The 57,671-nt window shown below is 59.0% G+C and carries 47 protein-coding genes and 1 pseudogene (1 of these 48 running past the window's edge); 29 read left to right on the top strand and 19 right to left on the bottom strand.

Features of this window, described 5'->3' with window-relative positions; genetic code table 11:
• On the top strand, nt 1-172 hold the 3' portion of the coding sequence (locus VGC62_RS06995; protein ID WP_331186343.1) for a phytanoyl-CoA dioxygenase family protein. It extends 638 nt beyond the left edge of the window; the window shows 172 of its 810 coding nt (coding positions 639-810); its start codon lies off the left edge, out of view; it ends in the stop codon at nt 170-172.
• A gap of 88 nt (nt 173-260) precedes the next feature.
• Here the strand turns inward: VGC62_RS06995 and VGC62_RS06990 are convergent, their stop codons facing one another.
• The 3 genes from VGC62_RS06990 to VGC62_RS06980 form a co-directional block, all read right to left on the bottom strand.
• The gene (locus VGC62_RS06990; protein ID WP_331186342.1) at nt 261-1,625 is read right to left on the bottom strand and encodes a TIGR00366 family protein; all 1,365 of its coding nucleotides are present in this window, start codon (nt 1,623-1,625) and stop codon (nt 261-263) included.
• A gap of 137 nt (nt 1,626-1,762) precedes the next feature.
• Nucleotides 1,763-2,977: a CoA transferase gene (locus VGC62_RS06985; protein ID WP_331186341.1), complete on the bottom strand. Its 1,215-nt coding sequence runs from the start codon at nt 2,975-2,977 to the stop codon at nt 1,763-1,765.
• Nucleotides 2,978-3,133: 156 nt separating this feature from the next.
• Entirely contained in the window at nt 3,134-4,006 is an 873-nt protein-coding gene (locus tag VGC62_RS06980; protein ID WP_331186340.1) for a LysR family transcriptional regulator, read from the bottom strand.
• Between the two features lie 123 nt (nt 4,007-4,129).
• Between VGC62_RS06980 and VGC62_RS06975 the strand changes: the two genes are divergently transcribed.
• On the top strand, nt 4,130-4,990 hold the full coding sequence (locus VGC62_RS06975) for a CoA ester lyase (RefSeq protein ID WP_331186339.1): 861 nt from the start codon (nt 4,130-4,132) through the stop codon (nt 4,988-4,990).
• Here the strand turns inward: VGC62_RS06975 and VGC62_RS06970 are convergent.
• Nucleotides 4,987-5,148: a hypothetical protein gene (locus VGC62_RS06970; RefSeq protein WP_331186338.1), complete on the bottom strand. Its 162-nt coding sequence runs from the start codon at nt 5,146-5,148 to the stop codon at nt 4,987-4,989. The genes VGC62_RS06975 and VGC62_RS06970 overlap by 4 nt on opposite strands.
• On the opposite strand from VGC62_RS06970, the gene VGC62_RS06965 reads away from it, so the two are divergent.
• Together VGC62_RS06965 and VGC62_RS06960 are read left to right on the top strand one after the other, a co-directional pair.
• Nucleotides 5,147-6,019: an amidohydrolase family protein gene (locus VGC62_RS06965; protein WP_331186337.1), complete on the top strand. Its 873-nt coding sequence runs from the start codon at nt 5,147-5,149 to the stop codon at nt 6,017-6,019. The genes VGC62_RS06970 and VGC62_RS06965 overlap by 2 nt on opposite strands.
• A 47-nt stretch (nt 6,020-6,066) precedes the next feature.
• Nucleotides 6,067-7,545: an MmgE/PrpD family protein gene (locus VGC62_RS06960; protein ID WP_331186336.1), complete on the top strand. Its 1,479-nt coding sequence runs from the start codon at nt 6,067-6,069 to the stop codon at nt 7,543-7,545.
• A 65-nt stretch (nt 7,546-7,610) separates the two neighbouring features.
• Here the strand turns inward: VGC62_RS06960 and VGC62_RS06955 are convergent, their stop codons facing one another.
• The 3 genes from VGC62_RS06955 to gcvA form a co-directional block, all read right to left on the bottom strand.
• Nucleotides 7,611-8,372, bottom strand: coding sequence for an SDR family oxidoreductase (locus VGC62_RS06955; protein WP_331186335.1), 762 nt, complete (start codon nt 8,370-8,372; stop codon nt 7,611-7,613).
• 155 nt (nt 8,373-8,527) lie between these two features.
• The gene (locus VGC62_RS06950; RefSeq protein ID WP_331186334.1) at nt 8,528-9,355 is read right to left on the bottom strand and encodes a DMT family transporter; all 828 of its coding nucleotides are present in this window, start codon (nt 9,353-9,355) and stop codon (nt 8,528-8,530) included.
• A 74-nt stretch (nt 9,356-9,429) separates the two neighbouring features.
• Nucleotides 9,430-10,335: a transcriptional regulator GcvA gene (gene gcvA / locus VGC62_RS06945; protein ID WP_331186333.1), complete on the bottom strand. Its 906-nt coding sequence runs from the start codon at nt 10,333-10,335 to the stop codon at nt 9,430-9,432.
• Between the two features lie 399 nt (nt 10,336-10,734).
• Here gcvA and VGC62_RS06940 point away from each other — a divergent pair, with 399 nt between their 5' ends.
• A complete protein-coding gene (locus tag VGC62_RS06940; RefSeq protein ID WP_331186332.1) occupies nt 10,735-11,091 on the top strand; it encodes a response regulator in 357 nt (118 codons plus the stop codon).
• A 178-nt stretch (nt 11,092-11,269) separates the two neighbouring features.
• On the opposite strand, the gene VGC62_RS06935 is transcribed toward VGC62_RS06940, so the two are convergent.
• The 4 genes from VGC62_RS06935 to VGC62_RS06920 all read right to left on the bottom strand — a co-directional run bounded on the left by VGC62_RS06935 (nt 11,270) and on the right by VGC62_RS06920 (nt 13,987).
• Nucleotides 11,270-11,749, bottom strand: coding sequence for a copper chaperone PCu(A)C (locus tag VGC62_RS06935; RefSeq protein WP_331186331.1), 480 nt, complete (start codon nt 11,747-11,749; stop codon nt 11,270-11,272).
• A complete protein-coding gene (locus tag VGC62_RS06930; protein WP_331186330.1) occupies nt 11,749-12,357 on the bottom strand; it encodes an SCO family protein in 609 nt (202 codons plus the stop codon). The genes VGC62_RS06935 and VGC62_RS06930 overlap by 1 nt, the downstream gene beginning before the upstream one ends.
• A 146-nt stretch (nt 12,358-12,503) precedes the next feature.
• The gene (locus VGC62_RS06925; protein ID WP_331186329.1) at nt 12,504-12,899 is read right to left on the bottom strand and encodes a DUF2946 family protein; all 396 of its coding nucleotides are present in this window, start codon (nt 12,897-12,899) and stop codon (nt 12,504-12,506) included.
• 191 nt (nt 12,900-13,090) lie between these two features.
• On the bottom strand, nt 13,091-13,987 hold the full coding sequence (locus VGC62_RS06920; RefSeq protein ID WP_331186328.1) for a TauD/TfdA family dioxygenase: 897 nt from the start codon (nt 13,985-13,987) through the stop codon (nt 13,091-13,093).
• Nucleotides 13,988-14,514: 527 nt separating this feature from the next.
• Between VGC62_RS06920 and VGC62_RS06915 the strand changes: the two genes are divergently transcribed.
• From VGC62_RS06915 to VGC62_RS06865, 11 genes are all read left to right on the top strand, one after another.
• Nucleotides 14,515-15,396: a universal stress protein gene (locus tag VGC62_RS06915; RefSeq protein WP_331186327.1), complete on the top strand. Its 882-nt coding sequence runs from the start codon at nt 14,515-14,517 to the stop codon at nt 15,394-15,396.
• A gap of 60 nt (nt 15,397-15,456) precedes the next feature.
• Nucleotides 15,457-18,219, top strand: a complete 2,763-nt coding sequence (locus VGC62_RS06910; protein ID WP_331186326.1) for a cation-transporting P-type ATPase — start codon at nt 15,457-15,459, stop codon at nt 18,217-18,219.
• A gap of 346 nt (nt 18,220-18,565) precedes the next feature.
• Nucleotides 18,566-20,242, top strand: a complete 1,677-nt coding sequence (locus tag VGC62_RS06905; protein WP_331186325.1) for an MFS transporter — start codon at nt 18,566-18,568, stop codon at nt 20,240-20,242.
• A 214-nt stretch (nt 20,243-20,456) separates the two neighbouring features.
• Nucleotides 20,457-21,335: a MurR/RpiR family transcriptional regulator gene (locus tag VGC62_RS06900; protein WP_331186324.1), complete on the top strand. Its 879-nt coding sequence runs from the start codon at nt 20,457-20,459 to the stop codon at nt 21,333-21,335.
• A 235-nt stretch (nt 21,336-21,570) separates the two neighbouring features.
• Nucleotides 21,571-22,422: a transporter substrate-binding domain-containing protein gene (locus VGC62_RS06895; RefSeq protein WP_331186323.1), complete on the top strand. Its 852-nt coding sequence runs from the start codon at nt 21,571-21,573 to the stop codon at nt 22,420-22,422.
• 8 nt (nt 22,423-22,430) lie between these two features.
• On the top strand, nt 22,431-23,048 hold the full coding sequence (locus VGC62_RS06890; RefSeq protein ID WP_331186322.1) for an urea carboxylase-associated family protein: 618 nt from the start codon (nt 22,431-22,433) through the stop codon (nt 23,046-23,048).
• A 10-nt stretch (nt 23,049-23,058) separates the two neighbouring features.
• On the top strand, nt 23,059-23,703 hold the full coding sequence (locus VGC62_RS06885; RefSeq protein WP_331186321.1) for an urea carboxylase-associated family protein: 645 nt from the start codon (nt 23,059-23,061) through the stop codon (nt 23,701-23,703).
• Nucleotides 23,704-23,706: 3 nt separating this feature from the next.
• Entirely contained in the window at nt 23,707-24,366 is a 660-nt protein-coding gene (locus tag VGC62_RS06880; protein ID WP_331186320.1) for an amino acid ABC transporter permease, read from the top strand.
• Nucleotides 24,366-25,022, top strand: a complete 657-nt coding sequence (locus VGC62_RS06875; protein WP_331186319.1) for an amino acid ABC transporter permease — start codon at nt 24,366-24,368, stop codon at nt 25,020-25,022. The genes VGC62_RS06880 and VGC62_RS06875 overlap by 1 nt, the downstream gene beginning before the upstream one ends.
• A 21-nt stretch (nt 25,023-25,043) precedes the next feature.
• Entirely contained in the window at nt 25,044-25,430 is a 387-nt protein-coding gene (locus tag VGC62_RS06870) for an urea carboxylase-associated family protein (protein ID WP_331186318.1), read from the top strand.
• A complete protein-coding gene (locus VGC62_RS06865) occupies nt 25,412-25,729 on the top strand; it encodes a DUF1989 domain-containing protein (RefSeq protein ID WP_331186317.1) in 318 nt (105 codons plus the stop codon). Before VGC62_RS06870 ends, VGC62_RS06865 begins: the two co-directional genes overlap by 19 nt.
• A gap of 1 nt (nt 25,730) precedes the next feature.
• Here the strand turns inward: VGC62_RS06865 and VGC62_RS06860 are convergent, their stop codons facing one another.
• The 3 genes from VGC62_RS06860 to VGC62_RS06850 all read right to left on the bottom strand — a co-directional run bounded on the left by VGC62_RS06860 (nt 25,731) and on the right by VGC62_RS06850 (nt 29,857).
• Entirely contained in the window at nt 25,731-27,452 is a 1,722-nt protein-coding gene (locus VGC62_RS06860; RefSeq protein ID WP_331186316.1) for a diguanylate cyclase domain-containing protein, read from the bottom strand.
• Nucleotides 27,449-28,489 (bottom strand): ABC transporter substrate-binding protein, encoded by a 1,041-nt coding sequence (locus VGC62_RS06855; protein ID WP_331186315.1) that lies wholly within the window; start codon nt 28,487-28,489, stop codon nt 27,449-27,451. The genes VGC62_RS06860 and VGC62_RS06855 overlap by 4 nt, the downstream gene beginning before the upstream one ends.
• A gap of 216 nt (nt 28,490-28,705) precedes the next feature.
• Nucleotides 28,706-29,857, bottom strand: coding sequence for a WYL domain-containing protein (locus VGC62_RS06850; protein ID WP_331186314.1), 1,152 nt, complete (start codon nt 29,855-29,857; stop codon nt 28,706-28,708).
• 28 nt (nt 29,858-29,885) lie between these two features.
• Between VGC62_RS06850 and VGC62_RS06845 the strand changes: the two genes are divergently transcribed.
• Together VGC62_RS06845 and VGC62_RS06840 are read left to right on the top strand one after the other, a co-directional pair.
• A complete protein-coding gene (locus tag VGC62_RS06845; protein ID WP_331186313.1) occupies nt 29,886-31,205 on the top strand; it encodes a hypothetical protein in 1,320 nt (439 codons plus the stop codon).
• Between the two features lie 145 nt (nt 31,206-31,350).
• Nucleotides 31,351-31,644: a hypothetical protein gene (locus VGC62_RS06840; protein WP_331186312.1), complete on the top strand. Its 294-nt coding sequence runs from the start codon at nt 31,351-31,353 to the stop codon at nt 31,642-31,644.
• Between the two features lie 65 nt (nt 31,645-31,709).
• Here the strand turns inward: VGC62_RS06840 and VGC62_RS06835 are convergent, their stop codons facing one another.
• Nucleotides 31,710-32,375, bottom strand: coding sequence for a hypothetical protein (locus VGC62_RS06835; protein WP_331186311.1), 666 nt, complete (start codon nt 32,373-32,375; stop codon nt 31,710-31,712).
• A gap of 358 nt (nt 32,376-32,733) precedes the next feature.
• Nucleotides 32,734-32,859: pseudogene (locus VGC62_RS06830) on the bottom strand ((Fe-S)-binding protein); the annotation flags it as partial.
• A 245-nt stretch (nt 32,860-33,104) separates the two neighbouring features.
• On the opposite strand from VGC62_RS06830, the gene VGC62_RS06825 reads away from it, so the two are divergent.
• From VGC62_RS06825 to VGC62_RS06795, 7 genes are all read left to right on the top strand, one after another.
• The gene (locus tag VGC62_RS06825) at nt 33,105-39,455 is read left to right on the top strand and encodes a hypothetical protein (protein ID WP_331186310.1); all 6,351 of its coding nucleotides are present in this window, start codon (nt 33,105-33,107) and stop codon (nt 39,453-39,455) included.
• Between the two features lie 15 nt (nt 39,456-39,470).
• Nucleotides 39,471-40,067 (top strand): hypothetical protein, encoded by a 597-nt coding sequence (locus VGC62_RS06820; protein WP_331186309.1) that lies wholly within the window; start codon nt 39,471-39,473, stop codon nt 40,065-40,067.
• On the top strand, nt 40,064-41,938 hold the full coding sequence (locus tag VGC62_RS06815; RefSeq protein ID WP_331186308.1) for a YncE family protein: 1,875 nt from the start codon (nt 40,064-40,066) through the stop codon (nt 41,936-41,938). Before VGC62_RS06820 ends, VGC62_RS06815 begins: the two co-directional genes overlap by 4 nt.
• Nucleotides 41,935-42,504 (top strand): SCO family protein, encoded by a 570-nt coding sequence (locus VGC62_RS06810; RefSeq protein ID WP_331186307.1) that lies wholly within the window; start codon nt 41,935-41,937, stop codon nt 42,502-42,504. Before VGC62_RS06815 ends, VGC62_RS06810 begins: the two co-directional genes overlap by 4 nt.
• Nucleotides 42,501-43,958: an ABC transporter substrate-binding protein gene (locus tag VGC62_RS06805; RefSeq protein WP_331186306.1), complete on the top strand. Its 1,458-nt coding sequence runs from the start codon at nt 42,501-42,503 to the stop codon at nt 43,956-43,958. Before VGC62_RS06810 ends, VGC62_RS06805 begins: the two co-directional genes overlap by 4 nt.
• Nucleotides 43,939-45,474: a hypothetical protein gene (locus tag VGC62_RS06800; RefSeq protein ID WP_331186305.1), complete on the top strand. Its 1,536-nt coding sequence runs from the start codon at nt 43,939-43,941 to the stop codon at nt 45,472-45,474. The genes VGC62_RS06805 and VGC62_RS06800 overlap by 20 nt, the downstream gene beginning before the upstream one ends.
• Nucleotides 45,475-45,673: 199 nt before the next feature.
• Nucleotides 45,674-45,886, top strand: coding sequence for a DUF6434 domain-containing protein (locus tag VGC62_RS06795; protein WP_331186304.1), 213 nt, complete (start codon nt 45,674-45,676; stop codon nt 45,884-45,886).
• Nucleotides 45,887-45,932: 46 nt separating this feature from the next.
• Here VGC62_RS06795 and VGC62_RS06790 read toward each other — a convergent pair whose 3' ends face one another.
• Both VGC62_RS06790 and VGC62_RS06785 read right to left on the bottom strand, forming a co-directional pair.
• On the bottom strand, nt 45,933-47,129 hold the full coding sequence (locus tag VGC62_RS06790; protein ID WP_331186303.1) for an HlyD family secretion protein: 1,197 nt from the start codon (nt 47,127-47,129) through the stop codon (nt 45,933-45,935).
• Complete coding sequence (locus VGC62_RS06785) at nt 47,126-48,802, bottom strand: MFS transporter (protein ID WP_331186302.1); 1,677 nt, start codon at nt 48,800-48,802, stop codon at nt 47,126-47,128. The genes VGC62_RS06790 and VGC62_RS06785 overlap by 4 nt, the downstream gene beginning before the upstream one ends.
• A gap of 375 nt (nt 48,803-49,177) precedes the next feature.
• Between VGC62_RS06785 and egtB the strand changes: the two genes are divergently transcribed.
• Together egtB and VGC62_RS06775 are read left to right on the top strand one after the other, a co-directional pair.
• A complete protein-coding gene (gene egtB / locus VGC62_RS06780) occupies nt 49,178-51,364 on the top strand; it encodes an ergothioneine biosynthesis protein EgtB (RefSeq protein ID WP_331186301.1) in 2,187 nt (728 codons plus the stop codon).
• Nucleotides 51,365-51,667: 303 nt separating this feature from the next.
• Nucleotides 51,668-52,819 (top strand): acyl-CoA dehydrogenase family protein, encoded by a 1,152-nt coding sequence (locus tag VGC62_RS06775; RefSeq protein ID WP_331186300.1) that lies wholly within the window; start codon nt 51,668-51,670, stop codon nt 52,817-52,819.
• Between the two features lie 42 nt (nt 52,820-52,861).
• Here VGC62_RS06775 and VGC62_RS06770 read toward each other — a convergent pair whose 3' ends face one another.
• Nucleotides 52,862-56,692 carry a dermonecrotic toxin domain-containing protein gene (locus VGC62_RS06770; protein ID WP_331186299.1) on the bottom strand — a complete coding sequence of 1,277 codons (3,831 nt, stop codon included), beginning with the start codon at nt 56,690-56,692 and terminating at the stop codon, nt 52,862-52,864.
• Nucleotides 56,693-56,764: 72 nt separating this feature from the next.
• Here VGC62_RS06770 and VGC62_RS06765 point away from each other — a divergent pair, with 72 nt between their 5' ends.
• Both VGC62_RS06765 and VGC62_RS06760 read left to right on the top strand, forming a co-directional pair.
• The gene (locus VGC62_RS06765; protein ID WP_331186298.1) at nt 56,765-57,142 is read left to right on the top strand and encodes a hypothetical protein; all 378 of its coding nucleotides are present in this window, start codon (nt 56,765-56,767) and stop codon (nt 57,140-57,142) included.
• 102 nt (nt 57,143-57,244) lie between these two features.
• Nucleotides 57,245-57,598 (top strand): hypothetical protein, encoded by a 354-nt coding sequence (locus VGC62_RS06760; protein ID WP_331186297.1) that lies wholly within the window; start codon nt 57,245-57,247, stop codon nt 57,596-57,598.
• The last annotated feature ends 73 nt before the right edge of the window (nt 57,599-57,671 follow it).

Raw genomic sequence — 57,671 nt, 5'->3', positions numbered from 1 at the left:
CCATGTGACCTCGACCATGGGTCGACGCCGCGCAACGCTGGTTCGCGGGGAAGATCGCTTTGGTCATTGGGACGCAGAAACGCTGCCCACCTGCGACTACGACGAGGCCGCGATGGAGCAGTTGCATCAAGCGTGGGGGCAATATCGGGATGGCGAAGTCAAGGGCGGCTGAGCAAGCCACCGAGGTTGAGCAAACAGGAGCGTTGCGCGGCGTCACGCGCTCTGCGTCATATCGACCGCAAAATGCGTGACCCGCCAGGCTACACCAGCAACAGCAATGACCCGCCGTAGACCACCGCGCCAACCAAAAACGTTGCGAACGTGAAGCCCAACACGCGCTGCACACCAACACCGGCCATCGCCACTACTGGCGCTGCCCAGAAAGGCTGCAGCATGTTGGAAACCTGCTCACCCATGGCAACAGCCATGGTGGTCGCTGGCAATGAAGCGTGCAGCGTGACCGCAGCCGGGATCACGAACGGTCCCTGTACCGCCCAGTGACCGCCGCCGCTTGGGATCAGAAACGTCACCACCAACGAACAAACGTAACTCCAGAATGGCAGCGTGTGCTCGTTGGAAATGGCCACGAACGAATTGGAGATCACGCCCGGCAGACCAGTGGCTTCCATGATGCCCATCAGACCGCCATACAACGGGTATTGCAGCATCATCGAACCGCTTTGCCTGGCGGCATTCTTCACCGCATTGGCATAGGCCAATGGATAACGATGCAGCAGGATACCGGCGGTGAACATCACGAAAATCACCGCGTTGACACCGGCAAATTGCAACTGCCCAAAATAGGCGAAGACCATCACCGCAATCCCGCCCGCCCCCATCAACACGCTGCCCAGCCATGAATACTCCAGGCGCTGGGCGAAGGTCCATGGCCCTTCTGGCTTGCTTTGCGGTACTGGGTCTGGATGTTTACTGATGTCCAGGGCAATGACGTCATCGCCGCGTGGACGCAAGACGGCCAACACGAACGGAATGACCAGCACCATGATCAGATTGGGCACTAGATTAAACGGTGCGAACACCATGTCGCCCAGCCCCAGGACCTGCCCCGTGACTTTCTCTACCACGTTCATCGGGCTGCCTGCCGTGGATTGCGCGAGTACGATCGAGCTTGAAAGACCGCCCGCCCAGACTACCCAACCGGAAAACCCCGCCGCGACGATCCAGGCGAAATCGACGTGCATGCGCTTGGCAATTTCCCGCGCCAGCAGCGCACTCATCACCAGCCCAAAGCCCCAGTTGAAAAACGAGGTCACGGCGACGCTGACAAAAATCAGCGCACCGGCCTGCGCAGGGGTTCGCGCCAGACTGATGAGACGGGTGAAGAAGCGCTGCACAATCGGCGCATGGGCCAATGCGTGACCCAGTACCAGCACCAGGGTGATCTGCAAGGCAAAGGTGAAAATATTGAAGAAACCCTTGTACCAGCCAGACAAGATATTGGTCATGGAGGCCTGCGGCCCCCAGATCAGCGCCGCGAGGGCGATCAGGAAGGTGAGGAATACCGCAAGCACGAACGGATCAGGGATGGTGCGTTCGAATACCCGGATCGTGTTGTCCGTGAGCCGAGTGCGCAGGCTCCGGGATTTGCTGAGCGCGACAGTCATTCGGGCATCCTCCGCGCAAAGCGTGATACGCCCAGGTGTTGCACCGTGTTGATTGGCATGACGTAAATCCTATTGTGATTGTTATGGACAGAAACAGGTGGGCGCTCTGGGCGCCCTGTTAACAGCAGTGACTGGGTTTACAACAACGCGCCACAATCGCGCAGACCACTGATTTGCTCGTTAGTGAAGCCGTGAGCAAGCAGCACGTCATCAGAATGCTGACCGAACGCAGGTGCCGCAAACGGCTGCGGGCCTGGGGTGCGGCCATAGCGAATCGACCGGGTAAAACCCCGGTAATGCCCCACCACCGGGTGCTGGTAATCCGCGATCAGGTCTTCGGCCTGGCTTTGCGGATGGTCGAACATGTCTTCGACACGCCGCGCAGCGGCACAGGGCACGGTGTCGCCAAACTCGACTTCCCATTCCAGGGCGGTACGCGCCTGCAAGGCTGCGTGCAATTGCGGCACGATGACCGCCTGCTGTTCGGCACGCTTGCGCACCGTGTCGTAGCGCTCATCGAGCAAGTTCAACAGCCCGGTCTTCTCGCACAACGCTTGCCAGAAGTGCGGCGTATTCGCCGACAAATAGAGGTGGCCTTCGCGTGTTGGGTGGATGCCCGTGATACCGCCAGAACGCATGTCGCGGTCCATCTCGGCGGGTTCGCCCTCGGCCCAGATCAATCGCGCCGACTGCATGGTCAACGCGCTGCGCAACAGCGACACGCCGACGTATTGCCCCTCTCCGGTTTTCTCCCGCTCGAACAACGCCGACGCTACGCCGCCCGCGACCAGCGCTGCCGCGTAGTAATCCACCACCGAGCCGTACAGCACTTCTGGTGGTCCGCCGGCCTTGCCTTGCGCGGCGCACATGCCCGTCATGGTTTGCAGCACCTGGTCATATCCCGCTTTGTCTTTCAGCGGGCCGTTTTCGCCATAACCTGTCACCGCGCAATAAATCAAACGCGGATTCAATGCTTTGAGCTGGTCATAACCAATGCCCAGCCGGTCCGGCACGCTGGGGCGAAAGTTATGCACCAGCACATCGGCATCGCGGACCAACGCATACAGCGTTTCCAATCCTTCAGCGCGTTTGAGGTCGAGCACAACGCCCAACTTGCTGCGATTGACCCCGAGAAACGCGCGGCTTTCACTGGTGAGGGTTGACGGGTATTTGCGCAAGTTGTCGCCGGTCGGCGGTTCGATCTTGATCACTTCGGCGCCTTGATCGGCGAGCAGCGAGCAGCCATAGGGCCCGGCGATATAGGCGCTCAGATCAAGCACCTTGATCCCGCTCAGGGGGCCAATCGGCCCAGTGCGGTCCAGGCATGACGAGGGTGTGAGGTGCTCACTCATGAAAATATCTCCGCAGCGCTTTTTATTCGAATGGCGCCAGACGCTCCCGCAGGATGACGACAAGGCGCAGCATTGAAGTAAAGTCTGAGGCTCCGAACAGGAGATTAAAAATAGTTTTCAATAGCTTCAGAGTGAAATAAAAATGGATTTATCGCCCTAGCGCTCGTTGACCTCGTAAAGCACCTCGCAGAATGCGTGGATGAGCTTGACCTTCGCCGAATTGCGTTTCCATAACAGCCCAATCGGGCGTCGCAATCCCGCACCGGGCAGAGGCAGTTGCGCCAGAGCGTCAAGGTTGGCATGCAACGGTTGCCAACGGGGCACCAGCGACACACCGAGCCCGCCGCCGACCATCGCGGCGATAGCGTCCAGTGTGTCGATCTCGAAACGCTCGCGAGGGACGATACCGGCCTCCATCAGGTAACGATCAGCGAGCAAGCCGCCCCAGGAACGGCGGTGATAACGAATGAACGGCTCGCTGGTCAGCACCTGATGCGCATCGCGGCCCGTCAATTGCGCTGGGGCCAGCACGATAAACGGCTCATCGTGCAACGGTCGCCAAGTGAACTCCTTCGGCAGCTCAAAGGCCGGTCGCACCATCAGCGCCACATCGATGTCCCCTGTCACCACCTTGCGATACAGCTCGGTGGAAACCGCCGGTTCAAGGTGTGAATGCAGATGCTTGTGGCGCTCGATCAGCGTCGCCAGCACGCGCGGCACCAAATACGCCAGCGCCGTGGAAATGCAGCCGATGCGCAGGTCCCCGGCGATGACGTCCAGCGCGGCAATGGCGCTCAAGTCTCGCGTGCGGCGTACCAGTTCATCGGCCGGTTCGATCAACGCCAGCCCCGCCGCAGTGGCCTGCATGTTGCGCCCGGCACGGGTCAGCAACGTCGCGCCGATTTCGTGCTCCAGCGCCTTGATGCGTTGCGCGACGGCGGTCGGCGTGAGGTTAAGCGCACGCGCGGCGGCAGCGGTTGATCCCAGGCGCGCAACCTGGAGAAAACTTTCGAGGTATCGGGTATCCATAGTGAATATTTTTTGGACTCTAATTCAAGTAATACTCACTTTAGTTATCTTCCTGCGGTTTGCAATATAGATCCCGCCGCGCCGCACTGACGTGGCCTATAAGAAAAACACCGAGGATCGTCAATGCGCAGCAAACTCTTCGTGCCCGGATCGCGCCCCGAACTCTTCGCCAAGGCGTTGGCTTCACGGGCAGATGCCGTCAGTTTCGATCTGGAAGATGCCGTCGACCCGACAGCGAAAGACAGCGCCCGCCAGCAACTCTCCGACTTTCTGCGCACCCTGCAGCCAACGAGCAAGACCGTGGTGGTGCGGGTCAACGATCAATCCTCGGCGCATTATGAAAAAGATCTGATGGCACTGGTCGGTACCGCGATGCAGGTCATCAACCTGCCAAAGGTGGAGTCTGCCGAACAGATCCATGCCCTGGCGCTGCGCCTCGACCAACTGGAAGCACAGCACGGCATCACTCAACCGATTGCGATTCTGGCAACCATCGAGTCACCCAAAGGGCTGCGTAATGCGGCGGCCATCGCGGCCGCCAGCCCTCGTGTCAACGGCCTGCAATTGGGGCTGGCTGATTTGCTGGAACCGTTGGGCATTGATCGCAAGGATCGGTGGGCGCTGCATCAAATCCGCCTGAATCTGCGTCTGGCAGCGGGTGAAGCGGGCGTGGCGACTTATGACTCAGCGTTCGCCCGAGTCAACGACCCCGAGGGTTTCGCCGCAGAAGCGAAAACCGCGCGGCAACTGGGTTATGTCGGTAAATCGTGTATCCACCCCACCCAGATCGACTTGGCCAACCAGGCATTTGTCCCGGATGCGGGGCAGATCGCCCACGCATTGCGGGTTGTCGAGGCTGCGGCAAAAGCCGAAGCGGCGGGCATCGGCGCTTATCTGGTCGATGGCCAGATGGTCGACGGGCCGTTCGTGCGTAGCGCCCAGACAGTGCTGGCGCAAGCACGCAACGCGGGTCTGGTGGATTAACCGGCGCCACGTCGAGCACGACCAACGCACCCCATCAAAACTGCGATGATCGGCATGGGTGGCGCCACCTGCACGAAGATCGGCGGGGCGATCACGGTAATGCTGGCATTGCTGCTGTTCTCACAATTGCCTGCCGTCTGACTCGGAGCCTGAACCATGCCCCTTACACTCGTTCCCCATTCGTTGTGTGTTGAACCGCCGAAACTCGTATTACCGACCAACGCCTGTGATGCCCATCTGCATATCCTCGATGCCCGGTTTGCACCGGCCATCGAGGGCGCCCCGACCCCTGCCAATATGACGTGGAGCGACTACCAACTGTTGCAGCAGCATCTGGGCTGCAGCCGAGCGGTAATTGTCCAGGCCAAGCACTATGGCTTCGATAACGCCTGCCTGCTGGATGCCATTGCACGCAGCAACGGACAAGCGCGAGGCATCGCGGTGGTCGCTCCCGACATCAGCGACACCGAGCTTGAGCACCTCGACAAAGGCGGCATTCGCGGTTTGCGTTTCAGCCTGTGGAACAGCGCCAATGCCGTCGCCAGTTGGGAAACCCTCGCACCGTTGACCGCACGCATCGCCGAATTCGGCTGGCACATCCAACTGCACGCGGCGGCTGATCAGTTGATCGCCCACGAACGGTTGATCGACCGCCTGCCGACGCCGCTGGTGATTGATCACATGGGGCGCTTGCCACCGCAACGGGGCCTGCGACACCCTGCAGCGCAACTGCTACGCCGCTGGCTGGACGAAGGACAAACCTGGATCAAGCTGTCAGGCGCGTATCTGAACAGCGACAGCGGCGCCCCCGACTACGTGCCAACCCTGACAACCGCACAGCAACTGGTGACATGGGCGCCAGAAAGGCTGTTCTGGGGCAGCGACTGGCCACACGTCACCGAACAGCACAAGCCCGACGATGCCCATCTGGTCAATCTGCTGAGCCTATGGGCCGGCGAGCACTGGCAAAAAATCCTCGTCGACAATCCGGCCAAATTCTATGGTTTCGCCGAGGTTGAAGAGCGTTAAACCAACAGACTTACCCCTAAAAACAACAAATAACCGCTGGAGTGCTCATGCCTTACATGATCGATAGACGCCGCCTGCTCGGCGCAATGACCTGCCTGGCGCTGATGCCGGCCTTTTCATTCGCTGAGGATAAAAAAACTGCCGCAGATTCGACCCAGCCCACTGCCAGAACGATTGCAGAGCAATTGGCCGACTATGTAGCGACGACTCAGTACAGCAACCTGGCGGCAGATATCGTCGAACGGGTGAAGGCGCATTTCATCGACGCCATGGGCTGCGCCATCGGAGCGCTCAACCAACCGCAAGTGCAAAAGGTGCGAAACGTGGCGCTGGCCGTGCCGGGCGGGGTGTCTACCCTGATCGGCACGACCCACAAAACCAGCATGGATTTGGCCTCGTTCGCCAACGGTGCCGCGGTCCGCTATTTCGATCTCAACGACTCGTATACCGGTAAAGAGGTCGGCCACCCCAGCGATAACATCACGCCATGCCTGGCCGTCGCCGAAGCGGAAAAACGCTCTGGCCAGGATTTGATTCTGGCCATTGCATTGGCCTATGAAATTGATTGCCGATTGCTCGATACCGTGCAGATCAGCGCCCGAGGCTGGGATCATCCCAACTTCAGCTTGCCCGCCGCTGCGCTGGCGGCAGGCAAGCTGATGAATCTCTCGTATCAACAACTGACCGAAGCGGTCAACCTGTCCCTCGCCGGGCATCTGGCGATGAACCAGACCCGCTTGCAGGTGTTGTCGAACTGGAAAGGCCTCGCGGACGCCGAGGCCGGACGCAACGCGGTTTTTGCCGACCAGTTAGCCCGCGCCGGGCTGACTGGGCCGGGCCCCGCTTTCGAGGGCAATGCAGGTTTTTTCAAACAGGTGTCAGGCCCGTTCACGCTGGACACCGAGCAATTCGGCGGCCGCGCAGGCAGCTTCAAAATCGCTGAATGCCAGATCAAGCCTTACCCTGCACAAGCGCTTCTGCAAACCGCGATTGCCGCCGCGGCCAAGGTCGGCAAAGCTATTGAGGACACTTGGGCGGTGAAATCAATCGTGGTCGCGACTTCTCATGTCGGCCATCAGTACGCTGCGGAATCACCCGAGAAATTCGCCCCCAAAACCCGTGAAACAGCCGACCACAGCCTGCCCTACATCGTGGTACGGGCCATGCTTGATCAGCAGATCAATGATGCCAGTTACTCCGATGCGGCCCTGCAAGATCCTCGACTGATCGCCCTGCTCAAAAAGCTCACAGTCGAAGAGGATGAGGCGCTGACCAAGATGACGCCGCAACGCCTGCCAAACCGCGTGACCGTCACCCTTGAAGACGGTCGCGTCATTACTGAGCAGGTGGATGATCTTCCGGGTTTCGGCGGCAAGCCCCTTACCCGTGAGGGTACCGAAGAAAAATTCCTGAGATCGGTCAACGGCGTCTGGTCAGAAAAACAAGCGCGAGCATTTTTCGATGTGGCCTGGAGGCTTGAACAACAGCATGACCTCAAGAGCCTGTTCAAGCACATGCTGGCGTAGAAATGTTCGCCCTCCAATCAGAGAGTCGGGCCTCCAGGCAAGGGCTGGGCGCCGTACCCTGGGGCTCACTTGCCGCCAGTGACATCGAGGAACGTGCCGGTGATGAAGGACGCCTCGGCGCTTGCCAGCCATAGGATCGCCCGCGCAACCTCCTCAGGCTGGCCACCTCGCCCCATAGGGATCGAGTCCTTGACGCGGTCGACACGCCCCGGCTCTCCGCCGCTGGCATGCATGTCCGTGTAGATGTGCCCAGGGCGAATGCAGTTGACGCGAATCCCATCACGCGCGACTTCTTTGGCAAAACCGACAGTGAACGTCTCAAGCGCGCCCTTGGACGCAGCGTAGTCGACATACTCGTTGGGACTGCCGAGCCGGGCCGATGCCGAGGAGATGTTGATCACGCAGCCGCCCCGACCATTGTGACGATACGACATCCGCTTGATCGCCTGCTGTGAACAGAGGATAGGGCCTATCGAGTTGACCGCGAACATACGCCGCATCCGCTCGAAGCCGAGGTCCTCTAGCCGGGACTGCCGCGCAATGATCGCGGCGTTATTAACCAGGACATCGATCCGACCGAACTCCCGGTCTATCGCGGCAAATAAATGCGCAACCTGCTCGGGATCGGCGCTGTCTGCGCGCACGGCTAAAGCCCGGCGCCCAAGGGCGTTTACATCAGCCACCACGGCAAGGGCGGCGGCCTCGTTGGAGACGAAACTAATCGCCACATCGTAGCCTCGTGCGCCAGCCAGGCGCGCAGTCGCCGCGCCGACGCCACGACTTCCGCCCGTTATCAGAATTAGCGGTGCCTGCAGGACGGTATCCATTCAACGAACCTCATGGGGTAGTGGGACAAAAAACAGGGTTGAACGACCCGCGCAGGAGTCGCGCCATCTGCACGCACGTACGATCGGCCTGGGCCTAAAGATGCAGCGTTGATCATTGAATGACCGCAAATCGTGTTGCCCAATGCTTGCGACCGTCAGCCGATGATGATCGTGCCGAGGGCGATCACCGCGCACGCCAGCATCTTTCGAACAGTCAGCGTCTCGCCCAGAAAAAAGTAACCCATCAACGCCGCAAACAACACGCTGGTTTCGCGCAGTGCCGATACCGCGCCCATTGGCGCACCGGACATGGCATAGATGACGATTCCATAGGCCAGAAGAGAGACCAGCCCACCGATGAAGGCCGTGATGAATCCAGGCCTGGGGGTCAATAAACTGTTCGCGCCGCGCAGGCCGATGTACACCAGCGGCATCAATACGCCCCACAAGGCGCACATCCAGGCCGTGTACGCCATCGGGGCGCCGGATAGGCGCACGCCGATGCCGTCTGTCACGCTATAAGCGGCAATGAAACATCCGGTTCCCAAGGCATATGGCAGGCTGGGAACGGCAAGCCTGCATCTTTCGAAGGCCAGCGAAATGATCCCGCCTGACACCAGTGCGATGCCAAGCAGAGCACCCACCGCTATCCTTTCCCCAGCAAATACCGATGCGAAGAGGGTGATCAGGATAGGCGAGGAGCCTCGTGAAACAGGATAGGTTTGCCCGAGGTCTCCAACCCGATAGCTGCGCACCAGGAACAGGTTATAGCCAACGTGCAGGACCGCTGAAAGTACGGCATAGAACCAGCTGGCTTTCGCCGGTGGCGCCAGGAACAAGGCTGCCACTGCGCTGGCGATTGCTACCGCCATGCACATGACGGTCATCGACCAAAGCCTGTCGGCCCCGCCGCGCAGGAGCGTATTCCAGCTTGCATGCAGCAGAGCGGCGATGAGCACTAATAAAACGATGTGAAAAGGCATACGCCATGCTAGGTAACCCGGCACCTTAACTAAAGCGAAGTCTCTTCATCATAGAATGAGCAAATCCTCATGCTTCATTCATATGCCAGCTGGGCTTTCATGGCTTCCTGAATCAGCCAACGGCGAAAGCTGGCGATGTGAGGCTGGGATTCGATGCCCTTGGGGCAGACAAAATAGTAAGCGACCGGGGATGGGAACGGCACATCGAACAGCCTGACCAGGCTCCCATCACTGATTTCTGTTTCTACATGCCCGCTGCGAGCTAACGCTATTCCCTGGCCTAACAATGCCGCTTCGACAGTCATGTTGGTGTCCGCAAATCTGACACTTTCCTTGAGGGGCGAAATCCCCAGCCCGACGTGTTGAAACCAGATCTCCCACTTTGGCACCAAGTCTGATCCGTCCCGTGTAAGCAACGGGTAGCGCAATAATTCGGCAGGTTTGCGCGGCATCCCGAAGCGACTTAACAGATCAGGGCTTGCAACCGGAAAAATGTGTTCCCTGAACATGAACTCCGAGAAGAGGGCTGGATAATTCCCCGTGCCCAAACGGATCGCCACATCGGCCTCCCCGCTTGAGAATTTGATGGCTTTGTCAGTGGTGTCCAGCGTCACTAATATCTCAGGGTGCTGCTGGGACAGGCTCGGTAATCTTGGAAGCAGCCATTTGAGCGCGAAAGAATAGGTCGTACTGACTTTAAGTCGAACCCTGCCCTTTTGCTCTCTCAGATCAGACAGTGTGGCCTCAAGATTCATGAAGAACTCCCGCACAATTGGTGCAAGAGCTGCCCCGGCGGGTGTCAGGCTCAATGACTTGCCCCGCTGAAACAACTGCAGTCCCCAGATCTCTTCGAGGTTCTTCAACTGATGACTGACTGCGCTTTGGGTGACATGCAGCTCTTCGGAGGCGGAGGTAAATGTTGCGTGCCGTGTCGCAACCTCAAAGGCGCGCAATGTGGCGGTGGGAGGCAGATCTCTCATGGCACCCTTTCTCGGCGGGCATTTAAAAACCGCCTTTCATGAATGGAAGCTCATGGTAGAGCATTCTATTCATTTGCCAAAAGATGGGCGACTCTCAAGCCCGCCTGCCCACTTCCATGGCACCTGGTTCAAATCACAAAATATGAGCCGCAGCTGCCAGGCGTCGTCGCCAATCAGCTCCCGGTTAAATTTGAACGATATTGGGGTGAACTTAAGAGGCCGTTATCCATACATAAGATAAGAGATAGCACTTATGACCCCTCCCTGATGGAGGTCGTCATCGGCAACCCAGGTATAGACGTCAAAAAGGTTTCCCGGAATGCGATTGACGACTGAACCCCAGCAGCAGTCGGTTTCTTACATGCACACGCCTACGGCACCAAGCCGGATGAGCGTGCTATGACGACTGTCCTGATCATCGACGACGAATATCTGATCGTCGACATTTTGAGCTACGCGCTGGAAGACGAAGGTTATCTGACGGTCAAGGCGGCAAGCGCGCAAAAGGCTCTCGACATTCTTGACCGGGAACGCCCGCAGTTGATCATCACCGACTACATGATGCCGGGGATGAACGGCATCCAACTGGCTGAGCAGATTCGGCAACGGCCAGGCATGCACGCTACACCGATTATATTGATGAGTGGCGCGCAAGCTGCCCTGGGCAAAGCCAGACCGGATTTATTTTCCGACGTATTGGAAAAACCCTTTGAGATAGTCCATGTGCTGGCGGCGGTAAGGCGGCAGGTGAACTGAGCCTGCGCTCGGTCTATGGGAGATCACCCGTCGTGCAGCAAACACTTGACCTACAGATAACCTTTTTTATTCAGTTAGTTATGTTGTGTTTGATGAGAGTGGTGATCAAGTCGTCAGGTGACGAGCGTCAGTCAGCAAACTATCTCTGCCCCGCAACTCGTCACCCTCAGCCTACCGATCACTGCATGTGCATGGCTTCATGCTCAGGCGCATTCAGTGCCCGGGCGGTGGCATTGACTTCGATTGATTCCTGCTCGCCCTTGGCGTTTTCAACGACGAGGGTGAGCGGCACTTGATCGCCCTCTTTGATCTGCCCCACCAGATTGATCAGCATGACGTGGTAGCCGTTGGGCTCGATCTGTACGGTTTTACCGGCCGGCAGCGTGACGTCGGCGACTTCCTTCATGCTCATGACGTCATTGATCATGCTCGATTGGTGGATCTGCACAATGTTGGCGGCCGGGGATTTCACCTTGATCAGCTTGCTGTCGGTCGTCGAGGTGATGTGCATGAAGGCGCCGGTCGAAGCCTGCTGTGCCACCGTCGCGCGGACCCAGGCGTCTTCAACGGTGACCTGCGCCGAGGCATGAACGCTGAACCCTAGCAACGCAGCCAGGGCCACTGTGTGACTGATCGATTTGAAGATTTTGGTGCTCATCAGCACACCTCCATGACGGTGAGCAGGTCTTCTGCGCACTGTTTTGCGGAAAGGGACGGTGACAGACCGAGGCGCAGGTTGCCGCGGGAGTCGTAGACGAAACTGGTAGCGGAGTGGGACATGGTGTACGTGTCGCCGATGGGAACTTTTTCGTAGAACACGCCGAACTCTTTGGCGGTGGCGGCGGTTTCTTCGAGCGTACCGGACAGTGCCACAAAACTTGAGTCAAACTGCTTGACGTATGCGTCGATGATCGCCGGGGTGTCGCGCTCAGGGTCAAGGGTGATGAAAATCACCTGGAGCGTGTCGCCGTCCGGCCCCATCAACTTCTTGGCCTGAACCGCTCGGGCCAGTGCCGTCGGGCACACCGCCGGGCATTGGGTGAAACCGAAAAACACCATCGGCATCAAGCCCCGGTAACTCGACAGCGTCTTCACGTTGCCTTGTGAATCCTTGAGTTTGAAGGTTCGGCCAAGGATTTTATTACTCAGGTCTTTGCCATATTTGAACGACAGGGCGCTGGTCGAGCCATCGCAGCCTGCGAGCAGGCCCAGGCTAAGCAGGCTCATGCCGGCAAGCACCTGGCGACGGGTCAATAACTTACTCATTTGTACCTTCCTCTCGCGCAAGCCATTGGGCATCGTTGCGCGGGTCAGTCACGGGTATGTATCACAGCGAACGCCTGGGCAGACGCGGCAAGTGCCGCATTGCAGGGCTCGACTGAGCTATAAATCGATGAGCATCACACGCCCGTTCAGGGAGCCTGCGGGAGAAGTCCGGGAATGGCATGACGCGGAGTTCGTTTGCGAAACGCGTAGGCAGTGTGCAAGCGCGGGCGCAAAGCGCGTATCAGCCAGCCCAGGGCGATGAAGAAAATCATCGACAGCGCCAGGGTGCTGGCAAAGGCGCAGTTGTCCATGGCGAGCTTCATTAACCCTGCATGGTCGCCCATGCCGTCCACGCCCATGCCCATGCCCATGCCCACGTTGACCTCTGGCTCATGATGCTGGCCACACACCGGCGACTGCACCACGTTGGCGAATGCACCGAGCATCTGCCCATGGCTGATGCTGCACGCAAGCCCATTGAACAAGATGAAGCCGTAAAGCATCCAGGCAATGAGCGATTGGTGGGTTCGGACGAATTTCATGGGCGCAGAATTTAACATTCCACGCTTCCCAGGACACGGCACAAACGACTTATAACCCTGCGGCAAAATGGCACAGGGTGGCTTATTGGAGGAATCCCCCTGCCCCGTAACTCACGCAGTCCAAGCCTACGACCGGCAGAGAGCGACTCAAACCGGTCGTTTGGGGGGACTGGCAACTAACGACCGTCAGATCAGACCGGCACGTCGCCCTGAATCGTCGTGCGGTGCATACGCCGACGCAGGTGGCTAGGGCAACCCGTCGCCAGATGGATCAGCGCGCGGTTATCCCAGAACAACATGTCATTGGGTTGCCACTGATGGCGATAGATGAACTCAGGTTTGATGCTGTGAGCGTAAAGCTCGGCGAGGACTTGCCTGCTCTCATCCTCGGGGAGGTCGAGTATATGAGTGGTGAAGTTCTCATTGACGAACAACCCTTTGCGCCCGGTTTCCGGGTGGGTGCGCACGACCGGATGCACCACGGGCTTGACTGCCGCCAATTGCGCTTGGGTCAGGGTTGGCCGACGGACGCCCTTGAACACCTCATCGGCGTAACGAGCCGTGTAGGAATGCACAGCGCGTTTGCCATCGATGCGTTGGCGTAACTCGGCTGGCAACGTTTCGTAGGCCAATTGCTGGCTGGCAAACAGGGTATCTCCACCTTCTGGCGGCAGCTCCTGTGCCAGCAACATGGCGCCCAGGCTAGGGAGTTCGACGTAGGAAAGATCCGAATGCCAGAACTTTCCAGCATCGCCCAGGCCAATCGGCTGGCCGTTCTCGACGATATTGGAAATGATGAAGACTTCCGGGTGATTGGCCAGCAGGAACTGCTTGAGCACATGTATTTGCAGCGTGCCAAAGTGACGACTGAAGTCGATCTGTTGCTCGGGGGTTATACGCTGGTCGCGCAAGATCAGCAGGCCATGATCAAGGTAGGCACGATGGATACGGGCTAAGTCGGCATCGTTCAGCGGACGGCTAAGGTCCAGCCCCAGGACTTCAGCGCCCAGTGCGGCGTCCAAGGGCCGGACATCGAAATGTTGTGACGGGTTGCGAGAGGGTGTAGCACTCAGGGATGCAGCTGGCATTACGGTCACTCCACACGTACGGCGCCCCAAGAGCGCCTGTTTAAAGGCAAAGCAGATCACTAGGCTTTCATTCGTGCGGCGCGTCGGTTGGCCGACAGGTACGCGTAAATTGACTCTATAGACATATCAATAGTGTGGACACTATCGCTTCTTTATAACCCTATGGCATTTCGAAATCGCGCCATTCACCGCCTCACTCACTTGTCGTGCGGTCAGCGCGTCAGGCCAGATAACGTCAGCGTGAGGTTCGGACGGCCGAATATCTCTGTGCTCAAACCCTACCCCCAGGGAATGAAAGAGAGATTGATCACGGTCAACACTCTGTGGATCGGCATCGCCTGCGCCTGACCGTACATCGGACGCGATCACCGTCATTGGCCCTGCTTGATACAGATCAAGCTCAAAATCCAGGCCAGCGGCAGGATCAGAGCAAACCGCAAGCGATAAACCCTGTGAACGCAAAGATCCCGCACGACGGCATTGACCGTCGACCCGCTGGATCGAGAGTATCTGCAAGGGAGACGGAGATGCCGCAAATAAACCGCATATTGGTCGCCACCGACCTTTCCGTACCGGCCCGCCACGCCGCTGAGCGCGCCGCGATGTTGAGCAAAGAGCTGCAAGCCTCGCTTGACTTGCTTTACGTGGCAAATCTCGCGCCTCTGGAGCGACTCGGACAAATGATGGCGCCTCAGGATGACTTGTTGCAGCGAGTGCTCGATGCGGCACGGGAGAAGCTCGAACAGCTGGGTGCCACGCTGTTGCAGCGTTACGACGTCGCTGGCGGTGTACGCGTCTTGCCAGGTTCCGTTCTCACGGAGCTGACAAGGCAAGTGGATGAGATGGCCATAAACCTGCTGGTTTGCGGCGCCAGGGGAGAGAGCGCAGTACGTCATTTGCTTTTGGGTTCGACCGCCCAAAGGCTGCTCAGTCACATGATTTGCCCTGTATTGGTGGTCAAGCAGACGCCGCGTCGCGAGTACCGCACGCTCCTTGTCCCGGTCGATTTTTCGCCGTCGTCGTTGCGTGCGATCAGGGACGCCCGAGCCATTGCACCGCACGCCGAAATCACTCTCCTGCATGTGTTTGACGCGCCCTTCGAAGGGGGTTTGCGCTTTGCCAATGTTGATGCCGATACGCTGGACCACTACCGGATCATCGCCAGGAAGGAGGCAACAGAAAAGCTTTATGCATTACGCGAGGAAGCCGGGCTGCCGCCTTATGCCACCCGGTTGGTAACCGTGCATGGCGACGCCTCTTGGCGCATTGTCGAACAGGAACAGGAGCTTGATTGCGACCTGATCGTGATGGGCAAGCATGGCCAAAGCGCACTCCAAGAGTTGTTGGTGGGTAGCGTCACCAAACATGTTCTGGCCGAATCTCAAAGTGACGTCCTTGTGTCGGTGTGACCCTGCCCCATGGCGCAAGGTTGTCGTAACGCTCCTAGCCCACGGAAGAGGCCTGCTCCCATGACAGCACCTTTTAACGCTCCGCCAGTCCCCCGCTCGCCAGCCTCCTGGCATACGCTCGCAGGCATAGACGTCGAGCATATGTTGCAGACCGGGCCGCAAGGTTTGCAGGATGCAGAAGCGCACAGCCGTATCGCTCAATATGGCCCGAACAAGTTGATTGCGCCCAAACGCCGTGGGCCGTTGCTTCGGCTGCTGGCGCAATTTCACAACATATTGCTTTACGTGATTATCGCTTCGGCATTCATCACGGCCCTCCTTGGGCATTGGGTCGATACCGGCGTACTGCTCGCCGCCGTGGTGATCAACGCAATCATTGGTTTTATCCAGGAAGGCAAGGCAGAGCGGGCGCTGCATGCCATTCGCGCCATGCTCGCCCCTCATGCAATGGTGGTTCGCAATGGCCTTCACCAAGAGATTGATGCCGCTGACCTGGTACCGGGTGATCGGGTTCTGCTGGCGTCCGGCGACCGGGTGCCCGCGGATTTACGACTTGTCAACGTCAGGGATTTACGCATTGAGGAGGCCGCGTTAACGGGTGAATCCCTGCCGGTTGAAAAAGGTATCGACGTCGTGCAGCTCGATGCTCCGCTGGGTGACCGCCACAACATGGCGTATTGCGGCACTGTCGTGATTTACGGCCAGGCGAGTGGCATCGTTGTTGAAACGGGCACCTCGACAGAGCTGGGGAAAATCAATCAGATGCTGGCCGATATCCAGAGCCTGGCCACTCCGTTGCTTCGCAAGGTGGATCGGTTCGGACGGATGCTGGCCGTGACCATTCTCGGCAGTTGCGTGGCGACCTTCGTGCTGGGCACGGTATGGCGCGGCCATCCACCGGCAGAGATGTTCATGATGGTCGTGGCGCTCGCCGCCTCGGCGATACCCGAAGGCCTGCCCGCCATCATGACCGTGACCCTGGCACTCGGCGTGCAACGCATGGCCCGACACAAGGCCATCATCCGTCGTCTGCCGGCCGTGGAAACGTTGGGCTCGGTAACCGTCATCTGCTCCGACAAGACCGGCACGCTGACCCGTAATGAAATGACCGTGCAACGTGTGGTGTGCGCCGGCCATGTGTTTGATCTCGGCGGTGTGGGTTATGCGCCAGTGGGCGATTGCAGCATTGATGGGCGCATCATTGATCCGGCCCATTACCCGGCGCTCTGCCTGGCGATCCGCACCGGCGTGCTCTGCAACGACGCTCACTTGCGCAGTGAAGACGGTCTATGGCACGTCGAAGGCGATCCCACCGAGGGAGCCCTGCTCGTGCTCGGCGGCAAGACCGGTTTGAGCGAAGATGCCTGGACACGACTGGACTCCATCCCTTTTGAGTCGCAACACCGCTTCATGGCCACGCACCATAGGGACGGCAATGGTCAGTCCTGGATATTCGTCAAAGGCGCCCCCGAACGCATTCTCGATATGTGCGACACACAGTTGAACCACGATGGCGAGCACCCGCTCGATGTCGATTATTGGCGCCGTATGATCACCGACACCGCAGCCCAGGGATTACGGCTGTTGGCGCTGGCGTGTAAACGTTCGACCCCATCGGGTGATCGCCTGACCTTTGAGGATACCGAGTCCGGCCAGACGCTACTGGCCCTGGTCGGTATTGTCGATCCGCCGCGAGAGGAAGCTATCAAGGCTGTTGGCGAATGCCATCATGCAGGGATCAGGGTAAAGATGATCACTGGCGACCATGCCGAGACCGCTCGGGCCATCGGAGCACAGCTCGCCATCGGCGTCGGCAAACCGACCATTACTGGCGCAGAAGTGGCCCTGATGAACGACGCAGCCCTGCGCCGGGTAGTCAATGAAGTGGATGTGTTTGCTCGAGCAAGCCCCGAACACAAGCTGCGTTTGGTGAACGCGCTACAGGACAATGGGCATATCGTGGCAATGACCGGCGACGGCGTAAACGACGCCCCCGCGCTCAAACGTGCGGATGTCGGCATAGCAATGGGCATGAAGGGTTCCGAGGCGGCCAAAGAGGCGGCCGACATGGTACTGGCCGACGACAATTTCGCGACCATCGCCACGGCCGTGCGCGAGGGCCGGGCGGTTTACGATAATTTGAAGAAATTCATCCTTTTCATGCTGCCCACCAATGGTGGCGAGGCGTTGGTAGTGATCGCGGCAATCCTCTTTGAACTGGCGCTGCCGCTCACCCCCGCCCAGGTATTGTGGATCAACATGGTCACCTCCAGCACCCTGGGCCTGGCGCTCGCCTTCGAACCGGCAGAGCACGGCCTGATGAAGCGTCCACCACGAGCACCGGGCGAAGCGCTGCTGTCGGGGTTCTTTATCTGGCGGATACTCATGGTTTCAGTACTGATGATGTGCGGCGCCATCGGCCTCTTTCTGTGGCAGTTGAGCGAAGGCGCCAGCCTCGAAACAGCACGTACCATGGCCGTCAACGCGGTAGTCGTTGCAGAAATGTTCTACCTGCTCAATACCCGGTCGCTTCTTGCTCCGGTCAGCAATCGTGAAGGGCTCACCGGCAACCGCTACGTATTGGTCGCTATCGCCACGTGCATCCTCCTGCAGTTCGTCTACACCCACAGCCAGATCATGCAGGATATTTTCGGCTCGACCGACTTGTCCCCGCTGGAGTGGGGGCAAGTCATCGGTGCGGGGCTGCTGGTGTACATCGTGGTGGAACTGGAGAAATGGGTGATCCGCACTACCCGCCTGGCTGAACGCCTGGGGTTGCGCAGCCAGCCATTGGACTTGCTGGCCAGCGGCGCAGATCGGTGAGTATGTTTGCCCATCGACACCTCCCTGGGCATGGCTCAATCGCAGATCGCTGGCTGGCGCCTGATCAGCGTCAGCGAGTGCTCTCTTTGCGGCCGGCGCGGGCCGTGCAGTAAAGCGCAAATAACATGCTGTGGGCGATTTCGACAGCGCGTCTGCCTGGGCTTGAACGCGAAGCCGAGTGGATATCTGCGCGAAGGTGATTATGCTTCAAGGGACCTTGCAGCAATGCGAGGTCGTCTCCACGCTTCGCGCAATGGGTAATTCGATGACATCAGCCCTAGGGCCTGGGTGCGGCAATGGTAGTGAGGTACTTCGGCCTACAACAAGAACAAGACGGAGAACACTCATGGCCACAATCGACAGTACATCCATGGGCAGCACGCCCAACCGTGGGATAACCAAGGAGGAGCGCAAGGTCATTTTCGCCTCGTCCCTGGGCACAGTATTTGAGTGGTATGACTTCTACCTGTACGGCTCTCTCGCCGCAATCATTGCAAAACATTTCTTCGCTGGCGTCAATGAAACAACGTCTTTCATCTTCGCTCTGCTCGCGTTCGCCGCAGGCTTCGCCGTACGGCCGTTCGGTGCCATCGTCTTCGGCCGACTGGGCGACATGATTGGACGCAAGCACACCTTCCTCATCACCATTGTGATTATGGGTATCTCCACCGCCGTAGTGGGTTTTCTGCCCGGCTACGCGACCATTGGCGTGGCGGCACCGATCATCCTGATCACCCTGCGCCTGCTGCAGGGCCTGGCCCTGGGCGGTGAATACGGCGGCGCGGCGACCTACGTGGCCGAACATGCGCCCAAAGGCAAGCGTGGCTACTTCACCTCATGGATCCAGACCACCGCGACCCTGGGTCTATTTCTTTCGCTACTGGTGATCCTCGCCTGCCGCACAATCCTTGGCACCGAAGCCTTCGAGGCCTGGGGCTGGCGAATTCCCTTCCTGCTGTCGATCCTGCTGTTGATCGTCTCGGTGTACATCCGCCTGCAACTCAGCGAGTCACCGGTGTTCCAGAAAATGAAGGACGAAGGCAAAGCCTCCAAGGCGCCGCTGACCGAATCCTTCGCCCGCTGGGACAACCTCAAGGTGGTGATCATGGCGTTGCTCGGCGGCACCGCCGGCCAGGCCGTGGTCTGGTATACCGGGCAATTCTATGCACTGTTCTTCTTGTTGCAGATGCTCAAGATCGACCCGCAGACCGCCAATTTGCTGATTGCCGGCTCGCTGCTGATCGGCACGCCGTTCTTCGTCCTGTTTGGTAGCCTGTCAGACCGCATCGGCCGCAAGGGGATCATCATGGCCGGCTGCATCATCGCGGCGCTGACCTACTTTCCGATCTTCAAGGCGTTGACCGAATACGGTAACCCCGACGTGTTCGCCGCGCAGGAGCGCAATCCAGTCACGGTGATTGCCGATCCCGACCAGTGCTCGTTCCAGTTCGACCCGGTGGGCAAGGCCAAATTCACCAGTTCCTGCGACCTCGCCAAGAGCCTGCTGGCGAAGAAGGCCATCCCCTACACCAACGAGGAAGCTGAGCCTGGTGCTGTCGCACAGATCCGCATCGGCGAGAAGCTGGTCCCGAGCTTCGCGGGCACCAACCTGCCCGCCACTGACTTCAAGACCGCGAACGATGCCTTCACCGCCACCCTCGGTACCGCGCTCAAGGACGCCGGCTACCCCGAGAAAGCCGACCCGGCCAAGACCCATTACCCGATGGTGCTGCTGCTCCTGACCATCCTCGTGATCTACGTGACCATGGTTTATGGCCCGATAGCCGCCTGGCTGGTGGAACTCTTCCCGGCACGCATCCGCTATACCTCGATGTCGCTGCCCTATCACATCGGTAACGGCTGGTTCGGCGGCTTTCTGCCCACGGTGGCGTTCGCCATGGTCGCGGCCACGGGTGATATCTACTTTGGGCTGTGGTACCCCATTGTCATTGCCGTGATGACAGCCATCCTCGGCACTTTCTTCCTGCCGGAAACCAAGGATCGGGACATTCATCACACATAAGGTCGGCACCTCTCCCGCGAGGGAGAGGACGATCCTGCTGAAGGCGAGTGCCAGTCTCAACGTTTACTCAAGGCCAAACGGGCTGCACAGGGCATACAGTTCTTTGGCGCAATTGTCAGAAGCATCCAACCCGTACAGAAATCTCCTCATCAGCGGCCCATGAGCATTCTTATGTACACTGCGCTCCTTCACAGACACGCATATGGGGCCATCAATGGCGTCGAACAGCACCTCCAGGCCATCGGACCAGACGGCGTCGCTGGAAAGCCGCATCCGCGGCCGGTATGAACAGATGTCGGCGGTGGAACAAAAACTCTCGGACGTGATTCTTGCCTCCCCCGGCCACCTGGCCATGCAGACCGCGACCGAACTGGCCATCAGTGCGGGCGTATCGAAAGCGACCACCACTCGTTTCTTCCGCGCATTGGGTTACGACTCTTACGAAACGGCCCGACGCGAAGCGCGCAAGGCCAGCAGTGGCGGCTCGCCCCTGTATCTGCAACACCTGGGTGCCGAAGACCGCGACCCGCAAGCGTTGGTGCAACATCACCTCGATCAGGAAATCACCAACCTGGTGAAGACCTACGAATCGCTGTCGCAGACTGATCTGTTTCACATGGCACAGGCCATCGCCAAGGCTCGTCGGGTGGTGATCGTTGGTTATCGTCACAGCCAGACCATCGCGGTGATGTTTCGCAGCAATCTGATTCAGGTGCGCGGCGATATTCTGTTGTTACCGGCACCCGGCGACAGCCTGGCCGAGTACATCGCCGGACTGGATGAGCGCGACGTGGCTATTTGCATCGGTCTGCGTCGACGCGTGCCGCAACTGGAAAGCGGCATGGCGGCAATGGCGGCGCTGGGTGTGCAAATCCTGTACATCTCCGATGTGCTGGCGGGCAAACCGGCGAAGCTGGCACGCTGGGTCATCCGCTGCCATACCGAAGGCAGCCTAATGTTCGACAGCAACGCCAGCGTGGCAGGCATCACCAATCTGCTCTGCTCATTGGTGGGTAAAGAACTGGCGGGGGAAAAATCGACACATCTGGCCCAGGCCGAGGTCCTGCATCAACAGCTCGGGGAGTTGGAATAAACGCAAGACATCGGCGCTCAAAGGCACCAAAAAAGCACGCTGACGCACCATTGCAGCGCGAGGGTTTTCGAAGTTCTCGATTGGCGTCCCGCACAAAGAAACCAATGTTTCACAAATTAACTATGTGAAACCGTTGTTTCTAAAGGCCGAATGATTTTCTTTCGCCATCGCCCAAGAGGCTGGCACAAAACCTGCGATACCCCTTGGGTCTACACACCTAACCAAGGGCGCCATCATGAAAAAAACCTTTCCCGGACTCCCGCTCGTTTTAGCGGCAATCACGCTTGGCGTCAGCCTGCATGCGTCGATTTCTTCGGCCGATACACTGGATGACGTCAAGGCGCGTGGCACGCTGGTGGTGGCCATCGACCCGACCTTCGCCCCTTATGAATATACCGACGACAACGGCGCTATCACCGGCTACACGCCAGCCATCATGGCGCAGGTGGCGAAGACCCTCGGCGTAAAAGTGGAATACCAGAAGATGGCGTTCAGCGGGATCATCCCGGCGCTGATTTCAGGCTCGGTGGACGCTGAGGGTTCCTCCTTGAACGTCACCGCCGAACGCGCCGCCAAAGTGCTGTTCGTCGCCCCGTTTGGCAAAAGCGTCAATGCCGTCATGACACGCGCCGACGACAAACGTATCGATCCAGCCAGCTTGAAAGTCGAAAACCTCGCTGGCCTGAGCGCTGCGGTGAAAAGCACCTCGGCACCGGAACAACTGATCAAGCAGTTCAACGTTGAACTCAAGACCAAAGGCCTGGCGCCGATCAAAATCGTTGGCGTCGACAGCGTCGACCAAACCTTGTCGGCGTTAATGACGCGCCGCGCCGACTTCATCCTCGATGACATCACCGTGCTGGGCAGCCTGCTCAAACAGCACCCTGAAAACCTGCGCCAGGTCGGTGAACTGGGCGCCAGCCAATGGATCAGTTGGGCCACGCGCAAAGACGACGTGCGCCTGAACAAGGTCATCAGCGATCAGATCATTGCGATGAAGCACTCCGGTGAATTGCAAAAACTGCAGCAGCAATACCTGGGTGTGACCTTCGATCTGCCTTCCAGCGACTTCATCCCTGCCAAGTGAGAGCCCCCATGTCTTTGTCATCCATCCAGGTACAGGTGCCAGCCGGGCATGGCCGTACCTTCGAAGTGCGCAGCGGTCAGTACATCACGGTGATTGATCGCGAAGGCCAACAAGCCGCTGACTTTGTCGCTATCGTTAATGGTCAGACGGATCAATACCTGTCCCCTACACACACCCGGCGGCGCCTTGACTCGCTGTTCTTCAACGTCGGCGACAGCCTGTATTCGAACGCCGACGAGCCCTTGCTGAAAGTGGTTCACGACACCGTCGGCGTGCATGACGCCAATGTCCCGGCCTGTGATTGCACGCGCTTCAGCGTCGATTTCGGCGTTGACGGGCACCGCAACTGCCTGGACAACATGCACGAAGGCCTGAGCCATTACGGCGTGTTGCCGGTGAACGTCCCCGAGCCGTTCAACCTGTTCCAGAACGGTCCGGTGACCGCCGATTGCCGCATGCAGGTCACCGATCCGATCAGCAAACCCGGTGACAGAATCGTCTTCAAAGCACTCAAGGATCTAGTCTGCGCGGTGTCGTCATGCCCGCAGGACATCATTCCCGGTAACGGTTTGTTGGTCACTCCTATTGACATCGTCATTTCCGACGACGAACCGCCGCGCTGTTGAGGACTCCCCCATGTTGTTAATGAAAGACGCCACACAAACCCGACCACCGCTACCGATGCAGACGGTAAAAATCGCGGCGGGCAGCGCGGGTTCCATCGTGGTCAAGCGCGGCCAGTTACTGCGCATCACCGCACTGCAAGCCGGCGCTGTGGCGAGCTTGTTCGGCTTCAGCGAAACGGAGCCAAACGTGCATCTATCGGTGCATCACACCCGAGTGTTCAGCAATTCCTATGTGCTGGGCGCGGGCATGCGCCTGGTCAACAACCGTCGTCGTCCGGTGATGGTGCTGGGCAAGGACAGTGTCGGCAAACATGACCTGCTGATGCCGGCGTCCACCACTGCGTTTCTCGACACTCACGGCTATGCAGGGCAAACCGGTTGCGTTGAGTCGCTCAAGCAAGAGCTGCAACGCCTTGGCCGCCAACAACCCAAGCTGCCGGACCCGGTCAACCTGTTCATGAACGTGCAACTGGATCAGCAAGGCACGCTGACGCCATTGCCCAACACCGTGAAGGCCGGTGACTCGGTGACCTGTCGCGTGGTGCTCGACACCGTGTTCGTGGTCTGCACATGCTGCACCGGTATTGCGGGCAACGACACACCCGGCGCGGTAGAGCTGTCGGTGGCCGAAGACCTCAGTGACTTTCCAGGTTAAGGCATGAGTGCATACGCGCAAATGCTCAACGCCCTGCCCGACTTGGCGACTGGTTTGCGGGTGACACTGGAGCTGACGGTGCTCGCCGCCGTCACCAGTTTCGTCACAGGCCACCTCGTCTGGTGGCTGCGTGGAAGGTCGACGCCGCTGTGGCGTGGCATTGGGCATTTGTACGTCAGCGTCATGCGGGGCGTACCGTCCATCGTGCAGCTATTCATCGTGTTTTTCTCTCTGCCGCTTATTGGGCTGGGCGGCAAACCGTTGCTGGCGGCGGTGCTGGCCATCGGTCTGAACAGCGCCGCCTACGTCGCCGAGATCCTGCGAGCCAACTACCGCGCGCTGCCCCACGGTCAGAGCGAAGCATCTCATGCGCTTGGGCTGTCGGCGTTTCAGGTGTGGTGGTACGTCTCATCGCCACAAGCGTTGCGCAGCAGCCTGCCCGCGTTGGTCAACGAGTTCACGTTGGTGGTCAAGACCACGCCGCTGGCCTCGGTGGTGGCGGTCACCGAATTGACCTACGCCGGCCAATTGGTCATCGCCCGCACCTTTGAAGCCACACCGGTACTGGCAATGGTGGTCGCCGGGTATCTGCTGATCTGCTGGCCGACGCTCAAACTGGCGCGGCGGCTGGAACGGCGTTTCAATCGTGCAAGGGGCCGCTGATGGATTGGTCGGTGATTCTCGATAACGCCCCAGACCTTGCCGCAGGTTTGTGGGTCACCTTGCGCCTGAGCCTGATCTCGGCCTGCACCGCGCTGACACTGGGTGCATTGCTGGCCTGGGCGCTGCAAAAGGGTCGTCCCTGGCTACACGCCATTGCCCGCGCCTACATCGATTTCGTTTTAGGCCTGCCGATGTTGGTGCTGATCTATTTGCTGTTTTTCATCCTGCCGGAGTACGGCATCACCCTTAGCTCGCCAGTAGTCGGGGTCACCGCGTTGACGCTGTATTACGGGCCGTACATAGGCGAAGTCCTACGCTCAGCGTTTGGCGGCATCGCCCTCGGCCAATATGAAGCGAGTGCCGCGCTGGGCCTGCGACCGTGGGAAACCTTGCGCCACGTACTGCTTAAGCAGGCATTGCCGGTGGCGCTGCCACCTTCGGTGGGCTTGCTGATCGGCCTGATCAAAGACACCGCGCTGCTCTCGGTGGTGGGCGTGGAAGAGTTCATGTACGCCGCCAAACAAGCGATTTCCAGCAGCTACGCACCGCTGGAAATCTATCTGACCGTGGCCATCGTCTATTGGCTGATCACCCTTTTACTCGACACCGCAGCCGGCGCCCTGGAGCGCCATCTCAACCGCCATCGTCTGGCTTGAATCCAAACTGGAGTTTGCCCCATGTCTGTCATCCCCTCGCCGACCCTCACCATCCCTGCCGGCCACGGTAAAGCCGTGCGCCTGAAGGCCGGGCAATCGGTGCGCGTCATCAATACCCACGGCACGCAGGTGGTGGATTGCTGGGCCTGGAATGCCTATGACCTGCAAGAGTTCATGTGCATGGAGGCCACACGCGTCTGGACCCAACACTTGAATCCGGTGGTCGGTGACAGCTTCGTCACCAGCGCTCGCCAGCCCATTCTGACGCTGGTCGAAGACACCTCGCCGGGCGTGCATGACACCTTCATGGCCGCGTGTGACCGGCGCCGCTATGAGTGCTCGGCTGCACCCACTACCACCGCAACTGCAGCGATAACCTGTTTGAGGGCATGCTTGAACTGGGCGTGACGCCACCGCGTCGCAACCTGGCGTCGTTCAACATTTTCATGAACATTCGCGTGCAGCCGGACAACATCACATTAGCCACGTTACCCACAGTCACCAACCCTGGCGACTACATCACCCTGCGCGCAGAGATGGACTGCTTCGTCGCGTTCTCGGCCTGCCCGCAGGACATCGTCAGTATTCAGGGCCAAGGCGACAACACGCCCAAGGATGCAGGCTTGCAGATCATCGACGATGACTTTGCGGCCATCGCCGTAAAAGGCCCTTGGGTGCCCGATCACGTCAAGTCCGCCCAGCGCTGAGTCAATCGTTACCCAGCACTTCGAACGAGTACCTGTTCCTACCCGCGCTCTTGGCTTCATACATCGCGTGGTCGGCATGCTGAATCAACGCCTCAATATCGTTGCCATCGCGTGGGAACAGGCTCACCCCCATGCTGGCGTGGATTTGCACCCTACGCCCGTCAATAAACAGCGGAAGCTGAAAACACTGATGCAGTTTTTCCAGCAACACGATGATTTTCTGTGGGTCCTTGACGTCGTTGAAGAAAATCACAAACTCGTCCCCCCCCAAACGTGCCACACAGTCAGCGGTGTCACTGGCCGAGGTCAACAACTTGGCCACCGCCTGCAGCACCTGGTCGCCAAAGCGATGGCCATACTGGTCGTTCATTTCCTTGAAGTGGTCAAGGTCGACAAACAGCAACGCCATTTTCTGATCCTTTTCCCGAGCCGCGACCAAGGCCTGTTCCAGGCGCTCGAAACACATCCGTCGATTGGGCAGGTCGGTCAACGGATCATGGCTGGCCAGGTGTTCAAACGCCGCGCGGCTGCACGTCAGGTCATCAAGCTGGCTGAGAATCTCCTGTTTCATCGCTTGAAAGCGGCGCGCCAACACGCCCAGCTCATCATCCCTGGGCGGCAACTGGCTGATTTTTCGCTCGCGAGAAAACAACTCGACCGCGTCAGTCATGCTGCGCAGCGGGCGGATCAGCTTGCGCGATGCAATAAACGCCGCCAGCAGTGCCAGCACGCTGAACAGCAGCGCAATCTGAGCGATGTTCGTACCGGCGCGCGACGCTTGCGCCAACACATGGCTTTGTGGCTCCCCCAGGCCAAGTACGACAAACGGCTCGGTCCCTCCCGTGTGGGAAAGCCGTACGAAGGCTGCGACCAATCTATCTTTCTGGCGTTGCTCCACGCTGTTGCTGATCAAGCTGTTTGGCCCCGTCTCAGTCAGCAGTTGGGCCACCTCGGGAAACTCATCCTGCAAAAACAGTCGGCGCCCCTGATCGAAGCCAAACGTGCGCCGATGATCGGGATGAACCAGCAAGTCGCCCCAGCGATTGCTCAGGTAAACCTGATACTCAAGGGGTAAGTCACCCTGCAATTGGTTGAACAACTGATCGAGGTCAACGTTGATCACCAACAGCGCAAACACCTTGCCGGAAGGGTCCGCGACCGGCGTCGACACATGCAGTGTCGGCTTGCCGAGCCCAGAGTGAGCACCTTGCTCGTGGTTGATCACAATGGGCGAAATACGCACCTGGCCGGGTGCCAGGCTCAGGGTCTCGAACACGTAGGCGTAATGCGCCTTTTCTTGCAGATCCGAGCCCTGGACCCTGACGATACGCGGACCGTCACGATCCTGTCGAACCAGTTCCAGGCCATGATCATTGGCACTGATCAAGCGGATCTGCATGTAATCGGGATGCGCCAGCAACATCGCGCGAAAAGACTCGGCCAGATTGTTCTGTACTTCGTTGCGCTTGTCTTGATCGACGATATTGGCCAGTTGATGCACTTGAGGACCGTTGGTCAATACCGCCGCATCCAGCGAAATATTGCGCAAGCTGCTGTGCAAATTACGCCCAAGCACTTGCACTGAGGTCAGCAAATCGCGCTCGGCAGCTTGCAGCAGCATTTCACGGCTGCTGTTATAGATGTAATAACCCGCAAGGCCCGTGGGCAGCATGCCGAACAGGGCCATCAAGCAGCCGAGCTTGAAGGCGATACCGAACCTCATGGCTGCGCACTCAGGGGCGGGCGTTCGCCGGAAATGATACGTTGCCAGAGTTCGGCGCGACGCTGGTCATCTTCGACCGGACGCAGCCAGATCAAACGGCTTGAGGGGCTGGCGTCTTTAGGTTCCTGCACCGTATTGGACAGATCCTGCCGCTCGTTCAGCGCATGGCTGACTTGCGGTTCGAGCATGTAGTTGATCCACAGGCTGGCCAATACCGGGTCCCGCGCGCCACGGCTGATCGCCCAGCAGTCAAGCCAGGCCAATGCCCCCTCGCGTGGGACCACATACCCCACGTCGACACCTGCGTCGCGCAGTTGCCTAAGCTGCTGGCGTCCGTAGTTGGCATATATCAGCGCCACAGAATGTGTGCGAAAAAGCTCGGCGGCCTCTTCAGGCTGCGAGTAGAACGTCAAAACGTTGCGGCGCAAGGCAATCAATTTATCGGTCACCTGCGCGAAGTCGGCGGCATTTATTCGAAAAGGGTCACCGCCAAGCACCAGGCTGGCCAGGGAAAAATTATGGTTGCTGGTATTGAACGCCAACACTCGGCCCTGAAACTTCGGGTCCCACATGCTAGTGATCGAATCCGGTGGCTGATTGAACTGCTTGCGGTCATAGATCAGGCCCATGTCCGACCATGCGTAAGGAATGGCATAAACCTTACCATCGACCACAATGTCGGGGATTTTCGAATAGTCGCGAAAACGCGGAAGCTGGCGTGCGGTATTAGTAATGCGCTCAAGGTGCAACGGCTGCAAAAGCCCCTGCCCCGCGTAATTGTGGATTTCCGCAGTATTGGCCGCAATAACATCGAAGTCTGCGCCCCGGTTTTCAGTCAACTTACTGCGCAGGACTTCATCACTGCCGACCAAAGTGACCTCGACCGTGACCTTGTAGCGCTTCTCAAAGACATCGACCAGATCATTGTCGGCATACCCCGGCCACGCCAACACACGTAGCGTTGGCTCATCTGCGCTCACTTGCCTGGCTATGAATAGAGAGCAGAAGACCAACAACAATGGGTACGTACATTTCATGAAAGATACCCATGACCTAGGATTGGACCACTATACAGATGGCAATATGCCTGTGCTCAGCAACCTCATAACACGGGTGACACCTTCAGTCGGAAACGCTGTGAAGATAATTGAAGCCGCCCAATTACCAAAGATTAGGGCTGCAACCGGCTCAAAGGTCAGGAACATCGATGCGTGAATGCTCGTCCATAATCACGACACCACAGGTCGCGATGGTCATGTCGGATCCAACGCGTAGACACAAGCAGCTTTGGTCAAGGTGTCGCGCATGTACCGTCTCAGGTCAAGTGGCGCGAGCACCTCTATCTGATCAGCATTACTCAGCAGCCAAAGGCGCAGGCCCTGGCCGTCATGGATACGGCCCTTGAATAACCAATGATCGGTACCGTCGGGCTGGATAACCTGGTCTGAAACGAGCGGGTTTTCGCTCAGCCGTTTGCGAAGGTTAGGGCTGAGCCGCAGGTGCAGTTCAATCGGGCTCGGTGAAATAAGCGAACGCAGATCGTGCATGACATCCATTGAGTTGACGTCATAGTCCGGTGGAACTTCAAAAGGGCGCGCTACAGCCTCTTCTACCTTGGAGATGCGGTGCATTTGCAGGACAGACATCGTGCCGGGCCCACGACTCTCATACTTATGGCGTGACTGGCCCGGTTGCGGCTCTTGCTCATGCGGCCAGGTTTCTTCCTGCACGTAGCACGACAGGTAAATGTTAGCGTCCTGAAAAGAAAGCCCAAGCGTGCGCACCAGATACTTGACGATCAAATCCCCACGCTCGGGAATGCGGTACGACAATCTGATCGCATACCCTTTGAGCAACGAATCCTGGACCTGTTTTAATGCACGCTGATCAATCAGCGCAGGTTCCAGCGCAATGAATCGGGTGGTGCTGGTCAGTCGCTTTGAGGACCAATGTTGATCAGCTGTCGTTTCAAGCAAAACACGTTCGGCGTAATCCTTGATTTCCGCCAGCTCGTCCACCTGAGCTTTCATCCCAAAGCGAGCGCCATGTTCAAGCAGCAGCATCAGGTTGATCGCCTGAGTGGCGTTGAGCTGGCCAATCTGTTTGAGCTGTATCACGACATTTTTTCTGAACCAGTCATGACCATTACCACAGACCTCGAAATCGGCGGCGTCGGCGGCTTTCAAACTGTTCAGATCACGCTGCGTCGTTCGAAGTGAACGCGCTCGACCCAGCTTGCGAATCACATCTGCGTGAAACTCTCTGGTCTCCCGCTTGCTACCATCTGCGGGCAGGCAAGCGTGTATCTGAAGCAGCCGGACAGTCAGCTGTTTGCTGGATTTTTTTTGCATGGCACCGAACCTTGCGACAGAAAGTGTCGCAAGCCTAGCGATAATGGGCGCCACCCACAAACTGCCATGATGGATGATTGAATTGAACCGTATCGCTTACTTGTCCAACCCGAACGTGCAGCGCTTCATTGAATGGTTCAGTGCCAACTTGAATACCTCGGTTTTCAAGCATGGCTACCTTAACCGTATGAGTCGCACCTCCTGGAATTGCGAAAGCCTTTACGACGCCTACCGCCAATACAAATGGCCTCACCCGGCAATAGGTCGCTTGCACGTGGAAAAGGGGGCGGATTTCGATAGCAACGAAACGGCGCTTACGGCGCTGAAAGCCGAGCTTGAGCGCGCCCTTAAGATGCCCTTGAACGACGAAGCCGCGTGCCAGGCCGCGATAGACGTAATGGTTTGGGGGGGTGTGCAAGCACACAACGTCAACTGGCTGAATACTCACCGCACAGGTTTGGCCGCCATGCTTGCAGCAACACGTGACGCCATCGACCATGGCAATCCCGAGTCGGCGATATTGCTGGACCCAGCCCTGCGTTTTAACGCCGGCATGACCAAGGTCTACTCGCTCATCTGCCGCAACTTTGTCATCTATGACAGCCGGGTCGCTGCGGCGCTAGGCTGGGCCGTGGTCAAGTATTGCAACGAAAACGGCCTCGCGACCCTGCCGCCAGAGCTGGCGTTCCCTTGGGCTGCGGCGAAGGAAGCCGGTGCGCTGGCACCTAAACGTCGCAATCCCGGTACGCAAACATTGCGATTTCCACGACTCACGTCAGGTCCGCAGCACGCAGTATGGAACTTGCGCGCAAGCTGGCTTTTGAGTGCGGTACTGGAATCGGCGAATGCCAAAACCTGCGGCTTCACGCCGGCCACCGGGCTGCGCCAGATGGAAGCCGCACTGTTCATGCTCGGCTATGACCTGGGCGAAACCACAGAAGGCGCCGTACCGACAAGCGATGCTGGCGAACAGGAGCCGGACTGGATTGAGTGCGCCACCGCAGCGAAACGCGTGCCGTTTCGTTACCGCATGACAGCCGGTGGGTTCGTTACGGAGAAAGGCAAGCGCTTCCCGGTTGAGGTGATCAACCAAACACTCGCCAATCTTCAGCAACAATTTGGCTCGGCACCGTTTCCGCTGGCAAACAGCGCCGAACACGTCCCCAATGGCGACAGTGCCTATGGCATCGGTACTGCCTACTATCTGGCCATGTCCAAGCGTGGCAATCCTCCGGATACCAGCCAACTTGCGGCGATACTCGAAGACCTCGGCATTTTCAAACTCACCCACGACCGCGAGCACTGGCTATTCAATCAGGACTTGCTGCCAACGGGTTCGGGCAAGCCTATCGACATAACCCCCATTATTCAGCGCGCCATCGATGAGGATTCGGTCGGCTGACGGCTTGCGGTAAAACAATGCTCAACGCGGCCGAGACGTAACGCTTCGGCCGGATTTCTCCACGACCAGAGCGTTGCACGTGAACAACTCGACCACAGCGCAGGAGGTAGCCATGTCATCCAGATAAACATCAGGAGATGAAGACATGGCTCGCACTGTCCGCCGCCGAGGCTGCCGTTACGATTATCCGTTTGTGCTGTGGAGGTTTGAGGCCACCGAAATTGATTCGCGGTCCATTGAAGTTGTTAAATGTTTGGCGCGCTGGCACAGCGATGGTTATGCCGGGCATCGCATCGGCCCGCCAAAAGCGTTTCGTGCCGTTGAAGACAGCAAGCTACGTTTGAAAAACCGTGCTGCCCTGCGGCTGTGGCTCAAGCATCCCGATTTCGAAGTACTGTTTTGTGACATACGCCACTGCCCAGCCTGGATGCCCTGGTAGGCACACCGGCGGTTTGATTCGAAGAGCCAGGGCCTTGATCGGATCAGGGCCCTATCGAAAGGCCTTCATCTCACCCGATTCGGCGCAAAAGAGTGGCTACCGGTTTGTTTTTTCACCGCGTGGGTCACCGGACGAAGGCTCCAGAAGTGGTCAATGCTTGCGGCAAGCCACATGGCATAGGTCAGCAGTTCGACGCCCTCCTCGACCGTCGTTTTCGCGAGGCGCGCATAACCCTCATTCAAAATCAGGTGCCAGAGATTGCCCATGCCAAACACTCTGGAAAACACCAGCACGCCAAGGCCGGTGGTGATCGACCCAAAAGCCGGCGTGCGCGCAAACCTGGCGAGCGCGGCGAGGGTTTCATCACGATTTTTTGGTCTAAAGCCGACGAACAACGAGACGATGGCGATCACCGTGAACGGCCAACACCAGGCACTGTGGCTGATCGGGTCAAACAGACCGTCCAGTTCACGCATGAGCAAACAGGCGAAGAATCCTCCCGCCAGGACGCTGAAGCCCTTTTGCCCCGCCACCCTTGAACACCACCAGAACAAAACGGCACACAAAAACAACATTATTTCCTGGGTAATCTCGGTAAAAGAGATTTCCAACATTTGCGTATTAAACACGGCGATGTCTAGCCATATCATTGCCAACCCAACGCCGGTTAGCGCCAGTTTCAACAGCACGCTCACAGACGAACGTTTAAGTACTTCAAGATCGGAACTCACAAACGGTCCTCCAGTTTTGCAACATGGGACGCGAGCATCCAGCTCAACGGCGCAATAAACGGTTATGATTTTTTCACGAAATTATCACATCTTTTTCACATTTCCGTGAATGGAATACTCAGCAATTGGCTTTTCGTTTTTTTTTGCACGGGCTGTGCTGGGAGGGAGTCACTGCTGTCCAGTCGTAGGCTGGTGCCTATGTACCGTCCATCGGAAGGGTCAAAGACGAATCATTTTCAATCTCTCTTTCACAAAATATTCACGCCAAGCGGCGCATTTTAGGCTCACTCCTTTGATCTTGATCTTCTTTAAGCCCGCCCCAGCGGGCTTTTTTCTGCCTGTGTTTTTTGATAATCGCCGCTCCCGACGTGTTAGGCCGCCCCTGCCAGACAGCCCCCATGTCGATGAAATAAATGTCGTCGCCGCCCAGTATCGGGTCGCCATCGGAACGCTGCTTGAAGGTCTTCAAGGTATTGGCGCCAAAACTGAAATCATTGCCCCGCGTCAATCGCAGCGCCGCTGGCACGAAAATAATTTAATGGTACGAACGGTTGCACGAAGTTGTAGGCCTTGGTCTACATTTTCGACAGCATGTCTTTTCGGGCTAATCGCCCTGTTTGAAAGTGGGCCTTGGCTCATTTAAAGCCGCTCTGGGGGGCGCGGTAATCCGGTTAGCTCTCGATGCGCTCCACGCGCGCGTCGAGAAAGGAGAAATCCGTGTGCCCTCACATGAGATTTGGACATTGGGTATTCGTGGTTTGCGGGTTATCGAGTGTCGCCATCGGATGGCCTGCTGCAACGGGCGTTCAGGCAGCTATCGTCCAAGAGGCCGCGCCGGGTCCCGCCACGACCAGCGCCTTGTCCGACCAATGCCAACGGATGATTCATGCCGACGTCGTGGCGCTGGAGCAAGCTTATGTCCTGAACCGCTTTGGCGCGTTCAACCCCACCGGGATGCTCTATGCGCTGCGTCGCGACGTGGTGTTTTCCGGGCACGCATCGATTGCCGATGACTCCCCTCTAACCGATGAAAACATCGCCCAGGCCCCAGGCCATGTGAAGCTTCGCGCAGACAAACGCCCACGCCCGTTGGTGTTGCGTGCCAATGAAGGGGATTGTCTGGAGGTGCGCTTTCACAACCTGCTGATGCCAACAGCGCCTGAAGAACGCAGCCACCTGCCCGAACAATACGCGGGCAAAGTACCCGCACATATGGAAGACGCCTACGGCACCGTGTATCCGCTGGCGGGCAACAATGGGCGCAATCTGGTAACGGCTGAATCGGTCAGCAACGACATGCCTTACACCCGCGCCGCAGCGTTTCATGTAAACGGCCTGAACACCGTGGCGGTCAACGCTGCCGATTGCCCGCTGTCGACTGCCGAGCACGCCTGGTTGTGTGGCACCGAAGGCGATAACGTCGGGCTGAACCGGGCATCGATCAATCCGGCCACCGACGCTGCACTGCGCGAAAAACTCGAACATCAGGGCGGTCAGATCTACCCCGGCCAAAGTGCTGTCTATCGTCTGCAAGCGGTCCGCGAAGGCACCTATTTTGCCTATTCGACCGGTGCCAGTGTTGGCGGCGAAGGCGACGGTGGACAAATCGGAGCGGGGTTGTTCGCGGCCGTCAACGTGCAGCCCAAAGGCGCCAAGTGGTATCGCTCGCAAGTGACCCACCGTGACCTGGAGGCCGCGAGCAAACCGGTCGCGGCAGGCGCGCACCCCTTCAGCAATCTGGATTACGACAACGCCCGTTACGCTGACGGTCCGCAAAAAAATACGCCGATCCTGGCGATGCTCGATGGCGATGAAATCGTCCATTCAGACCTCAACGCAGTGGTCGTGCTGACCGACGCCACCCCCGATCACGGCGATACCAGCGGCCCTAATCAGCGTTGCCAAACGTACGTGTTCGGCAACAGCTGCGGCCACGCGTATCGTGAATTCACGGTGATCATGCACGACGAAGTCAAAGCGGTTCAGGCGTTTCCCGAGCTGGAAGACGAGACCAACCCGCTGTTCTCGATTCGCGACAACATGGGCATCAACTACGGCGTCGGCAGCATGGGTGCGATGGTGGTGGCGCGTAATCGCCGCACCGGCCCGGCCAAGGATTGCCCGGAATGCCGCGCCGAAGAGTTCTTTCTCAGCTCCTGGGCCAATGGCGACCCGGCGCTGGTGTTGCGCTGGGGCGATGACGGTGCAAAACCGGTCGGTGCGATGTACCCCGACGACCCGTCGAATGTTCATCACTCCTACCTCAACGACGCGGTGCGTTTTCGCAACATCCACGCGGGGCCGAAGGAAACCCACGTCTTCCATCTGCACGCTCACCAGTGGGTGCAAGATGTCAGCGCGGCCGGCTCGACTTATCTGGACTCACAGACCATTTCTCCCGGCGCCACCTTCAGCTACGAAATCGAGTTCGGTGGCTCGGGCAACCGCAACTTGACGCCCGGCGATTCTATTTTCCACTGCCATCTCTATCCGCATTTTGCCCAAGGCATGTGGGAGTTATGGCGCACCCATGACGCCTTCGAGGACGGCTCCGACGGGCGCAGGCTGCCAGATGCCGAAGTCGCCAGCGGCACGGAAAACCCGGCGCTGGTGCCGATCCCCGGCGCGGTACTTGCGCCCATGCCCACCGAGCAGTTCGCGGGATACCCGTTCTATATTCCCGGCGAAAAAGGCCATCGCCCACCGCAGCCGCCCAAAGACATGGACATCGTCAACGGCCAGCCGGTCAATGGCGGGCTGCCCCGTCATGTGCTCACTGGCTGGGAAAACAAGGGCAACCTGACCGAGCGCGCCCTGGCCAATCAGGACGTTCTCGAAGCCGCACTCGCCAAAGGCTCCACCAGTGCGCAACTCAACGCTCGCCGGGTCTTCACGCAGAACCCGAATGCGCTGTATGCGCTGGCTGAAGAATGGAAATCCATCGCCGGGGTTCGGGTGCTCGATGAAGACGGCGAGCCGGCCGAACGCGAGGCCATGGCGTTTCACGCCGGCACCCTGAACACGCCGGGGTTCGAACCAGTAACCGACACCACTGACGCGCGCAACCCGCTGTGGCAACAGGAACACAAAGGCTATAAATCGACCCGCGCCAGCACCGTCGATGCGCAACCTGCGCCCTCCGGCCCGGACGTGTTCTGGGTCAATGGTCGCGAGGCCGTGTCAGGCGCGCCCTATGCGGACCCTTGCCCGATCAACGCGCCGATTCGTGACTACAAGGTCGGGGTGATTCAGACCGAGCTGACAGTCAATCGCCACGGCTGGTTCGACCCACAAGCGCGGATCCTCTCGCTGGAACAAGACATCAAAGACGTGATCGACCCCAACACCCGCGCCCGGCTGCCCGAACCGCTGTTTTTCCGCGCCAATTCCGGGGACTGCATCAACTTTCGCCACAGCAACTTTGTGCCCAGTGCGCTGGCACTGGATGACTTCCAGATCTACACGCCGACCGACACCATCGGCCAGCATATTCATCTGGTGAAATTCGACGTCACCTCCTCCGATGGCTCCGGCAATGGCTGGAATTACGAAGACGGCACCTTCTCGCCCGAAGAAGTGCGCGAGCGGGTACATGCGCTTAACCTGACCGCCGCCAGCCGTGGCGTAGCGCCGCTGGCGTTGCGTACCCATCCGTTGTTTCTGTCGCCCTGCGCGACAGGCGATACGCGCTGCCTGGCGCTACAGAAAAAAGGCACCTGCCCGGCCAATGCCAGCGCCCTGTCACTCAAGACCCTGAACGAGCAATACCCGTTTTGCGGCGCTCAACGCACCGTGCAGCGCTGGTACGCCGACCCGCAACTGGACCCGGTCAACGGCCGCGATTACACCTTGCGCACGGTGTTCACCCACGACCACTTCGGCCCCAGCTCCCACCAGCAGCACGGGCTTTACGCGGCACTGATCGTCGAACCGAGCAACTCGGTGTGGTTGCGCCTGGATGCGAAAAATCTGGACTGGGGCAAGTTGTGCAGCCCTGACGGCGGCGTGCGGGCCAATGAGCGCAAGAATGTCATCGGCGGCGCCAACCTGTCGCAATGGACGATCGAACTCGACAAACGCTGCGCTGCCCGCAGCGGCACACCCGCGCAGCGAGCGGTGGCGGCCAACGAACTGCGTGAACCCTTGAAGCTGCGCGATGACGGCGGACCCACCGCCACCCGCGCCAATATCATTTCGCCGATATGCCTGTGGGGCACCCCACCGACCACCGAGCAAAGCGGCTCGCGCAAGGATTCAAACCCGCTCGACCCGGCACGCACCGACGCCAAACTGAACTGCCCGGACAACCTGCGGGCGCCCGATACCCGGCGCGAATACGCCCTGGCCTTCGCCGATTTCTCGATCCTCTACAACACTGCCCTTGAGCCGATCAATCCGGAGTTGCGCGACACCTCACAGATTCGTTTCGGCCAGCGTCAGGTCGCGCTTAATCTGCCGCAACCGCTGGGGATTTCTTCGGAAGATCCAGGCACGCAATTGATCAACTACCGCAACGAACCCGTGCCGTTACGCGTCACCGAGCACACGCCAAACGCGCAGTTGGGCGGTTTCGACTATCAGCAAAAACCTTGCGTTCCAGGGGCGCTGGACTGTTCCGGCGACATGGCCAATGTCTTCAACAGCGCGGTTAACGCCGCCTCCGACCGCAAGCTGGCGACGCAAGCCTATGGCGCGTGGGTCTCGCCACGTACCCGGCAGATCCTCAGCGCAGCCGGCATGGGCGCAAAACTCGACAAAACCCTGCTGGATGTCGAGCAGTGGCGCAAGGATTTCACTTGCGCGCTCTACCCCGCCGACCAGTTGCCCGGTCACTGCCGCTTGCAGCGACAAGAACCGTGGCGTCAGCTCGGTGATCCGGCAACGCCGGTGATTGCCGCTTACGAGGGCGATCCGCTGTATTTGCGGCTGATTCAAGGTTCGCAGGAAGCCCAGCATGTGTTCGCCATGAGTGACTACAAATGGCTGCGCGAACCGGACAACCTCCATTCCGGCTGGGTCAGCGCGCAGCCCATCGGCATCTCCGAGCACTTTGAATTCAACATCAAGGTCAATCCCGTTTCAGCCCCAGTGTTGGACAGCCTGTATTCCGGCAGCTCAATCGATCAACTGTGGGATGGCATGTGGGGCCTGGTGCGCAGTTACGGGCTCAAAGACAGCCCTGCACGCAACGGCCAAACGCCAATCAGCAAACCGATGATGCAGACGGGTGTGGCCCGGCTCAATGGTTTGCCTGGCGATCCATTGCCGATGCCGCCCCGGCCAAAAGATGACGCAACCGCCGTGCGCGTGTGTCCGGCAGGCAGCCCACACGTGTTTTTCGACGTCAGTGCTGTGCGCGCTTGCGATCTGAACGGTGAATGCGGCGTGGGGCGCACGGGCATTCCCTATAACCAGCGCGCCCAGCTCAACGACCCCAACGCCATCGTCTACGTGCGCAACAACCGTTTACCCGGCGAAGAGGAGCCCAAGGGCTTTTATGACTTCGTCGCCGCCGACAACCCCGCTATCGCCGACGCCGCCCAGGCCGCCGATGAAAACGGTACGCTCAACCGCTTCATCCTGGGTCAACTGCGCGAACAGGTGCAAAGCGGCAAGCGCCTGATCGAGCCCATGGTGCTGCGCGCGCCAGCGGGCGCCTGCATGATGGTCACGGTGCGTAACCACCTGCCGCCGGTATTGCCGGATGGCCCAGTGGTCGACGGTCAGCGCACCACCGCGCATTTCAGCGACAACTTCATGTCGATGATCCTCGACGGTTTCAACTACAACCAGTTGCGCATGTCGTCGAGTATCGGCCTGTCGGCGCCGATGGTTGCGCGTTACAGCCGCGATGCCGACGGCGCCAACTTCGGCACCAACGGGCGCTGGGATGCGTTCAAGAATGACCCAACCCAGGATCGCCCCCAAGGCAACCTGATCCCCCCTTGCGCCGTCGATGCCACGGATGACAGCCACTGCACCTCGAAAGCCTTTTCGGTCTGGTATGCCGGTGATTATCGGCTGGACAAGGACGGCCACCAGGTGCCGACGCCGGTAGAGTTTGGCGTGCTGCCACTGAGCAGTTTCGCCGACGTCATCAAGCAACCTGGCCACGGCGCGGTCGGTGCGCTGGTGATCGGGCCGCAAGGCAGCAAAGTCTGCGCGTCGGACAACCCGCAAGAACGCCTTGAGGATAGCCGCAGCGACACCAGCGCAACGGTTTGCTTCACGCCGACGCTGGACAAAAACGGTCAGGCCATCGCCGAAGGCCAACGCACAGCCCGGCGTTATCGCGACCTGGTATTGGTGCTGCAAGACGCGGTGGACGCCAAGGTCCGCGGCCAGGCAGTGGAAAACCTCAAGGGCGCCGAAGAGCCCGACGACTATGGCGTCAAGGCCGCCAATTACCGCAGTGAGCCGATCTGGGCCCGGCGTGGCGGCGACCCTTCGGTGCCGTTCGAGGACCGCAGCCATCTGGATTACGCCGGCGTGCTCAGCTCCAAAGCCGAACGCAACACCGATACGTTCGCAGCCGTCAGCCCCACTGATGCCGACCAGCAGGTACAGACACAAGGCGTCGCCGTCGCCGCCAAGGACATTCGTTGTCAGGCCGGTATCGATTTGCTACCGCAAGCTGGGCGGCATGTTTGCGACCCGGAAACACCGCTGTTTGTCGCCTCAGTCGGTAGCGAAGTGCGCCTGCGCGTCGTGCAGCCTGGCGGCCATACGCGCCAGCAAGCCTTTGCCGTGCATGGCCATGAGTGGAACCCGATGCCCTACCACTCGGCCCAGGCGGTACAGGCCAATAACGCAGGCGTGCCGATGATGCAGGCGACCTTCGCCGATGCGGTGGAACGCAGTTGGATCGATCAGGGCGCGTACAACACCATCGGTCCAAAGATGAGTGCCAATCTGCTGATGCAAGCCGGGGGCCGCCAACGCCTGCCGATGGATTATCTGTGGCGCAGTCAACCCAGCTTTCTCTTCGACGGCGGTATTTGGGGCCTGTTGCGGGTGACTGAAAACCTAACGGATGAACGCACGAGCGCGGCAGATGCACCTGGCGACCCGCGTCCGTAAACAGGAGCTCAGAACATGCCCAGTTACTTGCAAGCCATTCTGGATCGCAACGCGATGAAGGCCGGGTGCCAGGCGGTTTCCTGGCAGTCATTCCTGCCGGGCTTCAACAACGGCGTCACGCCGCTGACCCAAGAGGTGTCGGTCAGTGGCCGCTACCGCGCTTTCGTCCACGATGACTGCCGCATCACCATCGTACGCAACGGCCCGACACAGGTTTTTTCGCAATGCCGCAACGGCCTGTTTGGCTATAACTTCGACGACGACGAGCCGTTGTTACTCGGCTCGTTGCGCGGCGAGGACCAATTGCTGGCGCCGATCCACCTGAAGTTTTCGCAGCCGGTGCGCAAGGTGGGTGCCTGCATTTCAGCCAACGGGGACCTGGACGACGCCTATATCGCCGAGCTGGAAGTGCGCATCGACGGCGGCGCATGGGTGCGGGTGGTAGCGCCCATTACGCAGTTGAGCCAACAGCGCGGCAGTGCGCCAGCGCTTGGCGCGGCGACCACCAACAACACCAACTTCATCACCGAAGCCCGGTTCGACGTGATCGATGTCAACAACACCGGGCGCTTCAGACGCATGGCCATCGGTCAGCTGTATTTTCAGTTATGAACCGCGCTGGCCGGTTGTGGGTTGCGATGCTGCTGGGCGTGGCGCCGTATCTGGCGGCTGGGGACGACGCTATGGTGCGCAGCAGCGAACAAGGCGGCATCGCCATCGAACTCAGTTACCAAGCGTTGCACGATGGCAATGGCCTGACCCGTATCACCTTGAGCGACGCGAAAAGCGGTCGCCCTGTCGAAGGCGCCCGCCCTGCGGCGTGGATGCTGGCTCGGCGCTCCGAACAGGTGTCCGAAGAGTTGAGCTGCGAGGTCAAGGCGCGAACCCTGCAAGCCGGTTCGCTCGGGGCCCGCGCGGATGTCGATCTTAACGGCTACCGGCTGGTGACCCTGAATCAGGACGACACGGTGGCGTTCATCAATCCGCATGTCGGTCTGCAAAACAGCAAACTCGAATCCATCGTCCAGTTGCCCGGTACCGGTTATGACTGGCTTGCGCTGCCACAGACGCAACGGCTGTTCGTGACCCTGCGCGAGGCCGGTGCGGTGGCGGTGATCGACAGCTCATCTCGGCGTTTACTGGGCACTGTCGCCACCGGTGACGGCAGCCAACCCACACGTCTGGTGGCTGACCCGGATGGCAGCCGCGTGTGGGTCGGGCTCGACGGTGAGTCCAGGGTATTGGCGCTGGACAGCCATGACGGGCATATCGTCAGCACGGTGGCAGCGGGCGACGGCCTGCACACCTTGACCAGCGACGATGACCTGTCGTGGATCGGCGTGACCAACAGCCGCGACAACAGTGTGTCGTTGATCGACCGCCAAAGCCTGGCAGTGCGTACCGTAAAAACCCCGCAAACGCCGGTCGCTATCGCCTGGAGCGGCGCCGCACAACGGCTGGCAGTGCTCTCGATCAATGCCGGGACATTGAGTTTGATCGATCCGGTATCCGGCGACATCAGCGCCCGCGTTGACTTGCAGGCAGGCGTGGAAACCCTGGGTTTGTTCGACGATGGCCGCTACGCCCTGGTGCTCAACGGCCAGACTGATCGCCTGAGCCTGATTGATCTGGCGACCGCGCGCCTGGTCAGTGAACTCGACATACCCGGCCATCCCGACCACCTGAGTTTCTCCCACGACTTTGCTTACGTGCGCAGCCAGGGCTCAGCCGACATGCGCCTGATCAATCTGGCGCAAGCGCGTCAGGGCAAGCTGGTGGACGTCAGCATTCCGATGGGCCGTGGTACCGCCGCGCAGGTGCCGCAAAGCCTGAATGTCGCAAGCCCCATGGCCCGCGCCCCGGAAGGCAATGGCATGTTGGTGGCCAACCCAGCCGACGGCATGCTCTATCGCTATGTCGAGGGCATGATGGTGCCGGTTGGCAGCTTCAGTAACTACCGACGCCAGGCTCGGGGGTTGATGGTGCTCGACAGCAGCCTCAGCGAACGCCAGCCAGGGCGTTTCGAAGCCGCGACCCGCATTGAACGTACTGGCCGCTACGACGTGGTGGTGCGTAACCTGCAACCTTCGATCACCGCCTGTTTTGTGCTGAGCCTGGAAGGCGCGCCGGTCACCGCGCCGCATGAGGTTGCCCCGGTCCCGACGTTGCTCTCGGTCAGCGCCGAAAATGGGCAGGTCGCGCTGATCCAATTCAAGCTCGGCGGTGCCGACCGCATCGCCAATGACGTCACGCTGCTGGCGGTGCAACGCCAAGGCACCGGACAAACCCGCAGCCAGGCGACGTACCTGGGCGAGGGCCGCTACAGCGCCACGCTGCGCGGTTTGCGCCCTGGCCGTTTCGAGCTGCTGGTACGGGCGCCAGCGTTGGGCACCGGCTTCGACCACGGTCGCCTGGGCACGCTGCAATGGCCGCTTGATCTGGCACGCGACAGGCCGCTGGCCACTGCGGAAAACCGACCATGACCCGCCGCGAGCTGATGAGCGCGCTATTGACCGGCCTGTGCCTGCCCCTGCTGGCAGCGCCGCGTTTGAGCCAGGCGGCGCACTGGTTGCCGTCGCCTGTCTTGCCGCCCGTGTCGCTGGTCGATCAACACAATCAGCCACGCTCACTGGCCGATTTGCTCGACCGGCAAACAGTTGCCATCAGCTTTATGTTCACCGGTTGCGCCACCGTATGCCCGCCGCAAACGGCGCTGTTGCGTGCTGCGTATCAGCGGTCGCAGGCCGACCCTCGGTTGCGCGACCTGCGGATTATCTCGATCACGGTCGATCCTTACGGCGACGGCCCTTCGCAACTGCGCGCTTATGCCGAGCGCTTTCAATTGCCTGCGCACAACTGGATTCTGCTCACCGGCGATGCCGACGACGTGGACCAGGTGCTGCGCGCATTCGATGTCAGCTCAACCCGGCTTGCCGAGCATCCGCCGCTGCTGTGGCTGGGCGATACCCGCCGCAACCGTTGGACCAGAACCTCATCGCTGAACTCGCCGCAGATCATCGTCGAGCTGTTGCAGGAGTTGAGCGCATGAGCCGCACGGCGTTGTTGCTTATGCTGCTGGTGTGCGTCGCCAACGCTGGTGAACTGTGGGCGCAGGACGATGCGGTGGTTAACGAACAAAGGCTGCACGGCCGCGCCTTGTACCGTGGCGAGATCGAGCTTGCTCAAGGCCCTCAGCTCAATACCGTGACCATCGCCTCCATGTCTTGCGCGCAGTGCCATGGTCGCGAGGGTGCGGGCACGCTCGAAGCCGGGATTCAGGTGCCGTCGGTGCAGTGGCGCAAATTGATGGTGGGCAATGTGCGCGGACCGGGTTATGCAAACGCCGCCAACGTGGTTGCCGCCATCAGCGAGGGCCAGGGCCGCGACGGCAAACCGCTGCAAGCGCCCATGCCCCACTTCACCCTTACCGATGACGAACGCGACGCGCTGATCGCCTATCTACAGGTGCTTGGCACCGAGGCTGACCTGATTGCCGGGGTCACGCCTGATCAGGTGACCGTCGCCAGCGTCCTGCCGCTGAGCGGTCCGCAAGCCGGTATTGGCGCGTTAATACGCCAGAGCCTGCAAACGCGGTTTGCAACACTCAATGCACAAGGCGGGCTATTTGGCAGACAGATCAAGCTGGAGGTCATCGATGGCGCAGGTTCGGCGGCGGACGCGTCCCTGGCTGCGCGCCACTTCATTGAACAGGACAACCCTACCGTCTTCGCCCTGGTCGGCAGCTTGTTGCCAACACCCGATAGCGCATTGCAAACGCTGCTACATGACCGGCAGATCCCGATGGTCGCCACGCTGGGTGTTCCGCAAACCGATTCAACCGATGCACAGATCACCTATTTGTTGCCCGGACTGGTCACTCAGGTTCGCCATCTGGCCGCCGAACTCAGCAAACAATGTCCTCAGGCTGATAGCTCGACCCTGCTGCTGTATCGCGCAGGCGATCCGCTGGCAGAACAGCTACTGGCCGACGATGACCAACTGACGCCGCAACCGGTCAGCAGAACTGAAGCGCTCGGTGCGCAGCTGAATCTGGCGTTCAACGCGTCTCGGGTGATTGCCTTGCTTGATGCCGCGCAACTGGCCGAAGTGCGTCGACAGTTGAATAGTCGTTCGACGCCCAGTTGCCTGGGTAGCCTCGCGGCGATTACCGGCGCCTTGCCAGAGGGCACGCCTTCGCTCGCCAGCGGTAAGGTCCATGAATGGGTGGCGCTGCCGATGCCCTCACCGGTACCGCCAGCCGATGGATTGTCCGCCAATGAGCATTTGTGGACAGTGCTGGCGGATGCGGCGGCGCAGACCTTCATCGAGACCCTCTCGCGCAGCGGGCGACAACTCAATCCCCAACGCTTCAGCGATGCCCTTAACACGCTGCAGCACTACCAGCCCGGTCCCGGTCTGGTGCTCAACTTCAATCGGCGGCAACGCCACGGGTTCGACGTCGGCCTGTGGACAGGAGGCGATCATGTATCCACGGACAATTAATCACGCGGTTTCCACAACCCGGCGCAGCTACATGGCGTTAGCGTGCCTGCTGATTCTCGCTTTATACCCGGCAGGCAAGGCGCATGGCGAAGACCCTAACCCTTCGTTTTCGCTTGCAGGTTATCTGCGCGACCTGACTGTTAGCGATGCCAACGACCCGCTGTCCGCCGGTAGCCTGAACGTCAACGGCATCAACGTGGTGCTGCCGAAAAACCTGCTGATCACCCTGCCCGGGCAATACCTGACCGCCAGCGACCTGTTTCGCGGTAAACATCCCGGCGTCAGCCCCAGCCTTGCAGCGCCTCAGGCCAACAGCGGCCTGGCGCTGAACGACAGCCCGCCGCCCGCCGCTCCGGTGATGGTCCAGGCGCTGGGCAATATCGTCGCTGGCGCCTACATCGCTGGCGTGGTCAACGTAATGCCCCAGGGATTTAACGCGGAAGGTGAAGGCGCGGGCTTCATTCGCGCCATCGACTATGCCAAGGCCGAACTGTTGATCGGTCCGCCGGGCGGGACCGCTACCGCCCGCGTGATCATCAACGACGCGACCGGGGTCTATGGCAAGAAAAACAGTGAAAAACCTGCCGGTGATTTGATCGACGACCGTTTCACCTCCGACCCCGGCAACGCGCCAGTGCTGGCGAGCACCGGATTCCCGATGTGCATTCCCCGCGTCGCACCGCCCGCCGACGATCCCGAATGCCCACTGGGCAACCGCCTGCGGGGTGCCGACCCAACACAGCTTGGGCGTTTCACCTGCGGCAGCATTGCTGCCGAGCCGACCGCTCCGGCGCTGCCCGGCTGCAAACCGGAAAAACCAGCTCCGCTGATCGAGGGCGATTACGTGGTCTACAGCGGCATGCCCATCGTCGACAGCCCCGGCACCGTGGTCGTCGCGGCACACACCGTGCAGTCACTGACCGGCATTTACACCTCGCCCGGTAAAGATCCGGCCTACGTGTTTGTCGAAGAAGCGTTGGTGGGCACGCTCGGTGAGCCATTCCCCAACGTTGATCAGGAAGAGACCTCACGTTTTCGTATCGTCGGTTTCACCACTGATCCGGCGCGACGGGTCGATGTGTTCGTGATCGATCAAAACGGCAGCGGCGAAACCGAACGCAGATTGACCACCTTGACCCCGCAACCCGCGGCACAGATCGGGCGCATCCGCATCACGCTGCCGGCCAAGGCCAACTTCTTGCCAGTGACGCGCGACGCACGCATTCGCATCGAAGGCCATACCTCACAGAAAGTCGCCAACGGCAATCTGGACTCCGGCCAATACACCCTGCCCGTCTCCGGCTACATCGCCCCGGAAAACACCCGTTTTGGTGCCCCGCGTTTACCCGTTGGCGTGCCGTTTGAAAGCTTCTGCTTCCTCAAGAATGGTGGAGGAACACTCGCAACCCTGGGGCGCAACGACAACACCGTGCAGATCGGCGCACTCAACCCTTTCCCCGCATCGGGCCATGCTCAGGCGCAACCGATGGCAGACGGAACACGTGCGTGTCCTTGAGCAGACTCGCCATCGCTCTGGATGCCCTATGAGTGACTCCAAAGCCGCGCGCGCTCAGCGCCGTCACAACGCGCGGCGTAGAAAAACCACCGATCCCAGACTACGATGCGGCGTGATCAATGCTGCTATGAACACACGTGTGCCGTCGCTCTCACATTCTCGACCTGATCATGCCAATTAACCGACAGAGGAGATCACCATGGCTTTCGATTGGCACAGCGATGCCATCACACCCAGCACCCGTGTCGATGATCGTTATAAAAACACGCAGAACGTGCGGCGCTTCATGATCGAACAATGCGGCGCAGACTTTCGCTTCGACCGGGACTTCATGGCATGGATACGCAACGGGGCATCCAAAACCATGAGCGATGTCGTAGACGAGTGGCAACGTCGAAACCTGACTCGTTGATAAACACGTGGATCAACTGACGTATTCGTGAGTCAACGAACAGGCATCATTTCATCTGATCAATCTTCCCATCCACCGGATCTGGCGGGATGTCGCCGTCTTTGCTGGTGTCGATGCTCACCACCACCGACATCCCCGGACGCAGTCGGTCGAGTTCGGGCTGGTCTTCATCGACAGTGATGCGCACCGGGATGCGCTGGGCGATTTTGACGAAGTTGCCGGTGGCGTTATCGGCAGGCAGCAGGCTGAACTCAGAACCCGCCGCAGGGGAGATCCGCTGGACACGACCGTGCATCTTGCGATTCTCCAGCGCATCGACGGTGAAGGTCACCGGTTGCCCGAGACGCACATTGGCCATTTGCGTTTCTTTCATGTTGGCAATGATCCAGCGGGGTCGCGGCACCAGCGCCATCAATTGCGCCCCAGAGTTGACGTACGCCCCAAGCCGCACACCAATCTGCCCCAACTGGCCATCGCGCGGTGCGGTGATTCGGGTATTGCTCAAATCGATACGCGCCAACTCAATCGCCGCTTCGGCATTCTGCACCGAGGCCTCCAGCGAGCCGCGATTGACGATCACCGTTTGCAGGTCCTGACGGGCAATGTCCAGCGTTGCCTTGGCCTCTGCTACCGCCGCTTTAGCCTGTGCATCGGCGGCACGGGCGACATCCAGCTCGCTCTTGGACACCGATCCATCGGTGACTAGCGCCGAGCTGCGGCGCAAATCAGCAGCGGCCTTCTGGCTTTGCGCGATGGCGCTTTCCACCGCTGCCTGACGCTGCAAAATAGTGGCTTCGGCGCTGCGCCGTTGTTGCAGATTGTTAGCCAACGCGGCCTTTTGAACGCCTAACTGCGCCACCCCCTGATCCAGGTGCTGTTGATAAATCCGGTCGTCAATGCGTACCAGCAAATCGCCCTCCTTGACCCACTGAAAATCCTGCACCGGCACTTCATACACGTAACCGCTCAATTGCGGCCCGATCAACGTGGTCTGCCCCCGAACCAGGGCGTTTTCAGTGCTTTCAATCGGGCTGCTGAACGGCGGCAACTGCCAGGCGTACAACACAAGGAGGATGCCGGCCAGGGCGATACCTCCAAACAGGATCGACGACACCAGCCGCACGCGTGTCGAGCGTGGCTGGCTGGTGGCGGGCATCACCGCCGGGGCTGGCGCGGGGCCAGGCGAGACATGGACGGAGGAAGACTCGGCGTTGCCTGACAACGGCGTGTTAGGTTCGGTCATGAAGGATTGGCGCCAGTGGGTTGGGCAGAAAATGTCGGTGCATTCGGGGTAAACGGTGCAACGGGTTCGGTGGTCATCCACAGCCAGACCGCGCGGCTGCTGATCCAGAACATAGTCAGGATGGCGATCACCGCAATCAGCATGAACACATCGTTGTAGGCCAGCACATTGGCCTCGCGGGTAGCGATGGTCGCCAACGAACGAATGCCCTGATTGGTGCGCGCCGACGGGTCGGCCAGTGCCGAAAGATAGGCCCCACTGGCGCTTTGCAGGCGCGACTGCATCAACGGATCAATCAGCGACAGGTGTTCGACGACATAACTGGAATGGTATTTCTCGCGCACGACCTGGAATGTCCCGAGCAACGCCGAGCCCATCAGGCCACCCACATTCTGGGTGATCCCGAACAACACCGAAAAACTGACCATGTTTTGCGGGTTACCGATCACCCCGCTGATACCGAGGATCAACGTTGGTCCAAGGAAAAACGTGCCACCGAACGCCAACAGAAACTGGCTGAGGTACATGTTCGATTGTCGGGTCAGGCTGGTGGAAAAGCTGTCCATCAACGAGCCGGTAGCCATGCACGCCAGGGCGATGATCAGCGGAATCAACAGGTGTTGCGGATTAATGGTCAGCGCACTGACGAGCAATCCGCTCAGGCTGCCCAACAGCATGAAAAAGTACAGCGTGTGCAACTGCTCGCTGCCCATGTTCAGGTTCTGCAGGAAACCCACAGCACCGGTGGCTTGTTCCGACAACACGATGCGCGACAGGATCACACCCATCGCCAGCCGTAGTATCCGACCGCTACCCAGCCAGCGCGTGATCAACAGCGGCCGCATTCGGTTGTGTTCGATCGCCAGGCCCGCAGCGATCAGAGCGATGGCTGCGGCCAGCGCGACGCCGATCCAGGGTTCTTCGAACCACCATTGGATACGCCCCAGCGACAACACCGCACACAGCGAGGCAAAACCTGTGGCCAGCAACGCGAAGGTCAGAAAATCAAGCGGTTCGAAGGCCTTGAAGCGATCGCCCGGCGGCAGCTTGAGGACCAACACGCAGCCCAGCGATAACAGGCACATGCCCAATTCAAACAGATAAAGCCCACGCCACTCGGCAATTTGCAGGAGGTCTTCGGACACCAGCCTGGCGAGGGGGATCGCCAGTTGCGCGGTGCCCAATCCCAGAACCAACGCTTTCATCCGCCACTTCTGTGGGAAGGCCTGAATCATGTAATACAAGCCGAGCGAACTCAGGGCAGCGCCGACCATACCGTGGGCGGCGCGCACCGCGATGGCTGAGTTCAGGTCGTTGACGAACAAGTGGGCAAAGGTCACCAGTGCGTACAGCACCAGAAAGACTTCGGTGAACGCTCGTAAGCCGAACTGTTGCCGAAACTTCACCAGCAACAGGTTCATCGAGACGTTAGTCATGACATAAGCGGCAGGCAGCCAGGCGATTTCCGCCTGCGTCGCACCCAATGGCCCTTGCAAATAAGGCAGATTGGCAACCACCAGCGCGTTGCCCAGGCCGCCGGTCAACGCCACGATGACCCCGACCAACGCAAATGCCAGTCGCTTGGGCGTAGGATGCAAGGGGGTCGACGGTGATCCTGGCAGTGCCGGTCGCTCATGGGGTGCCCAGTCATGGGGCTTATATTTATCGTTCATTGAGCAGACCTGATGAATTCGTTCCTAAGACCGTCGGCGCGACAATAATACTCACAAGCCGGTCGGGCCATGTGACGATTCGATTTTCCCAGGTGTTTGCAACGTGTATTGCCTCACGGCTACCGAGGAGGACAACAACAACCACAACCTCACCGCCCACAGCCGATGCGCCAACACAGTGGCGGTCAGTCTCGGTGGCCGATCCTCCAGTGATGGGCATACTCTATTCGGATGTTTGGATTGAACATTACCAAACGACTGCGCATCAAACCCATTGCCCGAACAAAGGCGACGCCAGCTACCGCCGCCCTCAACGTTAACGGCGATACGGCTGAAAAAAGAACGCCGCAAGCCCTACTTCTGGCGGCATGAGTCATGCCTACCAGGCGTCGGCAAAACCCGGAGAACGACCTGATGACGCGCCATTCACACACGCTACGCGAAGCACCCGCCAGTAACGAACTCTGCAACCGCTATCAAAGGGTCCGTGGCCGCACTGAGCGTCTTGTCGCACCGCTCAGCCCTGAGGACATGGTCGTCCAGTCGATGCCCGATGCCAGCCCCGCCAAATGGCACATCGCGCACACAACGTGGTTCTTCGAAACCTTCCTGTTGATGCCGAACATCCCTGGCTACACGCCGTTCGACCCGGCCTTCGGCTATCTCTTCAACTCCTATTACGAAGCGGTCGGGCCCCGTCACCCGCGCCCGCAGCGCGGTTTGATGACACGCCCGAGCGTTAATCAAGTGCTGGCCTATCGCAAGCATGTCGATGAACACATGGCGACGCTGCTGATGAGTGGCGTGTCGAGCGAGGTCGCCAGTTTGATCGAACTGGGGCTGGCCCACGAAGAGCAGCATCAGGAACTGCTGCTGATGGACATCCTCCATCTGTTCAGCCTGTCATCGCTCAAGCCCGCTTACGATCCGGCCTGGCCGACAGATGCTCCCGGTCGGCGCGGGCAGTTCAAACCACTGGCCGGTGGCCTGACCGAGATCGGCCACGGCAACCAACAGTTCGCCTTCGACAACGAAGGGCCACGCCACACCACTTATCTGCAACCGTTCGAAATCAGTGATCGGCTGGTCACCAACGGCGAGTGGCTGAGTTTCATCGCCGATGGCGGTTATCACACGTCAGCGTTGTGGTTGTCCGAAGGCTGGACGCTGGTGCAAGAAACGGGCTGGAATTCGCCACTGTACTGGCAGCACGATGACAATGGCTGGCAGCGCATGAGCCTGCGCGGGCTGGAAACCATCGACCCTGCGGCGCCGGTCACCCACATCAGTTATTACGAAGCCGCCGCCTTTGCCAACTGGGCCCAGGCGCGGCTGCCCACAGAAGCGGAATGGGAATCCGCTGCGCGCGCCGGATTGCTCGAACAGGTCGATGATGTCGCCTGGCAATGGACACAAAGTGCGTACAGTGCCTACCCAGGTTTCCAACCGTCGGCCGGTGCGGTCGGGGAATACAACGGCAAGTTCATGATCAACCAAATGGTCCTGCGTGGCGGCGCCAGCGTGTCCGCGCCGGATCATTGCCGTGTGACGTATCGCAACTTCTTCCACGCCGATAAACGCTGGATGGTCTCGGGCTTGCGCCTGGCCCGGGACAGCCGCCAACCGGGCATCGTCACCCCCCACGACAGCGAATTCGCCCGTGACGTGGTGGCCGGTTTGTCGGCTCCCCAGAAAAACCTGTCGCCCAAGTATTTTTACGATGCTGCCGGTTCAGACTTGTTCGAAGCCATCTGTGAGACCGCTGAGTACTATCCGACCCGTGTCGAGACCGCATTGCTCAAACAGGTTGCAGTGCAGATTGCAGCATCGATTCCTGAGGGCGCGGCACTGGTGGAATTTGGCAGCGGTGCCAGCGAAAAGACCCGTCTGTTGTTGGATGCAGCGCCGCACATCGCGGTGTATGTGCCCATCGACATCAGCGCCACAGCGTTGAACAAAGCGGCGCAATCGTTGCGCCAACGCTACCCGCACCTGATCGTCGCACCGCAGGTCGAGGACTTCACCCGCGTCCTGACCTTACCCGAGCAAGCCAACGGCCATACGCGTGTCGGTTTCTTTCCTGGCTCGACCATCGGTAACTTTACTCATCAACAGGCGGTTGATTTCCTGCGTTCGGCCCATGATGTTCTGGGCAACACAGCGCATTTCCTCGTGGGTGTGGATATGGTCAAGGACGCTGACATCTTGGTCGCGGCCTATGACGACGCCGAGGGCGTGACCGCGCGCTTCAATAAAAACCTGCTGACCCGCATCAACCGCGAGCTGAACGGCAACTTCAACGTCGATGCGTTCAAGCATCTGGCGCTCTGGAATGCCGAACAGGCGTGCATGCAAATGTATTTGGTCAGTCAGGTCGAGCAAGTGGTGAATGTAGCAGGCCACCGGTTCCACTTCGCCGCAGGTGAGCGTTTGCATACGGAGAATTCGCATAAATTCACGGTGCCGTCCTTCACCGCCCTCGCCGCTCGGGCTGGCTGGGCCGTGAGTGATCTCTGGATCAGCGATTCACCGCAAATGGCGTTGTTCAGCTTGCAGGCGTAACGCCGAATAAAAAAGCGCAACGCTGTGGCTCATGTGCCCGCTGTGCATTTATGCATGGCGCGGTTGCAGGATTGTTCATTGTCATTTGCAAATTTGCGCTGTTAGCATCCGGCACAGTTCTCATTGAACACGGTTCACGCTGAATCGTCTTGACGCGAGATAAAATAAAAAACAACAGGGAGTCAGTGATGACCGCACAGGTAATATCGGTCCAGTCTGTAACTCAGCAACCTGCCTGTGGCAACGTGCAGGCGCTTGACGCTGGACACATGGCCAGTTGCTTCAGCGGTCACGAGGTCTGATATGAACGACCTGGAATTGACCGAAGACCAAGTCATGATCCGCGACATGGCGCGTGACTTTGCCAAAAACGAAATCGCCCCTTACGCCCAGGCGTGGGAAAAAGCCGGCTGGATCGACGACACCGTGGTCGACAAACTCGGTGAGCTGGGCCTGCTGGGCATGATCGTGCCGCAGGAATGGGGCGGCACCTACGTCGACTACGTCGCTTATGCGCTGGCAGTCGAGGAGATTTCCGCAGGCGACGCGGCCACCGGCACGTTGATGAGCGTACACAGCTCAGTGGGCTGCGGCCCGATACTCAATTACGGCAGCGACCCACAAAAACAGACCTGGCTGGCGAAACTTGCCAGCGGTCAGGCTATCGGCTGTTTCTGCCTGACCGAACCCCAAGCCGGTTCAGAGGCGCATAACTTGCGCACCCGCGCCCAATTGCAGGGCGGCGAATGGGTAATCAACGGCGCCAAGCAATTCGTCAGCAACGGTAAACGCGCGCAACTTGCAATCGTGTTCGCGGTGACCGATCCAGAGTTGGGTAAAAAAGGCATTTCAGCGTTTCTGGTGCCCACCGACAACCCAGGCTTCACGGTTGATCGCATGGAACACAAGATGGGCATTCGCGCATCGGACACCTGCGCCGTGACCCTGAACAATTGCCGTATTGCGGCCGAAAACCTGTTAGGTGAGCGCGGTAAAGGCCTGGCAATTGCCCTGTCCAACCTGGAAGGCGGGCGCATTGGTATCGCCGCTCAGGCAGTGGGCATTGCCCGTGCAGCCTTTGAAGCGGCGCTGGTTTATGCCCGTGAGCGTGTGCAGTTCGACAAACCGATCATCGAACACCAAAGTGTTTCCAATATGCTTGCCGACATGCACACCCGCATCAACGCCGCGCGGCTGTTGGTCCTGCATGCCGCCCGGTTGCGCAGCGCGGGCAAAACCTGTTTGTCCCAAGCCTCACAAGCCAAGCTGTTCGCTTCGGAAATGGCCGAATGGGTCTGCTCCAGGGCGGTTCAGATTCATGGCGGCTACGGCTACCTGGAAGACTACCCCGTGGAGCGTTATTACCGGGACGCGCGCATCACGCAAATCTACGAGGGGTCCAGTGAAATCCAGCGCCTGCTGATCGCACGTGAATTGCGTCATTACAGTTTTTGAGGGTACGCGGCGGGCCATGCTCAGGCCCGCCACGCACTGCCATCAAGTGAACAACTGGCGCCCCAGTTTGGTCATCAGCAACGTCACCGAATCGGCATTTAGCAACATGATTTCACAGCGCTTTTGACTGTCGCTATAAAACACATCACGGGCTTTTTCCAGGCTACTTTCGCCGGCGACTTTCAAGATGCCGGCCTTGCCGTCACCATCCATCGCATCCAAGTCGCGCCATCCTCCTCCCGGTTGATACACCCGAAACAATTCACCTCGTACCGTGTTCCATGACAGACGCACTTGCTGCATGTCCCGCAGATTCCTCTTTAATATCGCCAGACCCAGGGAGTCGTTGCTTAAGAGGTCGTTGAAAGGAGATGAGGACTCCACGTACGTAATGTCATGAGTGTCCAGCACCTGGTGACTGACCTCATGAATGAGGATCGCTCCCCGGTGATGCGCACCCACATTGAATCGACGGCCCATCACGCTGTTTACCAGACGAAAAGAAGGCGTGTGAAAGAATCTCTCAGTGAAAAATATCCGTTTGCGAGCGTCAGTCTTGACGGTGAAACCCAGCGTTTGCTCATGTCCGATTTTATTGGCGCCCACCACATAGCGCGGGGATGAAAACGGCGAGAGCGACGCGTCGAGTATTTCATCGAATAACTTTTTGGCCTTTGTTTGCAACAATAACAACATCGGTTGACTGACCGTCTCCACATCAAAAAACGCCTTGATGATATCTGCCACCCGATCATCGAGCACAGCATGGGAGTCCGGAAACCGGAGGTTATCCAAGGCATCTTGCACGTAGCGCTTGGCCAGCAGGTGCCCCTCGCCAATTTGTCTGGCCCGTTCGCGATACCTTGATCGAATCTCAGGCATGCCACTGGCCTCGGTGACGAATACGTTATCAACGTGTTCATCGGTAAGACTGGATTTGCGACGGCTGAGGATCGGCCCACCCCCCAATAAGCCGCTTTGCAAATCCAATTGCCAATGCTGCAGGGGGTCAAGGCGTATCGGAGGTCCTGATTGTTCTTTATCGACAATCCACCACTGCCCACGCTCCTGTCGAACCTGAAACACTTTGCCGCCAACGGCGGCATAATACTTATCGGCTGAATGATCACCATACAGGTTGAGCAACGGATCTTTCACCAGCGTTTTGAGCTCGACATCGATGACCTCAAACGTACGCAAGCGAGCGTTCAACTCAGCGTTCATATTGTTGTTTTGCCAGGAGAAATCTGTGGGCTGAGGCAGGCTGAGCTCCTGTGCATTTTCTTCGCTGTCGATTACCAGCTCCTCCTCGTGCGCAGCACGCGAAGACAACAACATCGCAAGCCCTGCGCTGAACTCGGACAGCGCCTTACCCCAGCGCTGCGCCGATGCAGCCGTAAACGACGCCTGGAACCACGATCCGCTTTGCCAGGCGGCAACCAGTGAACCCAGCTTGCCCGGCAAAAACGTGAAAGCCTGCTCACCCGCCAGCGTCAACAGGTAGGTAAACGCTGACCAACTCGCCTGCGCCGCGGTGACCGTCTGATTTTTTGCCAACAACTTCATCACAGTGATCGTGTCGCGGAAAAAAAACTGCAGCGCATTGCCCTCGACGGCTTCCTGACTCAAGGTCGGGGGGGCTGGAATGAGGGGGAGCGAATCCCAGGTCGTCACGATACCGCTTGGCAGATGGGGCTCCCTGAAACCGCCATAATCGTATCGATCTCTAGCCTGTGGGCTCAATCGCTGCAAAATCAACTCCTGCAGTTCCGAGTCACTGCGCAGGGCCAGCAGAAGCTCAGCTTCGTTAGCGAATTCCTTGAAACAAAACGCATCGTGAAAGATCGCATGCAACACCAGCGGCCCTTGGGTTGAGTCAGCGGGGCCAAACAGATAAATCCCGCTAGCCAAATCGGCTTGCCAGCCCGGCGCGGCCACCAGTTTAAATGGCCGCAACACCACGGTTGTGCCAAAGACTGGCAACCGCGCCAGATTATCTGGCATGTTCACAACCCGTTCCACGTAACGCCACGCTAGATTGCTGAGTATGCCTTCAAGCTTTTGTTGAAATGCAGTCTCAAACATCTGCGCCGGGAGCAGATCACAGAAATAACCCAGACGCTTGGCATAGTCGGCAGAGCTGCTCGACAGTTTCTCTTCCAGAATATTTTGATAATTGCCGCCAATATCCAGCGTGCGTACTAGTGTATTTAAATAAGGAGGGGTGAAACCTGTGAGTGTTTGCTGCGCATCTGTGCTCGACACCGAGAGTGAGAACCCGTCGCTGGCACCTATGTGACCCAGGACAAAATCAGTCAACGTCTCGCTGTAGTCCTCGGTGGCTGCCGGTAGTGCTAACAGGACGTCGGCACCTATCGTGCCTGCGGTGATGTAACGGAAATACCTGACGATGATGGTGTCCGGATCAAACGTCTGATTGGGGAAATCGATGTTTAGCTGCATGAGCAGTTTTTCCCTGGCGAACTCCCTCAGTTTGGGAACTCCGAACAAAAAATCATGGTCTGTAATGACCGTTCGGAAATAATAAGCCACCAGTTCGCTATACACATTTAACTCAACATCGGATGCCTTTCTTATCCAATCTGGCAAAGAGGCCTCAAAAAACAGCGCCTGGAGCTTGATGGAATACGTATCCAATATAGTTGTATTGGCATCCGTGATTTCCACAGCATGGGTCACCGCAACAGTGGCGGCATTGTCCAGTAGCAGACGCTTGGCGAACAGCAACGCGCCCTCGATGGACTGATATTGGCGTCGTTGCTCCATCCGCTGCAATTCGCTGATGAAGTGATCTTCGATAGCCTGAGTTTCGATCCTGATCAACGGTGCCGACGCACGCTTTAGAAAAGAACTGACAAGGGCTCTGTCCTCGGCTGCCAATAGCGCCAGCCAGTCGTGTTGCTCCTTTGAACGGCGTATCCATTGATTAAAGTGAGCCTCCAGCACGGCGAGAGAATTGTAGACCCGCAGGCCTTTGACAGCCGACCAAAAGACCACAGGCCCGTCAGCATGCGCCGGCTGATGAAAGACCATGGTGTTACTCAACACCACCACAGACTGCGATGGGTCACCTTCAAGATGCACACTGCACACCTGCACCGCCTCATGACCCAACTGAGAACGCAATCGCTGAAGAGGCCGATTCAGCAGCTGCTCCAACATGTTCAGCGCTTGGGGGTTGATGACATTGCGACGGCGCTCCGTCGTCAGCAGCATTCGCAATTGCCGATCGCGAATGCTGCATGACAGCGGACCTGGCTCCAGTTGGCGGTCATGCTGGCGCACGGGACCTAAATGAAATTGGCGGACTTGATGCAGGTACTGGGAGGGGAATTGCGCCTGAGCACGCTTGATCGCCCGGTCAAGCACACCCCGCTTGACCGAGACCTCCTGCCATGGCGCCGTGGCTACCGTGCAAGGCACAACAAATAATGTGCCTTGCGCTAGCTCGCCGCTGCGTGCCCCGGTGACGCACTCCAGCAGCCAACCCACCAGACTAATAAGCTCACCCTTGTGACCTGCGTCGTTAACTGGCAACTGTAGATGAATGTGAGCAGCGTCCAATTGTGGGTCGGCAAATACACACAGCTGCTTATTCAACAGTTCCCGTGCGCACTGCTCGACACCAGGACGGGCCAAACTTATTTTGCTCACCAGGGCATCCAGCGACTGCAGTTGAGTCATCCAGGAATCATCGAGTACCAAATCAGAGTCGCTCGGCAAGACGGTAGATTCAATCACTGACGCTTTAACGGTCTGCTCGCCGGAAATGCTCTCAGCCTCTTCATCGGTCTCATGCGGCACAAACGACCGAGGCTTTGAGCGCCAGCGCCCACCGACGTTACGCAGCAATAGTCGGGGATCGAGTAATCGACGAATGTCGAGTGCGTCGTCGAGCATGACCGCCGCCTCCTGGCGATCAACGTGCGCACGCTTGAGTACAAAACTCACATTGCGCTGCTGGAACGCGATGACTGTCCCGGCAAGACTCATGAACAACTCACCTTCAATCGCGGTGTATTCAAGCGTGAGCGTGCCACTCCATGCTGCGAGGGCATGATCATTGAACGACAAGTGCGCAAACAGAAACGCCCTGCCTGTGGCCGTCATGAAATATTCGATCAAAGCGTCCCGGTCATGGAAGCAACGCAAACCGCTTTGTGCCGAGAACAGCCAGACGCTTTGGGCGTTCGGGTTTACGAACTCTACGGTGAACATGCCGACAAGTTTGAGGGCCTGGTTGCCAGCGAACACCACCGCGAGCCTTCGTACCATTGTTATCCCAGGCTCATTAAGCGGTGAATAGCCTGGCAACAGCGCGCGTAGCTTCTGGTAGTCGGGCAGGGTCAGCCTTGCGTCAGCCTTGTTTCCCAATAGCGCGTGGCGGAATGATTCCGATAGTGCTTGCGCCATCATGACGTGACGGGAAGGCCCTTTGCTGATCGGCGAGACAGCCCAATAATCGAGAAGAGTCTGTTCGACAGACGCCACAACCTCAGTGGTCAGTTGGCTCAATATCTGCTCGTAGGTGCCTGCCTGACCCGCATCCAATGCCTGCCCGTTGCTCCCCAGGAAAAGGCGCGACTGCCCCTGTATCAGGTCGTTGCCGGAATAGATATCCAACGCGGTATCAAGCAATGTCTGAACCGCAATGACTTCGGTCGCAAGTGTCTGGCCGGGAGAACTATTGAGCTGAACGATTTGCAAAAATATGGAATCGGCATTGAAGTTGGCAGCTGGCGCAACCCGTGTAATTGAGTGTTTCAATAACCCGGCCATTGCGCTTCGCAACGTAGGCAGCCCCTCGAGTTGCAAACACAGTGCGTCGACC

This window comes from Pseudomonas sp. (genome assembly GCF_036404235.1).
Taxonomy (GTDB): Bacteria; Pseudomonadota; Gammaproteobacteria; order Pseudomonadales; family Pseudomonadaceae; genus Aquipseudomonas.
This window is presented reverse-complemented; position numbering and strand designations above follow the sequence as displayed.

What these genes read in the sequence shown, in the direction of transcription:
- VGC62_RS06990 (WP_331186342.1), bottom strand. Translation starts at nt 1,625, where the DNA reads ATGACTGTCGCGCTCAGCAAATCCCGGAGCCTGCGCACTCGGCTCACG.
- VGC62_RS06985 (WP_331186341.1), bottom strand. Translation starts at nt 2,977, where the DNA reads ATGAGTGAGCACCTCACACCCTCGTCATGCCTGGACCGCACTGGGCCG.
- VGC62_RS06980 (WP_331186340.1), bottom strand. Translation starts at nt 4,006, where the DNA reads ATGGATACCCGATACCTCGAAAGTTTTCTCCAGGTTGCGCGCCTGGGA.
- VGC62_RS06975 (WP_331186339.1), top strand. Translation starts at nt 4,130, where the DNA reads ATGCGCAGCAAACTCTTCGTGCCCGGATCGCGCCCCGAACTCTTCGCC.
- VGC62_RS06965 (WP_331186337.1), top strand. Translation starts at nt 5,147, where the DNA reads ATGCCCCTTACACTCGTTCCCCATTCGTTGTGTGTTGAACCGCCGAAA.
- VGC62_RS06970 (WP_331186338.1), bottom strand. Translation starts at nt 5,148, where the DNA reads ATGGTTCAGGCTCCGAGTCAGACGGCAGGCAATTGTGAGAACAGCAGC.
- VGC62_RS06960 (WP_331186336.1), top strand. Translation starts at nt 6,067, where the DNA reads ATGCCTTACATGATCGATAGACGCCGCCTGCTCGGCGCAATGACCTGC.
- VGC62_RS06955 (WP_331186335.1), bottom strand. Translation starts at nt 8,372, where the DNA reads ATGGATACCGTCCTGCAGGCACCGCTAATTCTGATAACGGGCGGAAGT.
- VGC62_RS06950 (WP_331186334.1), bottom strand. Translation starts at nt 9,355, where the DNA reads ATGCCTTTTCACATCGTTTTATTAGTGCTCATCGCCGCTCTGCTGCAT.
- gcvA (WP_331186333.1), bottom strand. Translation starts at nt 10,335, where the DNA reads ATGAGAGATCTGCCTCCCACCGCCACATTGCGCGCCTTTGAGGTTGCG.
- VGC62_RS06940 (WP_331186332.1), top strand. Translation starts at nt 10,735, where the DNA reads ATGACGACTGTCCTGATCATCGACGACGAATATCTGATCGTCGACATT.
- VGC62_RS06935 (WP_331186331.1), bottom strand. Translation starts at nt 11,749, where the DNA reads ATGAGCACCAAAATCTTCAAATCGATCAGTCACACAGTGGCCCTGGCT.
- VGC62_RS06930 (WP_331186330.1), bottom strand. Translation starts at nt 12,357, where the DNA reads ATGAGTAAGTTATTGACCCGTCGCCAGGTGCTTGCCGGCATGAGCCTG.
- VGC62_RS06925 (WP_331186329.1), bottom strand. Translation starts at nt 12,899, where the DNA reads ATGAAATTCGTCCGAACCCACCAATCGCTCATTGCCTGGATGCTTTAC.
- VGC62_RS06920 (WP_331186328.1), bottom strand. Translation starts at nt 13,987, where the DNA reads ATGCCAGCTGCATCCCTGAGTGCTACACCCTCTCGCAACCCGTCACAA.
- VGC62_RS06915 (WP_331186327.1), top strand. Translation starts at nt 14,515, where the DNA reads ATGCCGCAAATAAACCGCATATTGGTCGCCACCGACCTTTCCGTACCG.
- VGC62_RS06910 (WP_331186326.1), top strand. Translation starts at nt 15,457, where the DNA reads ATGACAGCACCTTTTAACGCTCCGCCAGTCCCCCGCTCGCCAGCCTCC.
- VGC62_RS06905 (WP_331186325.1), top strand. Translation starts at nt 18,566, where the DNA reads ATGGCCACAATCGACAGTACATCCATGGGCAGCACGCCCAACCGTGGG.
- VGC62_RS06900 (WP_331186324.1), top strand. Translation starts at nt 20,457, where the DNA reads ATGGCGTCGAACAGCACCTCCAGGCCATCGGACCAGACGGCGTCGCTG.
- VGC62_RS06895 (WP_331186323.1), top strand. Translation starts at nt 21,571, where the DNA reads ATGAAAAAAACCTTTCCCGGACTCCCGCTCGTTTTAGCGGCAATCACG.
- VGC62_RS06890 (WP_331186322.1), top strand. Translation starts at nt 22,431, where the DNA reads ATGTCTTTGTCATCCATCCAGGTACAGGTGCCAGCCGGGCATGGCCGT.
- VGC62_RS06885 (WP_331186321.1), top strand. Translation starts at nt 23,059, where the DNA reads ATGTTGTTAATGAAAGACGCCACACAAACCCGACCACCGCTACCGATG.
- VGC62_RS06880 (WP_331186320.1), top strand. Translation starts at nt 23,707, where the DNA reads ATGAGTGCATACGCGCAAATGCTCAACGCCCTGCCCGACTTGGCGACT.
- VGC62_RS06875 (WP_331186319.1), top strand. Translation starts at nt 24,366, where the DNA reads ATGGATTGGTCGGTGATTCTCGATAACGCCCCAGACCTTGCCGCAGGT.
- VGC62_RS06870 (WP_331186318.1), top strand. Translation starts at nt 25,044, where the DNA reads ATGTCTGTCATCCCCTCGCCGACCCTCACCATCCCTGCCGGCCACGGT.
- VGC62_RS06865 (WP_331186317.1), top strand. Translation starts at nt 25,412, where the DNA reads ATGCTTGAACTGGGCGTGACGCCACCGCGTCGCAACCTGGCGTCGTTC.
- VGC62_RS06860 (WP_331186316.1), bottom strand. Translation starts at nt 27,452, where the DNA reads ATGAGGTTCGGTATCGCCTTCAAGCTCGGCTGCTTGATGGCCCTGTTC.
- VGC62_RS06855 (WP_331186315.1), bottom strand. Translation starts at nt 28,489, where the DNA reads ATGAAATGTACGTACCCATTGTTGTTGGTCTTCTGCTCTCTATTCATA.
- VGC62_RS06840 (WP_331186312.1), top strand. Translation starts at nt 31,351, where the DNA reads ATGGCTCGCACTGTCCGCCGCCGAGGCTGCCGTTACGATTATCCGTTT.
- VGC62_RS06825 (WP_331186310.1), top strand. Translation starts at nt 33,105, where the DNA reads ATGAGATTTGGACATTGGGTATTCGTGGTTTGCGGGTTATCGAGTGTC.
- VGC62_RS06820 (WP_331186309.1), top strand. Translation starts at nt 39,471, where the DNA reads ATGCCCAGTTACTTGCAAGCCATTCTGGATCGCAACGCGATGAAGGCC.
- VGC62_RS06815 (WP_331186308.1), top strand. Translation starts at nt 40,064, where the DNA reads ATGAACCGCGCTGGCCGGTTGTGGGTTGCGATGCTGCTGGGCGTGGCG.
- VGC62_RS06810 (WP_331186307.1), top strand. Translation starts at nt 41,935, where the DNA reads ATGACCCGCCGCGAGCTGATGAGCGCGCTATTGACCGGCCTGTGCCTG.
- VGC62_RS06805 (WP_331186306.1), top strand. Translation starts at nt 42,501, where the DNA reads ATGAGCCGCACGGCGTTGTTGCTTATGCTGCTGGTGTGCGTCGCCAAC.
- VGC62_RS06800 (WP_331186305.1), top strand. Translation starts at nt 43,939, where the DNA reads ATGTATCCACGGACAATTAATCACGCGGTTTCCACAACCCGGCGCAGC.
- VGC62_RS06795 (WP_331186304.1), top strand. Translation starts at nt 45,674, where the DNA reads ATGGCTTTCGATTGGCACAGCGATGCCATCACACCCAGCACCCGTGTC.
- VGC62_RS06790 (WP_331186303.1), bottom strand. Translation starts at nt 47,129, where the DNA reads ATGACCGAACCTAACACGCCGTTGTCAGGCAACGCCGAGTCTTCCTCC.
- VGC62_RS06785 (WP_331186302.1), bottom strand. Translation starts at nt 48,802, where the DNA reads ATGAACGATAAATATAAGCCCCATGACTGGGCACCCCATGAGCGACCG.
- egtB (WP_331186301.1), top strand. Translation starts at nt 49,178, where the DNA reads ATGCCTACCAGGCGTCGGCAAAACCCGGAGAACGACCTGATGACGCGC.
- VGC62_RS06775 (WP_331186300.1), top strand. Translation starts at nt 51,668, where the DNA reads ATGAACGACCTGGAATTGACCGAAGACCAAGTCATGATCCGCGACATG.